The organism is Arthrobacter silvisoli (genome assembly GCF_003369445.1).
Lineage (GTDB): Bacteria > Actinomycetota > Actinomycetes > Actinomycetales > Micrococcaceae > Arthrobacter > Arthrobacter silvisoli.
Genome location: NZ_QRCU01000016.1, coordinates 1 through 56,140, shown reverse-complemented (window position 1 = coordinate 56,140; position 56,140 = coordinate 1). Strand labels below are relative to the sequence as shown.

The window sequence follows — 56,140 nt, the reverse complement described above, 5'->3', positions numbered from 1 at the left end:
GGGCGTCCGTCATTGAGCACCTTCTGGCCCTGCCGGACTTTAGCGATGACCTGCTCGGGGGTGTGTCTGCGTGCCATGATTCGTGAAATTCTTCCTGTGTCCATTCTCGGACACGAAACTCACACAGACACTGGACTTCTATCCGGGGACCCAACTAAGGGGTCTGGCATCGACCAAGGCGGAGTTGGCGGGACCGTGAAAGCCACCGGCGGGAAGCCCGGCGAGACGCAAGAATGTTGGGGCTGACCCTACACATCGCCCTCAGTCAGCGTTCGCGGATTCGCGGCCTCAGCCACTTTCAACGGCACATTCATTCGCACCCGACGCGCGCCGAAGATCCTCACGAGTTCTCCAATCGCGCCGTCCTCACTCAAGGAATCGCCGGAAGCCAGAAGCATCTTCACTCTCTCCACAAACTGTTGCGCTGTAAGACTTCCGAGCTCGTTCTGCAGCTCAAGGAATGCAGCGTCGCCGTCTTCCACGCGAGCATTGGCGAGAGTTCTCCACTGGTCCTCGCTAAGCGCACCAGCAAGAACCATTACGCGGAACCGCTCCTGCCATTCCGCGCTCGTCATCGTGATGGCAGGATCAGCCAGTTCAACCTCCGCACTAGAAGCGGCCGGCTCAAGCCCCTCCACGTTGGCAAGCTCAGTCGCTTTTGCTTGGCTAGCCGTCCCTTCCTTCTTTCCAGTGAGGAGCTTCCATTTCGACGCCGCCCAGGCCTTGATCTCCGCGCGGTTGGCGATGACAACCCCAAAACTGATGCCGGCAAGAATGCCAACGACGAGCCGAACTACCTCTGGAGAGAGGCCAGAGGATCCGTCGTCCGTGGTGTCCTCTTGGTCTTTCCCCTCAGGGATGAACGGTGCATTGCCTTCGAGGTTTCCCTCGGCGTCATAGAGGTTAGTGCTATACGCGCCGTCGACGAGCCTAGACTGACCTGGACGCAGGCCATCCGGAACTTCAATATGGCCATAGATCTCTACCACTAGCTGCCTTCATCTCGCTTATGCGTGCTCGTGCACGCGGTCCGCCCCATCAGGACCCATGGCAGAAGTGTACTTGCAGCGCCCGACGCTTTCGCTCCAGGAGTTGGGTCTTGACACCGTGTTCCAAGACCGTGGTCAAGGCCCGTTAGTGGAACCGACAGCTCAATCCCTGGAGCAAAGCTCAAGTCAAGTACGTCCAAGGCCGATCGAATCGCTTCTTAAACCAATCGCCTGGAGGTCCACCGCCAGCCCGCAAGCCCTCCAGTCAGGTCTGAGGAAGAGCGATGCAATCGCATGTGGCTGCTTGCCACGACGAACCTCCCCTCCGCGGGCCTGAGGGCTCCTTGAATGATCATCGTTCGATGGTTGGGGGCGCTGCGATCAGGCGAACGACGAGTATCGCCATCTAGACCGGAACAGGCACGGCCTCGAACGCTGGTCAGATTAGTAGATTGAAGTAGGCGGTGTCCGAATTCCATGTAATCGGATGCACCAGTGTCCCCACAACAGGATTGAGAGCGCTGTACATCATGCCGTCGCCGGCGTAGATGCCGACGTGCCCCCAATGATTCGGGCCATCCGCGTTTTGCACAACCAAATCCCCCGGCAGCGGCTTGTCGGTTCGCTTACCTACAGCCCATTGCTCAGTCCTTGGCAGGTTGATTCCGACCTGCCGGTAGATCCATTGAACGTAACCTGAGCAGTCCCATGCCTTAAACGCGGTTCCACCCCAGATATACGTCCCGCCGACTCCCCCCTGGGCAAACCGCAGGATATCTCTGCGGATCTGACTGAGATTCGCCGTATCGGCCGGACGCCCGGAACCATCCTCGGCAACAGGACACTCAGCCAGCGCCACGCCGCCGTCGAGAGCGTCAACGATCGCAGCAGCTTGAAGTTCCCATCGCTCGTATAGCTCAGGAAACGCCGACACCTGGACGGCCTGCGCTGCTTGCCCCTTGCTCATTGTCTGCCAACCTTGAATATCCAACAGCCCCGGTGGGCTGCCATGGTTGGGACTAGCCGGTCCACCATAAAAGGCCTGCACGTTGTAAGCGGGATCCATCAGCTGTGCCACGCTCCCCCAGCCTGCCGCCGGGCGTTGTTGGGCAGTACCAAGGGAGTCATGGTCACTTCCAACACCGTCATGCGGGTAGCTGAGCGAGGCAGGCACATTCACATTGGCCAGGACGCGGAGGCTGGATTCCTGCAGCGCCATCATGATTGCGATGATCTGTCCCTCCCGCGGAACGCCCAGTTGTCTGCCGATCGACACGTAGTCCCTTGCGACGGCCATCTGCCGTGCTGTGAAGGTCGCCAACGTCTCGTCACGGGTGCGCACGCTCACGGCTGCGGCCCCGTGGCCGGCCGCCGCGCCTCCCGCGCTATCCGGCGAACAAACCTCCGAGAAAGTTGCAGCATTGGCCCCGAGCACGGCAATACCGGCGCAGAACGCAAAGGCACCCACAAGCGTCATAGCGGCGACAGCTGCCACGCAGGCCCGCAGAAGAACACGGCGCTTGACCAGCCCAACCACGAGCGCATGAACCGCCATCAGTAAACGATCCTGTTCGGCGTGGCATAGAAGCCCACCATGACGCATCTGTCTGCCGGGGCTGTGGCCGCTGGCGGACAGTTCATCATCACGCTGACCGGCGCGGTGTATGCGTTGCGGGAAGCCCCCGCCTGATCCACAACTCGAACAGACACGGTGCATACGTGGAGGCCTACCCATGGCGCTGGCCGCTCCCGCACCTTGGCCAGTTCGCCATCGCACTTCAAAGATTGAACCGCGGCCGAGCGATACGCCTGCTGTCCTGCGAGCGATGCGTAGCTTCCAGCGTTGATCCCTGTGGCTTCAAATTCTTGCACCAAAACCGCCAGCGGATTGGAACCATCCGGCAGGACGTGCCACCAGCTGCGAAGCCGCAAGTAGACGTCAGAGTATGACGCCGACCGAGTGTTCCAGCTGTAAATCAAGGTTGCTGCCGCGGTAGCGAGTTTGCGGAAGTCCGTGGTGGAAGGTGCGCCGGCCGGCGCCTGAACGGTCGCCGCCGTCGTTGGTTCCGTCGTCGGCGATGGGGAAGTTTGCGCCGAACTCCTGAAAGTCGGCTCCGCCGTCGGGCTGTCCGGAAGCGATTCGATGACCGGTCCCGGCGTTGGGCGTGAAAGGGCAAACACCACAACTGCCGCGCTCAAGACTGTGACCACCGCCAACCATAGCCAGCGGCCGCTCGATCTCGAGAGCCCACCTCTTCGCGAATTCAGCATTCCGCCCTCCTCACCGGCTCATGGCAAGACCCAGGACGCAAGACATGACTCAACGTTGGTGCTACCGTCCGGTTGACGGTCCCAGGTGAATGTAAGGCGAAGAGAGCATGACTGATGAGTATGACAGTCTGATCGGAGCCCACTAGGACGGCCCGAACGGTACCCACCAGCCGGACATGCCGAACCTAATGACGGCTTGAATGGTACCCACCTGTGAACGTTGATCCATCCAGTGTTGGATCGACGACGGGAGGGCCGGGATGGGGTCAAGAGTGGAGTTGTTCGCGCAGATTCGGAGGGATGCCCGGGTGGAGGGCGCGTCAATCCGGGAGCTTGCCCGCAGGCACCAGGTGGCGCGGAAAACCGTGCGTAAGGCGTTAAGTTCCCCGGTCCCGCCAGAGCGTAAAACTCCTGTACGGTCCTCGCCGCGGCTTGATCCTTATAAACCGACGATCGACGCCATGCTCGTCGAGGACACGACGGCGCCGAGGAAGCAGCGTCACACTGCCCGGAGGATTCTTGCCCGGCTCATCGAGGAGCATGGAGCGGACGAGTTGTCGTATTCGACGGTGCGTGACTACGTTCGGGTCCGCCGGGCGCAGATCGATGTGGAGGCCGGCCGCCGGGTTGAGGTATTTGTTCCTCAGGAGCACGCCCCGGGCGCGGAAGCGGAAGTGGACTTCGGTGAAGTCTGGATCGTGCTGGACGGGGTAAAGACGAAATGCCACATGTTCATCTTCCGGCTTTCTCACTCCGGCAAAGCCATCCACCGGATTTACCCCACCCAGGCCCAGGAAGCGTTTCTGGAAGGCCACGTCGAGGCGTTCAACGAGATCGGCGGCGTGCCGGTCAAACATATCCGCTATGACAACCTCACCAGTGCCGTCAGGGCCGTGGTGTTCGGTCAGGGGCGGAACCGCCTGGAGAATGACCGGTGGGTGTTGTTTCGCTCGTTCTATGGATTTGATGCCTTTTATTGCCAGCCAGGTCTTGCCGGCGCTCACGAGAAAGGCGGGGTCGAGGGCGAGGTGGGCTGGTTCCGCCGCAACCGGCTGACCCCGATGCCCGTGGCGAGGTCCCTTGATGAGCTCAACGACTGGATCCGGAGCCGGGAGGTTCAAGACGATCAGCGGCGGATTGATGGCAGGATCCGCACTATCGGCCAGGACTTCGCCGCCGAGCGCCCGTTCCTGGCACCGTTGCCGGCCGACGAGTTCGATCCCGGTCTGGTGTTGAACCCGAGAGTGGACCGGTCCTCAATGATTACCGTGCGGATGGTGAAGTACTCGGTGCCAGCACGGTTCATCGGTCGGCGGGTCCGGGTTTCATTGCGGGCATCCGAAGTTGTGGTGTTCGACGGCCGCGCGGTGGCGGCCCGGCACCAGCGGATTATTGCCAAGGGCGGGCAGTCGGTCCAGTTGGACCATTATCTGGAGGTCCTCAAGACCAAGCCCGGCGCTTTGCCTGGTTCCACTGCTTTGGCCAGGGCGCGGGAGTCGGGTGCTTTCACCAGCGCCCATGACGCCTTCTGGTCTGCCTCGCGCAGGGTCAACGGTGATGCCGCGGGGACCCGTGAACTGATTGACGTCCTGCTGCTGCACCGATCGATGGAAGCCGAAGACATCGAGGCAGGGATCACCGCAGCCCTTGGAGTAGGTGCCGTCAGTGCCGACGTCGTGGCGGTTGAAGGCCGCCGACATGCCTCCAGCATCCCTGCTGGTGGGTCCCGTCCTGACCGTCATCGCGGTGCTCATGCTGAAGCGAAAGTGCAACGAGTTGTCAGCCTGACCCAGCGCCGGCTGAAGGACCCGGCGGCGGTCATCGCCGGGCTCCCTCCAGACAAGCGGCCGCTCCCGGCGATCAGCGCCTATGACGAGCTGCTGGCCAAACGCACCGAACACTCCGCAGGAACCGCGTCGAAGGAAAACATCTCATGAGCCCCACCGCACCGGCCACCACCATCACCCCAACCCTGCGACGGCGCCGCGGTCTGACTGAGCAGGCCGCGGTCGCGGCCGTGGACCAAGCATGCCGCCGATTGCGCCTGCCCACCATCCGGGCGGTTCTGGACGAAGCTCTGACCGTCGCGGGGAAGGAACAACTCTCTTACCAAGGCTTCCTGGCCGAGCTGCTGCTGGCCGAATGCGATGACCGGGACCGTCGCTCCTCAATCCGACGCGTCAAAGCCGCGAACTTTCCCCGGGATAAATGGCTCGGTGATTTCGATTTCGACGCGAACACGAACATCAACCCCGCTACCATCCATACCCTCGCTACCGGCGAATGGATTCGAAAAGGTGCACCGCTATGCCTGATCGGGGACTCCGGAACCGGCAAATCCCACCTGCTTATCGGGCTGGGCACCGCCGCGGCGGAGAAGGGATACCGGGTCAAATACACTTTGGCCACCCGGCTCGTGAACGAACTCGTCGAAGCCGCCGACGACAAAGTCCTCGCCAAGACCATCGCCAGATACGGCCGAGTGGACCTGCTCTGCATTGACGAGCTCGGCTATATGGAACTGGACCGGCGCGGCGCCGAACTCCTCTTCCAGGTCCTCACCGAACGCGAAGAGAAGAACTCCATCGCCATCGCTTCCAACGAGTCGTTCTCCGGCTGGACCAAGACATTCACCGACCCGCGCCTCTGCGCCGCGATCGTTGACCGGCTGACGTTCAACGGCACCATCATCGAAACCGGCACCGATTCCTACCGCCTCGCCCACAGCCTGACAAGGAACGCGCACTAAAAGGTAGCCGCGGCCGCCCGCCCCACGAACACATAGGTTGTCGTTGACCACTTCATGCCGCGCAACAGGACAGTTTGGAGACGTCAGTAGTGAAGGACTGGGCTGCTATCTTGATGCCTTCGGCCATGGTCAGATAGGGGCTCCAGAGATTCGCGACCTGATCAACGGTCATCCCGGCCTCCAGAATGTAAATCCCTGCGGCGGCGATGTCCCCGGCGTCCTTACCCACGACAGTGATCCCTACAATCCGACCCGTGTCCGCGTCGGCAACGATCTTGATGAAGCCGCGGGTATCACGGTTCACCAGCGCGCGAGGGATAAATTTGAGCGGCAGAACCCGGCACATGCACCGGATCCCTGCCTGGTTCGCTTCCTTGTCCGTCATCCCGACAGCGGCCAGGGCAGGGCTGGTAAACGTGACCCGGGGCAGGTGCCGGTAATCGACCTCACGCCCGGCACCCTCAAAGGCGTTCTCCACCATCAGGGCCCCGTGCGCGGCGGCGACATAAACGAACTCCGGGTGACCCGTCACATCACCCGCGGCCCAGATCCTCGGATTAGTACTGCGAAGGCTCCCGTCGACCAGGACTTCCCCGCGGTCCCCGGTTTCAACGCCGACCATGCAAAGGTTCAAATCCTCCGTGACCGGGCGCCGGCCTGTTGCCATGAGCAGGCGCGCGGCCCTGAATTCCTCGTTTCCTCCTGAGACGGAAGCATCCACGACCACGTCCCCCGACACCTCATCGGTCCGGACCGAGGACGCTGTCGCTCGACGGACGACCCGGATACCCTCATCGGCGAAGACACTGGCGAGGGCATGCCCGGCTTCAGGCTCTTCGGCCGAGGCGAGCTTGGACCGGACCAGGATGGTCACCTCCGTGCCGAGCCGGGCGAAAAGCTGCGCCTGCTCCAGCGCCACATACCCGCCGCCCACCACCAGCATCGAAGCGGGAACGTCCTGCAGCTCCATCGCACTCGTGGACGTCAGATAATCCACCTCGTCCATTCCCGGCACTTCAGGGATCCAGGGGGTGGAGCCGGTCGCGACCAGGTAGTGTTCCGCGCTGACTGTCTCGGTGGTTCCGCCCGGGGCGGTGATGTTCAAAACCGGTGCGGCTGCGGTTCCGGCGAACACCGCCGTCCCCCGCTGCAGGTTCCATCCATAGCCCGCGGCGAGATCCACATACTTCTCTGACCGCATGGATTCGACCAGTGAGCGCTTCCCGGCGACCAGTTCGGGCATATCCACCGGCTCTGCGGAGGTGCTGATACCGGGGAACCGTCCGGAAGCATCGAGGGCGACATGGCGGGCTTCCGCGGCGGCCAGCAGGGCCTTGGACGGGATGCAGCCCGTGTTCACGCACGTGCCTCCCACAGTGCTGCGCTCCACCATCAACACCCGCTTGCCACGGCTGGTTGCCCGGATGGCCGCAGCGAAAGCAGCCCCGCCGGAACCGATAATGGCCAGGTCATAATCGAAAGATGCTGCCGACACGAGGGACTCCTGAAGATGGAAGGGAAGCAGCCGCCAGCACACCTGTTGCTCAACCGACCGCCATGTGCAGCCTTCAACCGAAGACCAGCTCTGCATCCCATTCTCAACCTTCCCCTACACTGGAATGTCAAGGAATCGCCGTCCTGGCCGCCTGCTAAGAAATGAGTTCATGATGCGTATCGGTGAGGCCGCGGCAGCGGCAGGGATGACAACCAAGACGCTGCGTTTCTACGAGGACAGCGGGCTTCTCCCGGCAGCGAAAAGATCCTCTAACGGCTACCGGGACTACCATGACGACTCCGTGGCCAGGCTCGAATTCATCCGCCGCGGACGGGCCGCAGGCCTCGCCCTGACCCAAATACGCGAAATTCTTAGCCTCCGTGACGCCGGAGAAGCCCCCTGCGCCCACGTCCAAGACCTTCTCTCCAACCAGCTGGCCGAACTGGACCACCAGATTTCTGAACTAATGGCGCTGCGATCCATCGTCGCCGGCCTTCACGCCACTGCCGCGTCCGGGACCGACGCAAGCTGCGATCCCGAACAAATCTGCAGCTACCTCTGACGCACTACTCCGCCAGACGCCAGCTTCCAACAACCGGGACCCCGGGTATCGTCCCAACCCGCGGCAGTGTTTTCACAGACCCAGAAACCACGCCAAGAACCCCTAGACACCCTCACAACATCATCCCCGGACGTCCGACGGGTGGGTACCGTTCGGGCCGTCCTAGTGGGCTCCGATCACGTTGACACAATCAACTGAAAACGGAGATCTGGCGAAGTCCATTTCCGCTGCTCTGGCCCAGATTCTCAGGCCTGCCGGCTATCGCAAACGCGCGAATAGCTTCAATAGGACAGTCCAGGATGGGCTTGTGCATCATGTCTCGGTGCAGCTCGGAGCCTATGACCCGAGCGGAAAGCATGCGGTGCCTGGATTAGTTGCAGATCTCTATGGGCGCTACCGCATCAACCTCGGCGTCTACGTTCCCGAGATGAACCGGATGGGTTCGCCCAGGAGCACCTGGATAAATGACTACAACTGCCAGTTGCGGTGGGCCTTGGGCGATTTCCTGCAAGGCGGTTTCGATCAATGGTGGGACCTCCGGGATCGCCTGTCCGTGGAGGAGATATCCCGAATACTCGCTAACCGTGCATTGCCACATCTCAATCAGTTCAGCAGCGCGGACCGACTACTCGACGCGTACTACGAACACGGGCCGCGCGCGTTCGGCCCAATCACGCCGAAAGCCGCGGCACTCGACGTCGCTGATCTCCTCGTCGCCCGAAACCGGAGGGAAGGTGCACGATATCTGCTTGAGACGTATGTGGAATCGGTGATGCTCGGGGATCATTCGGGACACAAAGAGTATCTCCAGGAGTATCTGGCCGAGCGGGGCTTTGAAGCGCTCTGGAAGCCGCTGCAGTAGCAGGACGTTCACAGGCACCGCTGCGCGGCCCTTTCGACAGCTTCCTAAGCGTTGTCGGGCGAAGTCTGCCTGCACCAACGAGTGGTGTCCGACGAAGTGTTCTAGTTTGCCGTCGGCAGGGCTGCCTGGAGGATTCTCCACGCAGCCTGATACAACCGTCGTGCAAAGCCGATCTGCACAGCGATGTAGCGCTCGGAAACGCCAAGTTCGGTAGCCAAGACTTCGATGGCCCTGTTTCGCTCCGGGCCTCGCAGCCCGGCCCGAACAATGGTTTCAGCGATCCTTCGGAGTACCGCCGTCGGCAGGCACCCGGGCGCGCGGCGGCTCACATCATCGACGTCGCGGACTGTCGACCGGTCAACATCCAACGCGTTCTGAACTGTCCGTGCCGTCTGGCGAACGACTGTGACCGCATGCCAGCGACGGCGATCCTGCGACGACGGCGGACCATACTGGCGTGGGCCCGTGAGGCTATCGACGGCAAGACTCCAAACGTCCCTTGGCACATTTGTCTTGGTCAGTTCAATGATCGTTCGGGCCCATTGCTGGTCGATGATCCTGTCGACACTTTGATCCCCATTCTCAACGATGCCGAGAATGGCCTGGGCATCGATCGCCGCGGGTCCATTGTTCTCGCTCGGCTCCGCGAGAAGCGGAAGAGCCTGGTGGCTCAATTCCCGGCGAATGTGGGAAGCACACACGTTCGCGCACACTCCTTGCACCCATGCACCGAAGGGAATACCCGGGAGCTGGCGATAGTGCCCGCGAGTTAGTCCGTCCCAAACCGCGACCCGGATGTCCTGCATGACGTCATCGACGTCGCATGCTCGTCCTATGCGTGAGAGATGCGACACGACATACCGCCGCACACCGTCGACGGCGACCATAATCTGGTCCACCGGGACCGCGGACTCAAGCGCCGACGGTGCCCCACGCAAGGCAAGATCAACGGTGGTTGGGACTGGCTCATTCTCTTGAGTTGATTTGCCTTTGGTTTCGATGCCCATGGTGTTTACCGCTTCGACTGACAGATCCAATACTTCCGGCACCAGCACAGCTGACACCTTTGAGTGGCGGCCGCATTCCGGGTCGACCACGACGAGGGAAAGCTATACAAGCTATTTTCAAAGATACTTAAAGTATCGTCAAGACTGTCAGTCTTACTTTTCAGCCTTTATTCGGTAAGAATGGTGCCATGCCAAGGATCACGCAGCCCCAAGACCGCGCATGGTCCGCGGACGTCGAGGCTGCCGTTGCGACGTTTGGCAACCGATCGAGAAACGAGATTCTTCGTTACCTCTCAGCGCACGGCCCCGCAACGCGTGGCGACATTGTGGCGGCTGTCAGCGCCGGCGAACCCAGCGTTGCCAAGCACTTGCTGGCCCTGGAGGAGGCTGGCGCCATCGTGGTTGACGTGGAACCAGGCCGAAGGCACGGCCGTTCCCCCCGATATTCAGCCAATAGCCTCCGAATCAAGGAGTTGCTGGATGCTCATCTTCGGTATCTTCTGGAGGGCTAGCAGCGGCCTGCTCAGCGCCAGGGTGACGGCCGATATCCCTGTTAAGGAACTCGGAAATGATGCGCAGCGTTTCTGGCGAAACGTCGCCGAGGGTTCTAGCCGCGAATGACTTCACCCGCGCGGCCCGAAGGGACTTCACAAACTCCAGTTGCGAGTCGATGCGTTCAGGTAGAGCGGCGTCACCGCCGACCAGGTATTCGGGATCGACCCCAAATATGTCGCAGAGACCTTCCAAGAGCTCCGGGTCACTGACCAAGCGCCCGGTCCCCTCTTTCATGTAGAACCAGCGGGCACGGGACAAATTGATGCCTCTGGAGGCAAGCTCTGCTTGTACTTCGCGAAAGGTCACCGGCTTGCCACGCTCGGCCACGACGACGTCGAGCAGCAGGTTCAAACGACGAGCGAGCTGGGCTTGCGGCGACAAAGGGTCGCCTGGGCTTGAAGCCTCATCCCGCATCGCTCACCCCTCGATCACCATTAGACGCGCGGCAATCCGGTTAGCCATGCCGGCGCCTTAGGCCCAAGTATTCCCCGACTCATTCTGCTCGGCAATCAACTGCTCAATTCGGCGGTCCAAGCATGACATCAAGACGGCTTCGGCCGAGGGTTGGCTAGGCAGATGCCGAAGCGAGGGCGCCGCAAAGTCCTGGCATGCTCTCAATAGTTCGAATGGCAGCACGTCATTATGGTCCAGGTGGTAGCAAACCTCGGTCAACAATTCACTGAGGGCGCGAAGGAACTCGACCTGTTCTCCCTTCGAGCGATACTGCCAATACCGCTCGGAACGGAGTGCCAATGCAGCCTCGGCAAACGTCTTGATCTGTGGGTGCTCTTGCACGTCGACCTCCTCAAAAGTCACGCCGAGCGGAGCCTCTCCGTCTGGCTGCTCAATTGGGGATCCATCGGTGGCACCAGGGTCTTTCAACATGACGCTGGGAAGCGTAACCTGCTGCTGTAGACCCGTCTACAGCCTGCCGGGTCTACAGCACCTCTCGGATTGCGGTCTCCATGTCGAACATCTTGATGAACCGAACGCGAAGCCAGATCATTCGTTTCCTGCTCAGGAGCGGCCCGTCCACCTGTGCCGAAATCGGAGATGGGGTGGGAGCATCTCTATCGAGCGTTCGGAGGCAGCTAGGCATCTTGCAAGACGCCGGCCTCGTAAAAGGCTCATTCGGTCATTTCGTGGCCTCGCCAGATGAGGTTCATCTTCATGTCGAGGCATTCGCCTCTAGCTTCCAAGCACCGTCATGCTGCCGCACATCGCTGATTCCATGAGCTGGGAAAGACTCGCACCAAAGGGCGGAGCAGCACATGAAACTCGAATTCTTCGAACCGGCCGAGGCTGCCTCAGTTCTGAAGTGCACTGAAGCATGGCTCCGCGAAGGTGCCGCAAAAGGCGAATTCCCCCACGCTGTCTGGGGCAAGGGAAAGATCATCTTCACGTCCAGTCACCTCAAGGAAATTGCGCAACTGCGGGAAGTTCGAGCTCATGGCCAGTCGACACCTGCCGTCCGCGTGATTGGCACCCGCGCCCAGGCCCGGCAGAAGTACTCCTGAGTCGAGCGGCCGGACGTCAATACCACAGGCGCCAAGCATCGTCTTGCAGCCATGTTGTGAGACCGTCGCACAGCGACGGCGTGTCGGCGCAGATCAGCCCGTACGCCATGCGGGGCTGATGGCACACGCGGAGTCCGTTGCATCGACTTCCTCCTCAAGGTCGAGCTGATGAAGATCCTTTTTCAGTAGGCAGCCACAGGCAACCTACACCTCGCCCCTACCAGGGCGACCCTCCGAAACAAGGGCCTTCCGTTCACCGACGGGGAGGCCACCTTTGCGCCTCCGAACACAAGCAAGGAGCAATCGCATTGGTTTCGCCGCTTCAGCGATATCCTCGATGGGCAACCCAGTCGCCGTATCAAGGACAAGAAACACCGCGAAAAAGCACCTTCTGACTTTCGTCGTTGCCACCGGGTTCCACCCACACGGAGGGCGTTAATTGTTGGTTTGGGTTTCCGGTTGGCGATCTGTTCGGCGGGTTCGGGGATGAGCCCGACGCGAATCCGATCCATAAAGAGAACTAGGGACCCGCCCCTGGAGTTCGATTCAGAAGGTCGTTTTTGGTCCAGCTCGTGGCGTGTTGTCTTGACGAGACTATGAGCCATCCTAGGATTGTGGTCTATGGGGTTTGGAAATACTCGAATAGATAAATTTGAGGCCCAGCTTATCGCCGTGGGGTTCTCACGACATGAAGCACATTGTTTGGCAGAGGCCTCATTTCTTCCGCCCGATCAGCGGTCTGCTGATGTGCCGGCGCAACTGTTTCCAGATCGACATCACAAGGAGAATGCCCGGTTCCTCAAGGGAACTATCCGCGACCTCGTCGAATTGGGTCCTCCGTTCGACGCGCCCCTTGCCGCCAATATACGCTTCCAAGCTGCGGGCCTAGTTTTTGGCCGCGGGCTAGCCACAGCGGTGCCACCGCTTTCTGTCGTAACATCCATCTCCAAACTTGGCGAGCAACCCGCCGAGCTGGCCACCTTGATGAGGGTAGTGCTCTCTAATTTCAATCAGTGGAGTGAAGACGCAATAAGAGACTGGGACTGGGAGTCGGGGGCTCACCCTTCGGGGCCAGATTCCGAGGGAAGATGGGGGCTCTCGGAATACGATGATTTCGCATTCCATCGATCCACCAGCTTGATCGGAGGTGGCCCAGATGAATTCCAGCAAGGATCCAAATGTGTTGTTGTTTCCACTTTAGGCTTCACTGCAGTGTTTGAATTGGATGAAGTAATCAGAAGCACTGGGGAACCCTCCACGCCCTTCGTTATTCCTCATGATGAGCTTCAACAGGCAATATTCTTTCTGCCTCCGGCGTTTGGAGATGTTGATAAGAGAAGCGGAATTCGCTACTTGAATTGGGACAACAATGACATGCTTCCACTAGTGTTGAAAACGCATGCCGAGGATCAGATATACCTCGGATTCCCCTTGGGTGAACTAGATAGTGAATTCGACCGATCAGCACGGCAGTTCTACGATCGGATCAGTAAGAATGTTTCATGGGGCTTTCAGTTACAGTCCGGCGAAGACCCTGATTTTGCGCAATTTTTCTGAAGCATAGACCCTTCCATCGTTTCCCGGATGCCGGCCTCGCTTAGGGCTGGCCTTAAACCCGGCCTTTGGCATGGATCTTTATTGGCGAAGAGCCAGATTTGGACTGCGTAGAGTGCGACGCCGGCCCGGTAGCTTTGGGGGAGTTTGTCGTAGGTGGTGGCGACATGCCTTTCATGGTCTGCCGATGATCCTGGAACGGACACCCGCGCAGGGCAGGACCGCTGCTCATCAGTCAGCAGCGCAAAACGAGACACCCAACGACCATGCCAACACCCGCCGGCCCCAATTTAGAGACACGCTCTAGAAGTGCCTCCGCAACGCCCAGCATGGGAGACTTCTGCGTACGCGCCGCACCCGTCGGGGTGGAGACCAGCAGGGGGACCAATATGCTCAGGAAGCCATTTGATGAAGGCTCGGATGAGCCAGACGAGGAATTTGACTTCGACGGTGAGGACACTGACGTTTCAGGTCGGCTGATCCTCACCAGGGACGGCGCCGAGTTCGTGCTGACATACACCGGAAACCATCGTGATGCTGTCCCATACGAAGCCCTGCGGCACCGCCCAGACGAGAAGTTGTTGCGGATCTTTCCGACTGTCGAGCTTGGCGGAATTAAGGAATTTCAAGTCGAGCTCCCCTGGTGGTCTATCAGCGATCATAGTGAAGAGAATGACCGCTTTTTCCGCCTCCAAGTAGCACGCCTACCCAAGGGCTTCAACACCATCTACGCTTTCGGCCTCGGTATCAACAAGAGCTACAAGGGGTTCATTCGGGAAATCGAAGATCACACCACCTGTACTATCGTCCGTTTCGTACAGTCAGGAGAAGAAGGTATTAGTACGGACGGCACAACTTACTGTGTCACTCTCGAACGATTCGAACGATTCCGGGCGGCGGTAGAGCGCAATCGGGGTCGCGGGCAGACGGCCGTTCAGCGCGTTAACGACGCCGAAGCTCACAACGCGTTTATGGACTTGCTCCATTCGAAGAGGGTGGACCCGAAATACACCAAGCACAAAGTGATCCGGGAAATCACTGAGGAGGTGGCTACAGGGCACGTCACCACGGCCGAGGACCGGATTGCCCTCGCCGGCGCGGTATCGGAAGCGGCCCCCAAGATCGCTCAAGAGGATCCCCAGCGCCTGGTCCAGCTGCGGGACGACCTCGAGTTGGTATCGCTGGATACCCTTATCGCCGAGTTTGAATCAAACCTTGAGGGTTCGAAGGCGAACAGTGAATCCCACTGGCAGAAATTCTTTGGGAATAACCATTTCGCTCTCCAGCTCATCTTCTCTACGCCCCTGGTCGTCGAAATGGAACAGGCAACGGTGAAGAGCCAAGAGGCCGACGGAAGCGGGGCCCGCATCGCCGACTTCCTGTGTGTGAACCCCGTCACCCGTTCAATCGTCCTGGTGGAGATCAAGACGCCCGGGGCGAAGCTAATGAGAAAGACGCCATACCGAGGGAAAGGCACTGGAACGGTCCACAGCCCGGATGACGAACTGGTGGGACCCGTCGCGCAAGTTCAATCGCAGATGGCGTCGGCATCGGAGAGCTCCTTTACCTTGTTCCGGGGTTCTGATTTCGACTCGGTGAACGAACCACGCGGCGCCGTTATTACTGGCAAAGTCTCATCCCTCACAACACAAGAACAACGGGACTCGTTCAGTCGCTACCGCGCAGGTCTGAGCAACGTGACGGTTCTGACTTTTGACGAAGTCCTGGAGCGACTGAAGCACCTGCGCAAAGCTTTCAACACCCACCGATAACGGCGTTGATTAGATCGAACGTCAACCACAGTTAGGACAAGGATGAACCAGGTCAAAAGCACGACGTTCTATATCGAGGAGTACGAAAACGAAAGCGGCCAACTGAGCGCGGGCCTTCGTGAAAAGCCACGGGTCGAAAAGTCGACTTGGGTACCTGCGGAAGCAAGCAAGACTTCCTTCGGTTCCTCAGTGGCGCGCATACCCAGAAACCCTCATCCGTGATGTTTTCCGCCGGGATGGGGATGAGGATTGCATCGTCGTCTCAGGTGAAGCCGATTTCGATGCGTCCTGGCGGCTCTGCCGACGGTCGCGGATGCCCGCGGTGACGTAGACCGGTCTGTTTCCGTTGACGCGACAGTGAACCGTGCGCACCAGCACGGACGAATCTTCCCCGCACCACAGGGGCCCCGTCGAATTGCATGACAGCCCACTCCTCCAAGGCGATCCGGACACACCTTCGCGAACGCGGCATCGTCGCGGTCATCCCGCAGCCTTCGGACCAGATCGGTCACCGGAAACGACGAGGATCGGCCGGCGGCAGGTCACCGGCCTTCGACAAGGACGACTACAAAGGCCGCAGCGCCGTCGAACGCAACTTCAACCTCATCAAACAGTAGCGGGCCCTGGCCACCCGCTACGACAAACTCGCCCCGATCTACCCCCGGCGGAGCCGTCCTCCGGGCAATCAGCATCTGGCTGACAGCTTTAGGAGACACACCCTAGTTGCCCCGGGTTGATCCTGGCCGCCGGTTCGCGGCAGGGTCCCTTCCGCACACTAACTACGCCAAGCCACAGCAGACCGCTCCACGGCGTCCGCGGCGTCTTGAAGGGCCTGCGGCATCAGGTGACCGTAGACCTGCTCCGTCGTCCGCGTGGAAGCGTGCCCCAGCCGCCGGGAAACCGTAAACAGAGAGACGCCATCCTGGATCAGCCATGACGCGTGCGTATGGCGCAAGTCGTGGATCCGCGGCGACTTCTTCAGGCCTCGAGCCTGAGCGGCCTCTACCGCCGGCACCCAATAGTGATGCCAATACAGCTTGTGGGCGATCCGCTCGCCCTTGGGCGTCGTGAACAGCAGGTCCGAGCCAGGCCGGCTGGCCACCAACGGAATCAGAAGTTCCACGAGTCGCGGGTTGAGCGAAACCGTTCTCTTCCCGGCACCTGTTTTCGTGGCACCGATGTAGTACTCGGAATCAGCTCCACGCTTCCAGGCTTTGTTGATCCGGATGGTCGCTGGCTTGGACATCAGGTCCACGTCTGCCACCGTCACCGCGGTCGCCTCGCCAAAGCGCGTGCCCGTCATCACCAAGAACTCCGTAAACGCCTTGTACCTCTCCCCTATGCATTCAAGGATCAGACCGAATTCAGCATGAGTCAGGAAGCGTGCCTCGTCCTCAGCCTTCTCCCCGGAGGGAAGTTGGACGCCACGGCAGGGATTGTCCTTGCGGTACCGCAACATCACAGCCGTTTCCATGGCGGCATAGATCAATCCATGGTTGTTCTTGATGGTCTTGGGCGACCGGCCCTTCTTCTGCATTGTCTTGATCCAGTAGGTGATGTGCCGGTAGTCCAGCTTGTCGACCGGAATGTGCCCGATCACGTCGGCGATGTGGAGTTTCAACATCGTCTGGTACGTGTGCACAGTGCCAACAGAAGGACGGACCAAAAGATCGATGTGTTCTTGGATCACGGCCGCAACCGTCGGTGCCTTGGTCTGGTTCTTGACCATCGCGTGCTGAGCGATTTCGAAGGACTGATTGTTGGCGTCGAGAAGACGCTTCAGGGTCTCGGCTTCAGCCGCCGTCGAGAGGGTGATGTTTTCTTGCTTGCGCGTCTCGGGATTGCGCCAACGGACCGTGAACGACGACGATCCGTCCGATTTTTTGCGCTCCCAAATGCTGGCCATGCACAAAATTTTAGGCTCCGTGTGCACAGAAAACGAGATTTTGTGCACACTCAGAAGCCTAAAACCGCTCTGACCTGCGAAAACACTGTGCCCGAGGTGGGACTCGAACCCACACACCTTTCGATACCGCATTTTGAGTGCGGCGCGTCTGCCAATTCCGCCACTCGGGCGCGGAACACCCAACAAGACCACGAGCGGAGATCATCCGCCCTTGTTGGAGTGCGCGAAACTACTCTACATGCAGATAGTCTGATTCCCAGAACCGACCCGGCCAAGCAATAAATCATACGCATGAACCGGGACGACTAAGATGGTGGAGAACCCGCCGTACCCTCCAAGGAGAACCTGTGTCAGAACAGACGGAATCCAAGCCCGCTTCCCAGCCTGCCCGCCGCGTTGTTGTCGCAGAAGATGAGACCCTCATCCGCCTCGACATCATCGAAATCCTGAAGGGTGAAGGCTTCGACGTTGTCGGTGAAGCGGACAACGGCGAGAAGGCCGTGGAACTGGCCGAGGAACTCACGCCCGACCTCGTCCTCATGGACGTCAAGATGCCGGTCATGGATGGTATCTCCGCCGCTGAGAAGATCGTCAAGGCCCGCATCGCACCCGTGGTGCTGCTGACCGCCTTCAGCCAGAAGGAACTGGTGGAGCGCGCCCGCGACGCCGGCGCCATGGCTTACGTGGTCAAGCCCTTCACCCCGGCAGACCTCATCCCGGCGATCGAGATCGCCCTCTCCCGCCACGAGGAAATCAAGGCGCTCGAGAGCGAGGTTTCGGACCTCCAGGAGCAGTTCGCCACCCGCAAGCTCGTGGAGCGTGCCAAGAGCCTGCTCACCACCAAGATGGGCCTGACCGAGCCGGAAGCCTTCCGCTGGATCCAGAAGACTTCCATGGACCGCCGCCTGAGCATGCGCGAGGTGGCCGAGACCATCATCAACCAGGTCAACTAGAGCTTCCCGCCAAGGGCGCCCGGCAATCGCTCGACGGCGGCCGGGCGCCCTTCCGCGTACCCGCGCGGTCCAGCCGGGGAACCAAATGTCGATACAGCAAAGAGGCCCCCGCCAACCGGCGGGAGCCTCCCTTGCGTGATCGAAAAGATCAGGCCTTGGCGGCCGTCTTCTTCTTCTTCTTTTCAGGCCACGGGCCGAGCTTTTCCTTGCGCTCCGAGCTGGCCTTGGAGGTGTCGGCGAGGTCGCCCACCTTGTGAACCTTCAGGGAGTTGGTGGAACCAGCCTGTCCGGGGGGCGAACCGGCCGCGATGACCACGAGGTCGCCGTTCTCGACGAGCTTCATGTCCAGCAGGCTGCGGTCGACCTGTGCGGTCATGGCGTCCGTGTGGTCCACGGTGGAGACCAGCACCGGCTGGATGCCCCAAGTGAGGGCCAAGCTGTTCCACACGTGCTCCACCGGCGTGAAGGCGAAGACCGGCTTGATCGGGCGCAGGCGGGACAGGCGGCGTGCGGAGTCGCCGGACTGGGTGAAGGTACAGATGTACTTCGCTTCCAGCTGGTCGGCGATCTCGACGGCGGCACGGGTGATGGCGCCACCGCGGGTCTTGGGCTTGGTGCCCAGCGGGGGTACGCGCTCCAGGCCGTGCTCTTCGGTGGACTCGATGATCCGCGCCATGGTCTTGACGGTTTCGATCGGGTACTTGCCCACGCTGGTCTCGCCGGAGAGCATGACGGCGTCGGCGCCGTCGAGGACGGCATTGGCGCAGTCGGACGCCTCGGCGCGGGTGGGGCGCGGGTTGTCGATCATGGATTCGAGGACCTGGGTGGCCACAATGACCGGCTTGGCCCAGCGGCGGGCCAGCTCGATGGCGCGCTTCTGGACGATCGGGACCTCTTCGAGCGGCAGTTCGACGCCGAGGTCGCCACGGGCCACCATGATCGCGTCGAACGCGTCGATGATCTCGTGCAGCTGTTCCACGGCCTGCGGCTTTTCGATCTTGGCGATCACCGGCACGCGACGGCCTTCTTCGTCCATGATCTCGTGCACGCGCTTGATGTCGGCGGCGTCACGCACGAAGGACAGGGCCACGAGGTCGACCCCGCGCTTGATGGCCCAGCGGAGGTCGTCCTCGTCCTTTTCGCTCAGTGCGGGGACGTTGACGGCGACGCCGGGCAGGTTGATGCCCTTGTTGTTGGACACCATGCCGCCCACGGTGACCGTGGCGACGACCTTGATGTCGTCAACGGCGGTGGCGCGCAGGGAAACCTTGCCGTCGTCGATCAGGAGGGTGTCTCCGACCTTGACGTCCTCGGTGAGGCTCTTCAGCGTGGTGGAGCAGATCTCCTTGGTTCCGGGGACGTCCTCGGTGGTGATGGTGAACGTGTCACCCACCTCAAGGGCGTGCGGGCCGTCGACGAAACGGCCCAGGCGGATCTTCGGTCCCTGCAGGTCGGCCATGATGGCGACCGGCTTGTGCAACTGGGCGGAGGCCTTGCGGACGTTCTCGTAAGTGTTGTCGTGAACGGAGTAGTCGCCGTGGCTCATGTTCATGCGGGCGACATCGACGCCGGCTTCGAGCACCGCGAGGGTGTTGTCGAAGCTGGAGATGGCCGGGCCGAAGGTTGCCACGATTTTCGCGCGTCTCATATACCTACCCTAGTAATTGTGCTGCTGGATGTGGATGGGGAATTTGCGGTGCCTAAAGGACAGAGATCGCCCGGTCCGTAGGAGCGACGGGCGCCGGGAGGATGGTGCTTCCCATGAGGTGCTTGTCGACGGCGGCCGCGCAGGCGCGCCCTTCGGCGATCGCCCAGACGATGAGGGACTGTCCGCGTCCGGCGTCGCCGGCCACGAAGACCCCTTCGGTGTTGGTCATGTAATAGCCGTCGCGGGCCACGTTTCCGCGGCCGTCGAACTCGGCGTGCACCTGCTCGGTGATGCCGGCCGGTTCGGCCCCGGTGAAGCCCAGGCTGAGGAAGACCAGGTCGGCCCGGATAACGCGCTCGGTGCCGGCCTTGGGCAGGCGCTTGCCGTCCACGAACTCGGTCTCGGCAACCTTGACACCGGTGAGCCGGCCGTTTTCTCCGACGAAGCCGACCGTGGACGCCAAGTATGTGCGCTCCCCGCCTTCTTCGTGGGCGCTTGCGACCTCGAACAGCGTCGGGAAAGTCGGCCACGGCTGGTGCGCTGCGCGCTCCAGCGGCGGCTGCTTGCCGATCGCCAGGGTGGTAACGGAAGCGGCGCCGTGGCGATGCGCGGTGCCGAGGCAGTCGGCACCGGTGTCGCCGCCGCCCAGGATCACCACATGCTTGCCGCGGGCGTCGATCTGGTGTTCGATCTTCTCCCCCGCAACCGCGCGGTTGGCCGGAACCAGGTAGTCCATGGCGAAGTGGATGCCCTCAAGCTCGCGGCCCGGGATGGGCAGGTCGCGCGGCACCGTGGCACCGGTGGCGATGACGACGGCGTCGTAACGGCGGCGCAGCTGCTCCCAGGTGACGTCGGTGCCGACGTTCACGCCGGTGCGGAAACGGGTGCCTTCGGCCTTCATCTGCTCGATGCGGCGGTCGACCTGTTCCTTCTCCATCTTGAAGTCGGGGATGCCGTAGCGCAGCAGGCCGCCGATCTTGTCGTCACGCTCGTAGACGGCGACGGTGTGGCCGACGCGGGTCAGCTGCTGGGCAGCGGCGAGCCCGGCGGGGCCGGAACCGACCACCGCGACGGTCTTGCCGGAAAGGCGGGTGGGCGGCAACGGCTGGACCCAGCCGTTTTCGAAGGCCTCGTCGATGATCGAGACCTCCACCTGCTTGATGGTGACCGCGGGCTGGTTGATCCCCAGCACGCAGGACGCCTCGCAGGGGGCCGGGCACAGGCGGCCGGTCCACTCCGGGAAGTTGTTCGTGGCGTGCAGGCGTTCGATGGCTTCCTCGCCCTTGCCCCGCCACGTGAGGTCGTTCCATTCGGGGATCAGGTTCCCGAGAGGACAGCCTTGGTGGCAGAACGGCACGCCGCAGTCCATGCATCGGCCGGCCTGGCTCTTGAGCACGCCCTTGTCCTGGGCTTCGTACACTTCCTTCCAGTCCATGATGCGGACCGGAACGGGGCGGCGTGGCTGCGTTTCGCGCTGCCGGACTTTCAAGAATCCGCGTGGATCAGCCACCGGTTACCTCCAGAATTCGGGACCAGACTTCTTCGCCGTCGGGGTCGAGGCCCTCTTCGATGGCGGAGAGACGGGTCTGCAGGACTGCAGCGTAGTCGCGCGGCAATACCTTGGTGATGCGGGCGGCCGTGTCGTCGAAGTTCTCGAGCAGGCGGCCAGCCAGGACAGATTCGGTTTCCTCCAGGTGCTTGACCAGCAGGCCGTGCACGATGTCACGGTCCTCGGCGTCGAGTTCAAGGAGCTGGAGCTCGCCGGAGTCCAGGGCTTCCTTGTTGACGCGCGCGGGCTGCAGGTCCAGCACGTAGGCGGTGCCGCCGGACATGCCGGCGCCGAAGTTGCGGCCGGTGCGGCCGATGATCAGGGTCTGGCCACCGGTCATGTACTCACAGCCGTGGTCGCCGATGCCTTCGACGACGGCGGTGGCACCGGAGTTGCGGACCAGGAAGCGTTCGCCCACCTGGCCGCGCAGGTACAGTTCGCCGCTCGTTGCGCCGTAGCCGATCACGTTGCCGGCGATGACGTTGCGTTCGGCCTGGAACACGTTGTTGCGGTCCGGGCGGACGATGATCCGGCCGCCCGAGAGACCCTTGCCGACGTAGTCGTTGGAGTCGCCGAACATGCGCAGGGTGATGCCTGCGGGCAGGAAGGCGCCCAGGGACTGGCCGGCGGTGCCGTTCAGCGTGATGTCGATCGTGTCCGTGGCCAGCACGTCGGTGCCGAAGGTCTTGGTCACCACGTGTCCGAGCATCGTGCCGACCGAGCGGTCCGTGTTGATGACATCGAGGGAGATCTTGACCGGCGAACGGTCGCTGAGCGCCTCGGCGGCCATGGTGATGAGCCGCTGGTCGAAGTGCTTGTCCAGCTCGTGGTTCTGGCCGGTCAGGTTGCGCAGCGGAACGTCGTCGTCGAACTCAAGGCCGTGCAGGATCGGATCGAGGTCCAGTCCGTCGGCCTTCCAGTGGTCGATCGCGTCACGGGAGTCGAGCATCTCGGCGTGGCCGATGGCCTCTTCGAGGCTGCGGAAGCCTAGCTCGGCCAGCAGTTCGCGCACTTCTTCGGCAAGGAATTCGAAGAAGTTGACCACGAATTCGGGCTTGCCGGTAAAGCGGGAGCGCAGCTCCGGATTCTGCGTGGCCACGCCCACAGGGCAGGTGTCCAGGTGGCAGACGCGCATCATGATGCAGCCCGAAACCACCAGCGGAGCGGTGGCAAAGCCGTACTCTTCGGCGCCCAGCAGGGCGGCGATGACGACGTCGCGGCCGGTCTTGAGCTGGCCGTCCACCTGAACCACCACACGGTCGCGCAAGCCGTTGAGCATGAGGGTCTGCTGGGTCTCGGCAAGGCCGAGCTCCCACGGAACACCCGCGTGCTTGAGCGAGTTCAGCGGCGAGGCTCCGGTTCCGCCGTCGTGACCGGAAACCAGCACGACGTCGGCCTTCGCCTTGGTCACGCCGGACGCCACCGTGCCGATGCCAACCTCGGACACCAGCTTCACGTGCACCCGCGCCGAGGGGTTCGCGCGCTTGGCATCGTAGATGAGCTGCGCGAGGTCCTCGATCGAGTAGATGTCGTGGTGCGGGGGCGGGGAGATGAGCCCGACGCCGGGAGTCGAGTGGCGGGTGCGCGCAACCCACGGGTACACCTTCTGGGCCATGAGCTGGCCGCCCTCGCCGGGCTTGGCGCCCTGGGCCATCTTGATCTGGATGTCCTCGGCGTTGCTCAGGTACAGGCTGGTCACGCCGAAACGTCCGGACGCGATCTGCTTGATGGCAGAACGGCGCTCCGGATCCAGCAGGCGGTCCACGTCCTCGCCGCCTTCACCGGTGTTGGACTTGGCTCCCAAGCGGTTCATGGCAATGGCAAGGGTTTCGTGGGCTTCCTTGGAGATGGAGCCGTAGCTCATCGCACCGGTGGAGAAACGCTTGACGATGCTGGAGACCGGCTCGACTTCCTCGAGCGGCACCGGCTGGCGGAGGCCGTCCTTGAACTTGAGCAGGCCGCGCAGGGTCATCAGGTTCTTCGACTGGTCGTCGATGCCCTGGGTGTAGGCCTTGAAGATGTCGTAGCGGCGCTCACGAGTGGCGTGCTGCAGGCGGAACACCGTCTCCGGGTTGAAGAGGTGCGGTTCACCGTCGCGGCGCCACTGGTACTCGCCGCCGCCGAGCAGCGGGCGGTGCGGCTGCTCGATGCCGCCCTCCGGGTACGCCATCTGGTGGCGTGCCGAAACTTCGGCGGCGATGACGTCCAGGCCCACACCGCCCAGCTGGGAGTGCGTGCCGGAGAAGAATTCGTCCACGAGTTCCTGGGACAGGCCCAGGGCTTCGAAGGTCTGGGCACCGGTGTACGAGGCCACGGTGGAGATGCCCATCTTGGACATGATCTTCAGGACGCCCTTGCCGAGGCCCTTGATCAGGTTGTAGACGCCGTCCTCGGGAGTGACTCCCACGACTTCGCCGGTACTGATGAGCTGCTCCACGGATTCCATGGCCAGATACGGGTTTACGGCGGAGGCGCCGTAACCGACCAGGACGGCGACATGGTGCGTTTCGCGGACGTCGCCGGCCTCGACCACCAGGGCAGTCTTGGTGCGGTTTGCGCTGCGCAGCAGGTGGTGGTGCACGGCGCTGACCAGCAGCAGCGACGGGATCGGGGCCCACTGCGCGTTGGAGTCACGGTCGGACAGCACGATGTACTGCACGCCGCGGTTGATCGCGCCGGAAACCTGCTCGCAGATCTCGGTGAGGCGGGCACGCAGGGCCGCTTCGCCGCCTTCGGGGCGGTAGAGGCCGCGGACCTTCATGGCGATCTTGTCGCCGTCGGCGTTTTCGATGTTGGCGATCTTGGCAAGCTGGTCGTTGTTGATCACCGGGAACGGCAGGGACACCTGCGGCTGACGGACCTGTCCGACGTCGAGCAGGTTGCCGTTGGGGCCGATCGCGCACTTGAGGGAGGTGACGAGTTCTTCGCGGATGGCGTCCAGCGGCGGGTTGGTGACCTGCGCGAAGGACTGCACGAAGTAGTCGAACAGCAGGCGCGGGCGCTTCGACAGCACGGCCACCGGGGTGTCCGAGCCCATGGCACCGAGCGGTTCGGCGCCGGTGCGGGCCATCGGGCCGAGCAGGATCTTCAGCTCTTCGGTGGTGTAACCGAAGGTGCGCTGGCGGATGTTCACGGACGCGGCGGTGTGCAGCACGTGCTCGCGTTCGGGCAGATCGTTGAGGTCGATCAGGTTGTCCTTGAGCCACTCGGCCCACGGGTTGGCGGCGGCCACTTCCGCCTTGACCTCGGCGTCGTCGATGATCCGGCCGGCCTCGGTGTCCACCAGGAACATCTTGCCCGGGGACACGCGGCCCTTCTTGACCACATTGGACGGCTCGACGTCAATCACACCGACCTCGGAGGCGAAGACGATGAGGCCGTCTTCGGTGATCCAGTAGCGTCCGGGACGCAGGCCGTTGCGGTCCAGGGTGGCACCGACGAGGTTGCCATCGGTGAAGGACACGGCGGCGGGGCCGTCCCACGGCTCCATGAGCAGCGAGTGGTACTCGTAGAAGGCACGGCGTGCCGGATCCATGGTGGCGTGGTTTTCCCAGGCCTCCGGGATCATCATCATGATCGAGTGCGTGATCGGGCGGCCGGAGAGCCACAGGAGCTCGGCCACCTCGTCGAAGGAAGCGGAGTCGGAGGCACCCGGGGTACAGATCGGGTACAGCTCTTCCGGGGCGTCGCCGAGCAGCGGGTTGGCCAGCTGCGACTGGCGGGCACGCATCCAGTTCCGGTTGCCCTTGACGGTGTTGATTTCACCGTTGTGCGCGATGGTGCGGAAGGGCTGGGCCAGCGGCCACGACGGGAAGGTGTTCGTGGAGAAGCGCGAGTGGACGATCGCCAGCTTGGTCTTGAAGCGCTTGTCGGACAGGTCCGGGTAGAACGGCTCCAGCTGGGCGGTGGTCAGCATGCCCTTGTACACGATGGTGCGCGAGGACAGGGACGGGAAGTACACGCCGAACTTGTTCTGGGCGCGCTTGCGGATGCGCCAGGCACGGGAGTCCAGCTCGTTGCGGTCCAGGGTCTCGCCGGTTGCGGAGGCGAAGAACGGCTGGGCGAAGTACGGCATGCAGGCACGTGCCATGGCGCCGACAAGGTCGGCCACGACAGGGACCTCGCGCCAGCCGAGGACAGCCAGGCCCTCGTCGGCGGCGAGTCCTTCGATACCGGCCTTGGCGGTCTCCGCCTCGCGGCCCTCGGCCGGCAGGAAGGCGGTACCCACCACGTACTGGCCGGGAGCGGGCAGTTCGAACTCGGTGACAGCGCGGAAGAATTCGTCCGGGATCTGCATCAGCAGGCCGGCGCCGTCGCCGGTTCCTTCGTCAGCGCCGACGGCGCCGCGGTGTTCAAGGGCGCGCAGTGCGGTCAGGGCCGCATCCACGATGTCGTAGCCGGGCTCTCCACGCAGCGTGGCGATGATTGCCAGGCCACAGGCGTCCTTCTCCTGCTCCGGGTTGTACAGGCCACGGGCTTCCGGGAGCGCAGCGAAACGCTTGAACGGAGAGATGACTCCCTGCGGCTCAACCGTTCCGGTCTGGCTTGGGCGATGAAGACGGGTCATGAAGACGTCCTTCCTCGAGATCGTGCGAATGGAAGGGACAACGTTGGCCCCACCTTGCCGGCCGTGTGATGGGCACAACAAAGCGCTGAATTACTGAAATTGTAGGCCAGCCACCAACGCGCAGCGAAGAGTTACGCATGGGCTCCGGCCCGTCTTGACCCTGGCGGCGATCGTATGCTGCCCGATTGTCACGAAGGTGCCACGACGCTGTGGCGGGGGTTCTTGGCGGTAGCCCGGTGCCCCAGGGCCGCGACGTCGGCTAGGTGGTCCTGCCTGCGTCCGGCCCGGATTCGGACCCGGCCTCCCCCGGGCCTCCGGCGGCCTGCGGTGCGGCTTCCGATGGGGTGTCCGAGGGGGTTTTCCCGTCCGCGTCCGAAGGCGCCGAGGGGTGGGTCAGATCACTGTTCTTCTCCGGGAGATTACCACGCGAACCACTATCTGAGACAGAACTGTCCGAATCATGACCGGTGAGAGTGGTCACGTCGCGGCCCGGTCCGTGCCCGGCCAGGTACACCGAATCCGGGGTTTTGGCGCTCCGGATTCCGAGGAGGACGAAGACGATGAGGGCGAGGAGGAAGACGAAAATGCTGGTCCAGACGTTCAGGCGGGTGCTGATCCCGAACAAGGTGATCTGCTCGGCGTCGTCGATCCGCAGGGCCTCGATCCAGACCCGGCCGAGCGTGTAGTACATCGCGTACAGCCAGAACAGCCGGCCGCGGCGGAAGTGGAAGCGGCGGTCCAGGAGCAGCAGGATCCCGACGCCGGCCAGGTTCCAGAGCGATTCGTACAGGAACGTCGGGTGGAACAGGGTGTCGGCGGGCATGCCGGCCGGGAAGTTCGGGCTGGCGGGATCGATCTGCAGGCCCCAGGGCAGGGTGGTGGGACCGCCGAAGAGCTCCTGGTTGAACCAGTTGCCCCAGCGCCCGACCGCCTGGGCAAGCAGCAGCCCGGGGGCGGCCGCGTCCAGGAAGGCGGTGAGCTTGAGTCCGAGCCGGCGGCAGCCGATCCAGGCACCGACGGCTCCGAGGACCACGGCACCCCAGATGCCCAGGCCGCCGCGCCAGACCTGCGGGATCAGGCTGAGGTCGCCCGTACCGTCGAAGCCGGGGCCGAAGTAGGCGTCCGGCGAGGAGAACACGTGGTAGAGCCGGCCGCCGATGATGCCGAAGGGGATGGCCCAGATGGCGATGTCCCACAGGCTCCCCTCGGGCGCGCCGCGGCGCTTCCAGCGGACCGCGGCAAGCCACAGGCCCACGATGATGCCAAGCAGGATGCACAGCGCATAGGCGTGGATGCGCAAAGTCCCCCACGGCAGCGGGATGTCGAATCCGGACCAGCCCGGACTGGGAATGCTCAGTGGGGCTGCTGCTGCGTGGAGGAGGCTCTGCATCTGCTTAAGTTGTTCCTTTTCCTGGGGCTCCGCTGGGTTTCCAGCGGGAGAGGGTGCCTGCGGTCAGGGTGCTGGCTGTCCGGGCGCCGCCGGTCAGGCCTGCGCGGGTTCCCGGCGGAGGCCGGCGCTGAGGTCCTTGGTGAGCTTCCCGACCGCGTCCACGCCGCCGTCGCGCACAGCCGCAACCAGGGCGCTGCCGACGATCACGCCGTCGGCGTAGGCCGCGATTTCGCGGACGTGCTCGGGGGTGGAGACGCCCAAGCCGACGCAGACGCGTTCGGCGCCCGCGGCGTGGGTGTCGGCCACGAGCTTCTCGGCGCTGCCGCTGACGGCCTGCCGCGTGCCGGTGATGCCCATGATGGACACCGCGTAGACGAAACCGCGGCTGGCTTTGACGGTCATTTCCAGGCGCTCGGGCGTGGAGGAAGGCGCCACGAGGAACACCCGGTCCAGGCCGTACTTGTCCGAGGCCTCGATCCATTCGGCGGCCTCGTCCGGGATGAGGTCGGGCGTGATGAGGCCCGCTCCCCCGGCTTCGGCGAGGCGGCGGGAGAACTCGTCCACGCCCATGCGCATGACAGGGTTCCAGTAGGTCATGACCAGGACCGCTGCATCGGTGACTGCGGTGATGCCGGCGACGACGTCGAAGACGCTGGCCACGCGGAAGCCGTTGGCGATCGCCTCGGTGGTGGCTGCCTGGATGACCGGGCCGTCCATGACGGGGTCCGAATACGGGATGCCGATCTCGATGAGGTCGGCGCCGTTGCGGGCCAGTGCGATGCCGGCGTCGATGCTGGCCTGCACGTCCGGGTAGCCCGCGGGCAGGTAGCCGATGAGGGCGGCGCGGCCCTCGGCCTTGGCGCGGTCGATCGCTGCCGCGGCCTTGCTGGCGGTGTTCTCGCTCATCAGTTCTGCTCCTCCGTGCTGCGCTGTTCCTCTGCTGCGCTGCGCTCCGCCGGGCCCTTGGGTGCGCGGGTGGAAAGTGTGGTGCCCTTGACGTTGCCGTCCTCGTCGAGCATGTCGAACCAGGCAGCCGCCGTCTCGACGTCCTTGTCACCGCGTCCTGAGAGGTTCACGATGATCGAGACCTCCGAGGGGTCTGCCTTGCCTTCGGTAAGGCGCTGGCCCACCTTGATGGCGCCGGCCAGGGCGTGGGCAGACTCGATGGCGGGCAGGATGCCTTCAGTGCGGCACAGGAGCCGGAACGCGTCCATCGCTTCGGTGTCCGTGATGGGTTCGTAGCTGACGCGGCCGATATCGGCGAGGTAGGAGTGCAGCTGACGCGGCCGATATCGGCGAGGTAGGAGTGCTCCGGGCCGACGCTCGGGTAGTCCAGGCCCGCCGAGATCGAGTGCGATTCAACGGTCTGGCCGTCCTCGTCCTGCATGAGGTAGGAACGGGCGCCGTGCAGCACCCCGGGGCGGCCCAGCGTGATGGCCGCTGCGTGCCGGCCGGTCTCGACGCCGTCGCCGCCGGCCTCGAAGCCGTAGATCTTCACGGAGGAGTCGTCCAGGAAGGCGTGGAACAGGCCGATCGCGTTGGATCCGCCGCCGATGCAGGCGCAGACGGCGTCGGGCAGCTTGCCGGTCTGCTCCAGGATCTGGGCGCGGGCTTCTTCGCCGATGACCTCGTGGAAGAAGCGCACCATGGCCGGGAAGGGGTGGGCGCCGGCCGCGGTACCCAGCAGGTAGTGGGTGTTTTCGACGTTGGTGACCCAGTCGCGGAGGGCGTCGTTGATCGCGTCCTTGAGGGTCTGGGAGCCGTTGGTCACCGGGACCACCGTGGCGCCGAGCAACTGCATGCGGGCCACGTTGAGGGCCTGGCGGCGGCAGTCTTCGGCACCCATGTAGACGACGCATTCCAGGCCGAGCAGGGCTGCTGCAGTGGCACTGGCAACACCGTGCTGGCCGGCGCCGGTTTCGGCGATCACGCGCGTCTTGCCCATGCGCTTGGCGAGGAGGGCCTGGCCGAGGACGTTGTTGATCTTGTGCGAACCGGTGTGGTTGAGGTCTTCGCGCTTGAGGAAGATCCGGGCGCCGCCGGCGTGCTGGGAGAAACGCTTGGCTTCGGTAAGCAGGGAAGGACGGCCCGAGTAGTTCTTGTTCAGGTCATTGAGCTGGGCAATGAACTCGGGATCGGCCTTGGCCTTCTCGAAGGTGTCCTGCACCTCGTCCAGGGCCGCGATGAGCGACTCCGGCATCCAGCGCCCGCCGTAGGAACCGAAGTACGGCCCGCTCGCGTTGCGCAGCGAAGCTCCGCCCTGCAGGAATGCGTCGGCCGCATTCTGCTCCGGCTTGGATGTTGGTGCGTCCACCAAAGGTCTCACCGTCCTGTTCAGTTGATGGTTCGGGTTCTCCCGGGCGGCGCAGCGCCGCCCGGGAGCTGGCGTCAGCGGCTGACGGCCATGGCGGCCGCGCCGGCCGCCTTGAATTCGGCAATGCGTTCCCGCGGGGTCGAGTCGCTGACCAGCGCCTCTCCCACGAGGATCGCGTGGGCGCCGTTGCCCGCGTAGTGTGCGACGTCGTCGGCGTTCCGCACGCCCGATTCCGCCACGACGACGGCGCCGGCCGGAATGTTCCCGGCAAGCGAGGCGAAAAGGGAACGGTCGACGTCGAGCGTCTTGAGGTTGCGCACGTTCACGCCGATGATGCGCGCTTGGGCGGCGGCCGCACGCTCGATTTCCTCGGGCGTGTGGGTTTCGACCAGCACATTCATGCCGAGTTCGTGGCTCAGGGCGCTGAACTCCTGCAACTGGGCGTCGGACAGGGCCGCGACGATCAGCAGGATCAGGTCCGCGCCGTGGGCGCGGGCTTCCCAGATCTGGTACTCGTCGACCGTGAAGTCCTTGCGGAGCAGCGGGATGTCGACGGCGGCACGTACGGTATCCAGGTCAGCGAGCGAGCCGTTGAAGCGGCGTTCCTCGGTGAGGACGCTGATCACGGAGGCGCCGCCGTCGGCGTACTGCTTGGCGAGGGCCGCGGGGTCGGTGATCGAGGCAAGGTCTCCCTTGGAAGGGCTGCGCCGCTTGATCTCGGCGATGACCTTCAGCTCATCGCGCTGCGTCGCGGGCCCGCCGAGCGCGGTCCAGGCGTCGAGGGCCGGGGCTGCAGCCGCGGCACGTTCCTTGACTTCGGCGAGGCTGCTCAGCCGCTGGCGGGCAGCCATGTCCTCCCTGACACCGACGATGATGTCATCAAGAACGGTCACAGTCAGTGGCCGGCGTTCTTCAGCTTGCTGCCGCCGACGCCGTAACCGGCCTTGCGCATCGCCCAGCCGGCGACGAGGCCGACGATCATGACCACGACACCGGCGACGAACACCGGGGTGTTGGCGATGACGAAAGCGATGGAGGACACGAGGGCCCCGACGAGCATGACAATCACGCAAGTCCACGCAGCCGGGCTGTTGCCGTGGCCGATGGCGTCGCTGTGGCTGGCGGCGGTTTCGGGGGCTTTGCTGGCGGACACGGTGGTTTTGCTCATGGTGAAATCTCCTCAGGATGGATACTGCTTACATTCTGCCATTTATTGGCAGGCCCCGGGACACGGCCGGCGCCGTGGCCCGCACACGTTACGTCGGGTCTTCGCCCCGCGACAGGCTGTCCCAGCTGTCGATCTCATCGACGGGGCCGCTGCCGCCGCGAGCGGCCTGCCCGCGGTCGTACTTGGTCCGCGCCTTCCAGTAGCGGCCGGCCGCGGGCAGCGCCAGGGCGCACAGTGCCAGGAGCGAGGCGGCGACGACGGCGAGGACCGGGAAGGGCGTGGCGGTCACCGAGGCGTCGCCTCCGGAAATGCCCGTGCTGGCGGCGATGGTGCCTTGGGCGGCACCGAGCGGATCGGCGAGGACCGTTGCCGCCGCGACGATGATTCCGGCCGAGGCCAGCAGGACGAGCGCGGCGATGATCCAGCGCGCGATCCGGCCGGCGATCGAAGCCGCCAGTCCCCCGGCGAGGGCCACCAGGGCAAGGGCGGTCACGGCGGTGGCCGCCTTGCTGCCCTGGACGTGGAGTTCGGCGTTGGCCGCGACCGCGGGGTCGAGGCGGACGTCGATCCAACTTTGGGTGGTGGTGCCGAACACCGCCAGGGCGAACACAGCCGTGGCCAGCACGAGGTTTGCCTTGCGCGCCCAGAACGGGGGCTTCACGGCCCGTTCCGTTCCCGCGCCGCGGGCATCTGCGGACGTCACTTCGCGCTTGCCCCGCCGCCCGTACCGTCGGCGCCGCCGTCGACCGATTCGGCCGAGATGTTACGCAGGGACGCGGCGATGTGCGCGGCGCGCAGGGGTGCTGCCGCCTTGTTCACGGTTTCGAGCGCTTCGGCGGGCTTGTGCGAATCGGCGACGATGCCGCCGCCGGCCTGGACGTACGCCCGGCCTTCGCGCAGCAGGGCCGAGCGGATCGCGATGGCCATATCCATGTCGCCGGCGAAGTCGAGGTACCCGACCACACCGCCGTAGATCCCGCGGCGGTGCGGCTCAAGCTCATCCAGCAGCCGCAGCGCCCGGGGCTTGGGCGCGCCGGAGAGGGTGCCGGCCGGGAAGGTGGCCTTCAGGACATCGTACGCGGTGGCGCCGGGCGCGAGGTCGCCGACGACGGTGGAGACCAGGTGCATGATGTGGCTGAACCGCTCGACCTCCATGAACTGGGTGACATCCACGGTGCCTGCGACGCAGACCTTCGAGAGGTCGTTGCGGGACAGGTCCACCAGCATGAGGTGCTCGGCGCGTTCCTTCTGGTCCGCGAGCAGCTCGGTGGCCAGTGCCTTGTCCGCCTCGACGGTCTTGCCGCGGGGCCGCGAACCGGCAATCGGGTGGGTGATGACCTCCCCGTCCTTCACGGTGACGAGCGCCTCCGGGGAGGACCCGACGATGGTGTAGGCCCGGCCCTCGGCGTCCTCAAGGCTGAACAGGTACATGTACGGGCTCGGGTTGGTGTTGCGCAGCACCCGGTACACGTCGAGCGGGTCGGCGGAACACTCCAGTTCGAAGCGGCGGGAGATGACCACCTGGAACACCTCGCCGTCCACGATCGCTTCCTTGCCGCGGTCGATGGCGTTCAGGTACTCCTGCTCGTCCCACCGCTCCTGCACGCTGGAGGCGAAGTCGAGAGCCTCGCTGGCGAGCACGGAGACAGGCTGCGCTACGGGGGTGCTGATCTGTTCGAGCAAGGCCTTCACCCGGGCGACGGCGTCGTGCCAGGCCTCGTCCACCCGCTCGGAGCTGTTGTCGAAGTTGATGGCGTTCGCGATGAGCAGGACGGTGCCGTCCATGTTGTCGTGCACGGCCATGTCCGTGACGAGGTTCAGCGCCATTTCGGGCAGCTGGAGGTCGTCTTCGGGCGGGCTGGTCAGCTTCTCCCAGTGGCGCACGGTTTCCCAGCCAAGGAAGCCCACCAGGCCGGAGGTGAACGGCGGCAGGTCAGGGAAACGCTCGGTCTGGAGCGCCGCCACGGTGTCCCGGACGGCGTCGACGGGGCTGCCGTCAACCGGAACGCCCACCGGCGGTTCGCCGATCCAGTGGGCCTGGCCGTCCTTGCTCGTCAGCGTGGCGCGCGAACGTGCGCCGATGAACGAATAGCGGGACCACACGCCGCCCACGGCAGCCGATTCCATCAGGAAGGTGCCGGGCTGGCCCTGCGCCAGCTTGCGGTAGAGCCCGATCGGGGTTTCCGCGTCGGCCAGCACCTTCAGGCGGACCGGAATGACCCTGCTGTGTGCGGCGAGTTCGCGGAACTCCTCCAGGCCCGGGCTGATGATTCCAAGGTCCTGCATGGCTATTCTTCTCCGCCTCTTCTTGTGTCGGGGTGGGGTGGGGTGGCTTAGTCGGGGGCGCCGGTCACCGCGCCGAAACAACGGCGCCGAGATCCCGGCCGTCAAAGCAGGTCCGGGTTCCGGTGTGGCACGCGGCGCCGACCTGGTCGACGCGGACCAGCAGGGCGTCGCCGTCGCAGTCCAGGGCGACCGACTTGACGAACTGGACATGCCCGGACGTGTCCCCCTTGCGCCAGTATTCCTGGCGGGACCGGGAGAAGAACGTGACGCGCCCCGTGGTCAGGGTCCGGTGCAGGGCTTCGTCGTCCATCCAGCCCAGCATCAGCACTTCGCCGCTGTCATGCTGCTGGATGATCGCGGCCACCAGGCCTGCTGGATCGCGTTTCAGGGCAGCGGCAATTTCCTCCGGGAGGGGGCCGGCGGCGAGGGCGGTGCTGGGTACTGGCTGATCAGACATCGGATCAAGTCTAGTGCCTTCGGGACTCCGGGATTCCAGCGGCGGTTCCAGTGCGCATCGAGGCTGCTCTCGTGCTAATTTCACAAGTGATGCATTTCGTCGATCCCTCCCGTGAAGTATTGGCCGAAACCCTTCTGGCGGCCGGTCCTGACTCGCCCACGCTCTGCGAAGGGTGGCAGACCCGGGACCTCGCCGCGCACCTGTATTTGCGCGAACGGAAGGCAGCCGTGGGGATCGGCCTGCTGGTGAAGGGGCTGGCCAAGGCCTCGGACAAGGCCACCGCGAAGCTCGCGGCCAAGCTGGATTCACCGGAAGCCTACGCCGAGCTCGTCAACACCTTCCGCAGCGGTCCCCCGGCGCTCTCGCCGCTGAGGATCAAGGCCCTCGACGAGTCCTCCAACCTCATCGAATATTTCGTACACACCGAGGACATCCGCCGCGCCGGCGACCGCTGGGCGCCCCGGGCCCTCGACGAGGCCTACTCGGACGCCCTCTGGGACGAGCTGATCAAGCGGGCCGCGATCCTCTATCGCGGCGTGGACCTCGGCATCGTGCTGGTGCGGCCCACCGGTCCGCGCCATGTGGCCAAGCGGGCCCCGGTGTCGGTCGCGATCGTCGGCGACCCGGGCGAACTGCTGATGCACGCCCACGGCCGCACCCGGCATGCGCTGGTTACCTTCGAAGGCCAGCCGGACGCCGTCGCGCTCCTGCAGTCCGCCGAAGTCGGTCTCTGACCGCTCCTGACTTAACGACGACGGCGGGCCACCGGATTTCCGGTGGCCCGCCGTCGTCTGTGGCACAGGGCCCTCAGCGGACTTCGAATCCCGCCGTACGGATCGCTGCCTTGACCTGGGCGATCATGTCGTCCGGGCCGAAGTGGAAAACGGAGGCGGCCAGGACGGCGTCGGCCCCGGCTTCCACGGCGGGCGGGAAATGCGCGGGCTCGCCCGCCCCGCCCGAGGCGATGATCGGGATGGTCACGGCCGCCCGGACCAGGCGGATCAGTTCGAGGTCGAAGCCGTCCTTGGTGCCGTCGGCGTCAATGGAGTTCAGCAGGATCTCCCCCACCCCGCGGTCCGCTGCTTCCTTGGCCCAGGCGATGGCGTCGATCCCGGTGCCCTGGCGTCCGCCGTGGGTGGTCACTTCGAAGCCGGAGGGCGTGGGCTCGGATCCCGGGCGGGTACGGCGGGCGTCCACGGAGAGGACCAGCACCTGGGAGCCGAAGTGCCGGGTGATCTCGTTGATCACGTCCGGCCGCGCCACGGCGGCGGTGTTGATGGACGCCTTGTCCGCGCCGTAGCGCAGCAGCTTGTCCACTTCGGTAACGCCGCGCACGCCGCCGCCGACTGTCAGCGGGATGAAGACCTCCTCGGCCGTGCGGCGCACGACGTCGAAAGTGGTCTCGCGGTTCCCGGAGGAGGCAGTGACATCGAGGAACGTCAGTTCGTCGGCACCGCCGTTGTCGTAGCGGTGGGCAAGCTCCACCGGGTCGCCGGCGTCGCGGAGGCCTTCGAAGTTGACTCCCTTGACCACCCGTCCGGCGTCGACGTCCAGACACGGGATGACACGTACGGCTACAGCCATGGTTGCTCCTGGGTTACTACTGTGGGGTTCGTGCGGGCCTGCTCAGCTGAGGGGCTCAGATGCGGCAGGCGTGGATGCTGCTGACCAGGATGGCACGGGCTCCGAGGTCGTACAGCTCGTCCATGATCCGGTTGGTTTCCTTCTTCGGAACCATGGAGCGCACGGCCACCCAGTCGGAGTCGCGCAACGGGGACACCGTGGGCGATTCCAGGCCCGGGGTGAGGGCGGCGGCGTCTTCGACCAGGTCCTTGCGGATGTCGTAGTCCATGAGCACGTACTGGCGCGCGACCAGCACGCCCTGCAGGCGGCGGATCAGCACCTCGATTTCCTTGGCGGTGCCGTTGGCCGCTCCGCCTTCGCCGGTACGGCGGATGAGGACCGCTTCGGAACGAAGGATCGGCTCGCCGAAGATTTCCATGCCGGCGGCCTTGAGGGTGTTGCCGGTCTCCACCACGTCGGCGATGGCGTCCGCGACGCCAAGGCGCACGGAGGATTCCACCGCGCCGTCGAGGCGGACCACCTTGGCACTGACGCCGCGCTCGGCGAGGTAGTCCCGCAGCAGGCCGTCGTAGCTGGTGGCGAGGCGCTTGCCTTCGAGCTGCTCGACGCCGGAGAAGTTGCCCACCGGGCCGGCGAAGCGGAAGGTCGAGGCGGCGAAGCCCAGCGGCAGCAGCTCCTCGGCCTCCACCTGTGCGTCCAGGAGCAGGTCGCGGCCGGTGATTCCGACGTCGAGGGTTCCCTGTCCGACGTACACGGCGATGTCCCGCGGGCGCAGGAAGAAGAACTCGATCTCGTTGTCGGGATCGACCATGACCAGTTCGCGGGAGTCGCGGCGCTGGCGGTATCCCGCCTCGCTGAGCATCGCGGAGGCGGCTTCTGACAGGGATCCCTTGTTGGGGACGGCTACTCGCAGCATGGGGAGTCTTTCTGGGGGATTTTTGGCGGAAGGTTGGTTTTCAAGCATGGGCCACGCGTGCGCGGCTACAAATGCTTGTAAACGTCCTCCAGGTTCAGTCCCTTTGCCAGCATGAGGACCTGCAGGTGGTACAGCAGCTGGGAGATCTCCTCGGCCGCGGCCTCGTCGGATTCATATTCTGCAGCCATCCAGACTTCGGCGGCTTCTTCGACGACCTTCTTGCCGATGCCGTGGATTCCGGAGTCCAGTTCGGCGACCGTACGGGACCCAGCCGGGCGGTTCGCTGCCTTATCGCTCAGTTCTGCGAACAGCGTCTCGAAATTCTTCACGCCCTACAGCCTACTTGTTCGGCGGGCAGGGCCGCTTCCCGGGGCCTTGCATGACGAAGGGGATGTGAGCGAACACACAGCCGTGCGGCGCCCGCATCCCCTCCGTTCCGCAGGATCTCAGGCAGCCGAATACTGCTTGAGGGTCAGTGCCGTGGCCAGCGCAGCCGTGACGGCTTCGTGGCCCTTGTCTTCGGAGGAGCCGGGGAGCCCGGCACGGTCCAGGCCCTGCTGTTCGGTGTCGCAGGTGAGCACTCCGAAGCCGACCGGCACGCCGGTGCGGACGCTGACATCGGTGAGTCCCGACGTCGCGGCCTGGCAGACGTAGTCGAAGTGCGGGGTTCCGCCGCGGATGACGACGCCGAGGGCAACCACGGCGTCGAAGTGCGGTGCCAGCCGGGCTGCCGCGACGGGCAGTTCGAAAGAACCCGGTACCCGCAGCACGGCGGGCTCGGCGATGCCGGCTTCCTTGGCGGCGCGGAGGGCACCGGCGAGCAGGCCGTCCATGATCTGGGTGTGCCAGCTGGCCGCCACGATGGCGAGCTTGAGCTGGGAGCTTTCCTCCGGGTTGAGGGTGGTGAGGTCGATGGTGGGGGCGCCGTGTCCGCTCATGGGGTGTGTGTTTTTCCGTTCAGTCTTGTTCGTGGTCAGTCTTGTTCGAGGTCAAAGGCGCCGGTGCCTGCGGCAGCAGGATCGGCAAGTGTCAGGCGATGGTCCATGCGGTCCTTCTTGGTCTGCAGGTAGCGCAGGTTCTCTTCCCGGGAGGGAACTTCCGTCGGGACCATTTCGACGACCTTCACGCCGGCCTGGGCCAGGCGGTCCTGCTTGTCCGGGTTGTTGCTGAGCAGCCGGATTTCGTGCAGGCCCATCTCCGCGAGGATCTGCGCGGCGGCCTTGTAGCAGCGGGCATCCACCGGCAGGCCAAGTTGTTCGTTGGCTTCGACGGTGTCAAAGCCTGCTTCCTGGAGGGCGTAGGCCTTGATCTTGTTGGCCAGCCCGATGCCCCGGCCTTCTTGTCCGCGCAGGTAGAGCAGGGTGCCGCCCTCGTCGCGGATCAGTTCGAGTGCGTAGGCCAGCTGTTCGCCGCAATCGCAGCGGTAGGAGCCGAAGACGTCGCCGGTGAGGCACTCGGAGTGCAGGCGCACCAGGGGCGCGGCGCCGTTGCGGGGCGGGTTCGGGGAGCTCACCGCGAGGTGCTCCACGCCGGTGGCCTCGTCGATCCACGCCTGGGCAATGAATTCGCCGAAGGCCGTGGGCAGCTGGACCACGGGGCCGCCGCTGACCGGATGCTTCCGGTGCGCCGTGCCGCCGTCGCCATAACGCTGTGCGGTCATCGTGTCTCCTCTTCTCCTGCCTGGTCGCCGGCCTTCGCCGCAATGTATGCCACAAGGTCCTCGATGGAGATCAAAGGGCACCCATGTTCCGCGGCGAAGTCCCGGAGGCTGTCCAGGCGCATCATCTCACCATCGTCGTGAACCACTTCGGCGATCACGCCTACCGGGGCAAGCCCGGCCAGGCGGCACAGGTCCACGGCGGCCTCCGTGTGTCCGGGGCGTTCACGCACTCCACCGTTAACGGCACGGAGCGGGAAAATATGCCCCGGGCGGGTAATCGACGACGGCGTACTGGCCGGATCCGCGAGGATCCTGGCAGTCAGTGCCCGGTCGCCGGCGGAGATTCCGGTGCTCACGCCGGCGGCCGCATCGCAGGACACCGTGTAGGCGGTTCCCTTGGCATCCTGGTTGTCTTCGACCATGGGGGGCAGCTGGAGGGCGTCGGCACGGGAGCCTTCCAGGGGCACGCAGATCACCCCGGAGCTGTAGCGGATGGTCCACCCCATGAGGGCCGGCGTGGCGTGCTCGGCGGCGAAAATGATGTCGCCTTCGTTTTCGCGGTCTTCGTTGTCGACCACCACCACGGGGCGGCCGGCGGCCATTGCCGCGATGGCGTCCTCCACCGGATCCAGCCCGTGGCGCACGGCGGTGCTGCTTTCGTTCGGGAAGGTGCTCACCGGGCGTCGCCTCCGTTCGCGGCGTGGTTGCCTGCGCCCGGGCGGGCGGCGAACGACAGCAGCCGCTCGGTGTACTTGGCCAGCACGTCGACTTCCAGGTTGACGCGGCCGCCGATCGCCTTGGCGCCCAGACCGGTTTCCTCCAGTGTGGTGGGGATCAGGCCGACTTCAAACCAGGGCTCGCTTTCCTGGGCCGGGCTTACGGCGGTCACCGTGAGGGACACGCCGTCGACGGCGATGGAGCCTTTTTCGGCGATGTAGCGGGCCAGCTGCGCCGGGACGCCGAAGCGGAGCCGGTCCCAGTTGCCTTGGGATTCGCGCTCCAGGAGCTGCCCGACGCCGTCGACGTGGCCTTGGACCACATGGCCGTCGAGGCGGCCGCCGGCGGGGACGCAGCGCTCGAGGTTCACGACGTCGCCCGGGGCGAGTTCGCCGATGGTCGTGCGGACAAGGGTCTCCCCCATGACGTCCACGCTGAACTCCTGGCCGTCGATCTCCGTTGCGGTGAGGCAGACGCCGTTCACGGCGATCGAGCCGCCCAGCTCAAGTCCGTCCGTCGTGCTGGGAGCCGAGAGGCGCAGCGTGGCGCTCTCAGTGCCCTGGTGGCCTATTGCCAGGACCTTGCCTTGTTCGGCGACGATTCCGGTAAACATTCAGTGTTCTCCTTCGGTGGCTTCCACGGCGTCCTTGCCGGGGGTGTGGTCTTCGGTGGCTTCCGCCAGAGGTTTCAGGTGCAGCCGAAGGTCGCGTCCGAGCCTGCGGACCGCCCCTCCTCCGGCCTCGTCCCACGTCCAGTGCTGTGCGTCGGCGAGGGTGCTGATCCCCAACTCGTGCAGGGCTGGCGTGCCACTGCCAAGCAGCGTGGGCGCGAGGTAGACGATCAGTTCGTCCACCAGTCCGGCCGCCAGGAAGGCGCTCAGGATCCGGGAGCCGCCCTCGACCATCAGGTGGCGGATGTCCCGCTCGTAGAGCGTGGCCATTGCCTCGGCGGGGTCGCGGGTGGGAAGGTGGATGAAATTGCCGTCGGAGCCACGGATGGCGGCGTCCTCCGGAATGCTGCGCAGGCCCATGGCCACGCGGAGCGGCTGCTTGCCCGATTCCTCGCCTGCGGCGTTGCGTGCCGTGAGCCGCGGATTGTCCACCAGCACCGTCTCGGTTCCCACCAGGATCGCGTCGATCAGTCCGCGCAGCTCGTGGTTGTCCGCCAGCGATTCGGGGCTGGAGATCCACTGGCTGGTGCCGTCGTTGGCCGCGATCCGGCTGTCCAGGGTCTGGGCGATGTGGAGGGTCACGAAGGGGCGGCGGCTCCGGACAGCGTCGAACCATTCCCGGTTCAGCGCGGTGGCCCGTTCTCCGCCAAGGCCGGACGCGACGTCCACCCCGGCCGTGCGCAGCGTGACGGCGCCGCCGGCGGCGTGGTGGTGCGGATCGTCGACGGCGTACACCACCCGGGAAACGCCGGCCGCGATGATCGCCTGCGCACACGGCCCGGTGCGGCCGGAGTGGTTGCAGGGTTCCAAGGTGACCACCATGGTGGTGCCGTTGAGGTCGATCCCTGCGGCCCTGGCTTCGGCGATGGCGTCGGCCTCGGCGTGGGCCGTGCCGGCACCCCGGTGGTAGCCGGTGACGAGTTGTGTGCCGTCCGGGCCGAGCACCACGGCCCCGACCAGCGGGTTCGCTCCGCGGGGGCCGAGGAGGGCCGCGGCCAGGGCGGTGTCCATGGCAGTTTGCTCGGCGTCCGTGAAGACGGCCGTGGTGAGCGCTGTACTCATGAGGCGGCTCCGGCCGGCACGGTATCGGTCTGCACAGCGTCGGGCTGCACGGAAAGGCCTTCCCGACGTCCCGCGCGCCACCAGACAAAGAAGCCGGCCAGCGTGAAGAAGCCATAGAAGAGGTACATGAAGGCACTGGCGAAGTAGCCGGCGCTGAACAGCAGCGGCACTCCGACGATGTCCACGGCCACCCAGACCAGCCAGAACTCGGTCCAGCCCCGCGCCATGCCGTAGGTGGCCAGCGGCGAACCTGTGAAGGTCCAGGCGTCGGCCCACACCGGCGGATACGATCCCAGCGAATCGAACAACGGGGTGAGGGCGGCAGTGCCGGCGAAGAGCGCGGCGACGAGCGCGACACGGACCTTGGCCGACGCCCAGGACGGAACCACGGCGCGGCCCTGGGTGGCGGAGACGCGGCCTTCACGCCAGCGGTACCAGCCGTAGGCGGCGACGGCGATGAACATCACCTGGCGTCCGGCCTGGCCCCAGAGGGTGGCGGGCGTCGCGGCACCGAAGACGTTGCCGAGGAAGACCGTGAGGAGGAGCAGATTGCCCGCGATACCCACGGGCCATGCCCAGACTTTGCGGCGCATTCCGCCGAGGGCGCTGGCGAGCCCGAAAATGTTACCCAGCACTTCGCGTAGAACAAGCGCAGACCCGCCGATCGGGATCTGTGCTTCGAAGAGCCATCGCAGAAAATCCATGCCGTTCCTTCCCTGAAAGCCGCGATGGCTCCGGGGGTGTACGACAGCGCGATGCCAGGTGCCCGAAAAGGGACACCGCGGCATGACTGTACGTGCTTCTCCCATCCAGACTTTGACTGTCGGTACTGGAATTCCACCAGTTCAACCGTTCGCCGCCGCTTCCTTGCTGGAAGCGATGGCTCGCGGGTCGCGGACTATGACCGCCGGTTCGGAATTACACCGACCCCGGAGCACGTAATGTGTGTTTGCTATTGTGGCACAACTTTGCCGGTGGCCCGGCTATTCCCCGGGCCCCGCAGTCAACAGTTCGTCACGCTTGGGAGCTCAGCGCCGCGCGGCGGCACCGATGCCTGCTTTGCGGAGCCGGTCGATGGCCTCGGCAGGGTCGTCCTGGCCGTACACAGCGGAACCGGCCACGAACACGTTGGCCCCGGCTTCGGCCGCACGCAGGATGGTTTCCTCCGTGATGCCGCCGTCCACCTGCAGGGCCACGCCAATCCCGGAGCCGTCGATCGCGGCGCGCGCCCGGCGGATCTTGGGCAGCGTCACATCGAGGAAGGACTGTCCGCCGAAGCCCGGTTCCACGGTCATGATCAGGAGCAGGTCGAGTTCGCTGAGCATGTCCAGGTACGGCTCCACCGGGGTCGCCGGACGCAAGGCCATGCCGGCCTTCGCGCCGCGCGCCCGCAGCTCGCGCGCGAGCTTGATCGGCGCGGTGGCCGCCTCGGCGTGAAAGGTCACGGACGCGACGCCCGCGTCAGCGTAGGCAGGTGCCCAGCGGTCGGCGTCGGCGATCATCAGGTGGGCGTCCAGCGGGACCGGGCTGACCGCCTGGATGCGCTCCACCACGGGCAGCCCGAGCGTCAGGTTCGGCACGAAATGGTTGTCCATGACATCGACGTGGACGGCGTCGGCGTTGCTGATCCGCTTCAGCTCCGCCTCCAGGTTCACGAAATCGGCGGACAGGATGCTCGGATTGATGCAGCACGTGGTCAAAGTTCGTTCCCCTTGGCGTTGGTGGTCGGGTGCTGATGGAGCTTAGGGCTTTTTCCGGATGAGGGCCATGAACATGGCATCCGTCCGGTGCAGGTGCGGCCAGAGTTGCGCGGTGAGTTCGTTTCCGGCGCCGAGATTCCCCCCAAGGCTGACGGCATCCAGTGCGGCGCCGGCGTCGAGCAGTTCGAGGTCATCCCGCTTGGCGAGGGCGTCACTGACGACGGCGGTGGTCTCGGCGGGGTGCGGGGAGCACGTCACGTACGCCACCACGCCGCCGGGCCGGACGGCGTCGATGGCGGACTTGAGCAGCTCACGCTGCAGCGGGCCCAGCTCGGCGAGGTCCTTGGGCGTGCGGCGCCAGCGGGATTCCGGCCGTCGGCGGAGTGCTCCCAGGCCGGTGCAGGGAACATCGGCGAGAACCCGGTCGAAGGTGCCGGGCTGTTCCTTGCCCAGGTCCCGGCCGTCTCCGGTGCGGACAGACCAGGCGGAGCCGGGTACGGCGGCCAGCGCCTGGCTGACCAGTTTGGCCCGGTGTGGGGCCGGTTCGTTGGCGAGCAGGCTGGCGCCGGACTCGTTGGCGAGGGCGGCGAGCAGTGCGGCCTTACCGCCGGGGCCGGCACACAGGTCCAGCCACTTCTCGCCGGCTTTGCCTCCGCGGCCGCTTTCCGTGCTGGTGCTTTCCGTTCCGAGCTCGACGGCGGCGACGGCGCGGGCCACCAACTGGGAGCCGACGTCCTGGACGCGGGTGGTGCCGGCCCGGACCGAGGAGAGCCGGCCGAGGTCACCGCCGCTGGACAGGGCCGAACCGGCGACGAGCGGACCCGGGGTCGCACCGTTCTCCAGTGCTTCGTCGAGGCTGCCTAGGCCGGGCAGGGCCACGAGGTTTACCACCGGGGCTGCGTTGTCGGCTTCGAGGAGGGCTGTGATTTCATCGGCCGGACGCCCGTGGGCCACGAGGGACTGGCGCAGGGCGCGCACGATCCATTCGGGATGGGCGTGGCGCACGGCGTCGATCCTGATGGCATCCGTCTCGCCCTCGAGGAGGTGGTCCAGCCATTCGGGCAGCGAGCGGGCCGTGACCTTGCGGAGCACAGCGTTGACAAGGGAGGACGGGCCGGCACCGATCACGGCACGGGCCAGGCCCACGGTCTGGTCCAGTGCGGCGTGCGCGGGAACACGCATGGCCAGGAGCTGGTGCGCGCCGAGCCGCAGGGCGTCCAGCACCGCCGGGTCCAGCTTCGCCAGCGGCCGGTCCACGCAGGCCGCCAGGATGGCGTCATAGGTGCCCTGGCCGCGCAGCGCACCGTAGCTCAGTTCCGTGGCGAAACCGGCGTCGCGCTTGTCGAGGTGGTGGTGCCGGATCCGGGCAGGCAGCACGAGGTTGGCGTAGGCGTCCTCGGAGGCCACGGCCCGGAGCACTTCGAAGGCCACGAGGCGCGCGGGATCGGCACGCCGGGTGCGTTGCGAGGGCGCGCTGGCCGAAAAGCCGCGCTGCGGTCCCCGGTTGCGTTCGCGTCCCTTGGCATCGCGGCGCACGACGCCGCTTCCACCCTGGCTCCGCCCGCCGTTGCCGCGGCTGCCGCCGTCGCGACCGCCATGGTTTGCCGGGTTCCGTCGTCCGGACTCGCTCATTCGAATTCCACGCTTTCCACTGCCACCCCGCGGGCCCAGTCGGCCGAAGCCATCATCTTCTTACCGGCCGGCTGGATGCGGCCAAGCTGCACGGCATGCGAACCGGTACCGGCCAGTACGCTTTTGCCATCGAAGCGAAGCCGGCCGGGCTCCAGGTCCCGGACGTCGGGCCGCAACTGCAGCGGCTCGAGCTTGACCCGCTGGCCGTCCAGCATGGTCCAGGCACCGGGCTCCGGGGTGACGCCACGGGCCCTGCGGTTGATCGCGAGGGCGGGCTGCCGCCAGTCGATGCGGCCGTCGTCGAGGGTGAGCTTGGGCGCGAGCGAAACTTCACCGCTCTGCGGCTCGGGGGCTGCCCTGCCAGCGTCGACGGCGGACAGGGTCTGGCTGAGCAGGACGGCGCCGCTGCGGGACAACCGTTCCAGCAGGTCACCGGCGGTGTCGTCCGGCCGGACGGCTTCGGTGACCGTTCCGAAAACCGGTCCTGTATCCAATCCTTCTTCCAGCTGGAAGGTGGCCGCGCCCGTGATGTCGTCACCCGCGATGACGGCGCGCTGCACCGGAGCGGCGCCGCGCCAAGCCGGAAGCAAGGAGAAGTGCAGGTTGATCCAGCCGTGCCTCGGGACGGCGAGGGCGGCTTTGGGGACAATCCCGCCGTAGGCGACGATCGCCGCAACATCCGGTTCGTAGGAGGCGATGCGGGCCGTGGTTTCGGCGTCCACCTTGCTTGCGTGGATGATTTCGATGCCGAGTTCCGCCGCGCGGGCGGCGACCGGCGACGGTGTCAGGACCCTTTTGCGCCCGGTGGGGGCATCCGGCCGGGTCAGGACGGCGACGACGTCGAATCCGGCGTCGACCAAAGCGTCGAGGGAGGGGACGGCGACCGCAGGGGTGCCGGCGAAAAGGACCCTCATTCAGGGGTACCGAAGCTGCCGAAGCTGGAGCCGACGGTGTTGGCCCGCTTGCTGGTGGTCTGCTCGGTGACCTCGTGGTAGTTCGCGGCCCGGATGGCGCGCAGCGCGGACTTTCGGTCTTCGCCTTCGAGGCGGTCGGTGAAGAGGATGCCGTCCAGGTGGTCCGTTTCGTGCTGGAAGCAGCGTGCGAGCATGCCCTCGGCTTCGATGCTGACCGGGTTTCCGTGGAGGTCGACGCCGGTGGCACGGGTAGTACGGCGGCGGCGGACCGGGTACGCGAGTCCGGGGATGGAGAGGCAACCTTCGATCTGGTCGTCCTGGAAATCCTCGCTGTTCTCCAGCACGGGGTTGATGATGTGCCCTTCGACGCCGTCGATCCGGTAGGTGAAAACCCGCTGGCTCACACCGACCTGCGGGGCGGCAAGGCCGGCACCGTCCACGTCTTCCATGGTCTCGGTCATATCGGCAACCAGTTTGGCAAGCTCGGGGCCGAAGTCCGTGACAGGATCGGCCACAGTGCGCAGCACGGGGTCCCCGATGATCCGGATACTCAAAATGGCCATGCGCTGTCAGTCCTCACGATCGGCGTTTGCTTGGCTTCCATACAAAGGGAGCTAAGCCAGTTTAGTGGAGCCGGCCACGGCCGGAGCGGCGGGGTATGCCGGCGGAGCGACCGGAAGCAGGGCAGCGCCGGCCGCCGCGACGTTCGCGGACATGTCCCAGACCCGTTTCAGGGCACAAAATTTCCACCAGTGGTGTTTCAGGACATCCGGGTTGGCACGCTGCGGGCGGACTTCGGTCTCGCCGATGGCCACCGCCAGGAGAACGGGATCCTCGCCGTACTTCCAGGGCTCCCACTCCCCTGCCACCGGATCCACCAGGCTTTCCTCTGCTTTCATCCCCGCAACCAGCTGCATGACCACCTTGTCATCCAGGGCCTTGACCGTGCCGTCGCGGTTGGTCCCCTTGGTCTTGTAGTCAATCAGGCAGACCCGGCCGTTGATCCGTGCCACCAAGTCCAGGGTGCCGGCGTAGCCGACGCTCGTGTTCCAGACGGTGATTTCCGGGGCGAGCGGTTCTACGCGGTACAGCTCCCACCATTCGTCGAACCGTACCGCGAAGGCCTCTTCGCCATGAGAAGCCAGCAGGGCACGGGACTCCTCCACCTGGTGTGGCCTGCCAAGCGCCCGGAGCGCCACCTGTTCGCAGTAGCCGTGCACCCGGTCCCCACGCTGGGCGGCGTCGTCCCGGTACACCTCGGCAGCCTTGGCTGCCTTGTTGACCGCCTGCCGGAGACCGGCGGGACTGCCGAGAAGCCGCGGCAGTTCGGGATCGTTCGCCAGGCTGTTCGCTCCCATGTACCCGAACCAGCCATCCAGCGAGTGTGCCTGCTGGCCGATGACCGTGGTGATGGACGGCACCGAAAAGGCCTCCGTGGTGGAGCGGGCGTACATCCGGCCGTAGTCGGTGGCATGGGCAAGCAGTGGATCTGTCATAGGAAAACTCTTTCACAGACCACCGACAGGGTCCGAGCCCGGAGCCGTCCGGAGTACGACACCGAGGTACGACAAAGGCCCCTGCTGTTCCTAGTAGAGCAGCAGGGGCCTTTGCCTCACGGTGGGCGATACTGGGTTCGAACCAGTGACCTCTTCGGTGTGAACGAAGCGCGCTACCACTGCGCCAATCGCCCGTGCATCAAAAACACTAACCGACTCCGGCCGGAAATCAAAAACCGCCGGAACGGAACCGGAACTCACCCCTGCCGCAGATTCAGGAGGGGGCATCTCCAAGCTGCCAGCACGCGCACCGGGCAGGCTAATCACAAGCGTGTAACTCGGAAATTCCGCGCCAATCCAAGGAACCCGGGGCGCAGGCTGCCCTGGCAGGGCGAACGATTTGGAGTTTCCCCGAACCTCCTATAGAGTTTTTACTCGTCGGAAAGCGACGGTCTGCCCATCGGGGCGGGCCGCGGAAATCCGGCAATGCGGACGTAGCTCAGCTGGTAGAGCACCACCTTGCCAAGGTGGATGTCGCGAGTTCGAATCTCGTCGTCCGCTCGCAGGACACTGTCACGGCAAAGAGTCCCGGGAAGCCGGGACTCTTGCTTACACGGTGGGTTGGCCGAGAGGCGAGGCAGCGGCCTGCAAAGCCGTATACACGGGTTCGAATCCCGTACCCACCTCGGTGAAAACCCTGGATCCCGGTTACGGCCGGATTATTACGGGCGATTGGCGCAGCGGTAGCGCGCTTCCCTGACACGGAAGAGGTCACTGGTTCGATCCCAGTATCGCCCACGGGAGCAAGGAAACTTGCTTGACGTTGAGCGGATGGCTCCGGCCATCCGCTCAATATTTGCGGACGTAGCTCAGCTGGTAGAGCACCACCTTGCCAAGGTGGATGTCGCGAGTTCGAATCTCGTCGTCCGCTCTCCTGTTTTTAAGGATCCGGAAACGGATATTCTCCGGCTCCTGCCGGAAACGGGCGATTGGCGCAGCGGTAGCGCGCTTCCCTGACACGGAAGAGGTCACTGGTTCGATCCCAGTATCGCCCACCAGGGCAAGGTAACTTGCCTGTTGTTGAACCTGGTTCAGCATGTGCGGACGTAGCTCAGCTGGTAGAGCACCACCTTGCCAAGGTGGATGTCGCGAGTTCGAATCTCGTCGTCCGCTCTCCGGGCCGGCGCCCATGATGAAAGCAGCTCTTCGGAGCTGCTTTTTTTATGCTTTCGAACCACCCGCCTCCGGGACACCGGAGCTCCAAACATCGGAATATCCCACGAATAAAGCTAAGGAAAAATCGCTTTATCTGATGTGATTCGACTCGCATACTATTCCTCGGACCTTTTTGGCTTTCAACCACCACGCCTACAGGCAGGAGCACCCCGGTGAACCAACAAACGCTCACGAGTTCGATCCTGAGGAAGAAACCGATCGACACCATCGAGGAGGAGAACAAGCACAGCGGCCTTTTCAAGAGCCTCGGCCTCTGGCAACTGACCGCCATCGGCGTGGGCGGAATCATCGGCGTCGGCATCTTCTCGCTCGCAGGCCTGGTGGCCCACGGCAACGGCAGCAACCCAGGCGTCGGCCCCGCGGTGCTGATTTCCTTCCTCGTGGCCGGCCTCGCCTCAGCGGCGGCGGCACTTTCCTATGCCGAATTCGCCGGCATGATTCCGCGCGCCGGTTCGGCCTACACCTACGGCTACGTCGCCTTGGGCGAAATCATCGGCTGGTTCATCGGCTGGGACCTGCTGCTTGAATACATTGCGATCGTCGCCGTCGTCGCGATCGGCATCTCCGGCTACTTCGACGCGTTCCTCTCCGGAATCGGCATCCACATGCCGGCCTGGATGACGTCCACGGTGGACGAAGGCAAGGGCGGCCTCATCAACATTCCCGCCATCCTGGTCTGCCTGCTCGTGACTTGGATCCTGAGCCGGGGCACCAAGACCTTCGGCCGCTTCGAACTGATTGCCGTGGGCATCAAGGTGCTGCTGATCGTGTTCATCATCGGGCTGGGCATGTTCTACATCAACACCGAGAACTACAACCCGTTCATGCCCAGCGGCTTCGGCCCGGTCCTGGCCGGATCCGCCACCGTGTTCTTCGCGGTCTTCGGTTATGACGCCATGAGCACCGCTGCAGAAGAGGCCAAGGACGGCAAGAAGCACATGCCCAAGGCCATCGTGCTGTCCCTCGTGATCGCCATGCTCCTCTACGTGGCCGCCACCCTGGTGCTGACCGGCATGCAGAACTACAAGGACATCAACCCCACTGCCGGATTCGCCTCCGCGTTCACCGGCGTCGGGCTTCCGGTCATCGCCACGATCATCTCGGTCTTCGCCGTGCTGTCCATCCTCACCGTCATGCTGACCTTCCTGCTGGGCGTCACCCGCGTCTGGTTCACAATGAGCCGCGACGGGCTGCTGCCGTCCTGGTTCGCCAAGACAGACCGCCACGGGACCCCGCAGCGCGTCACCTGGATTGCAGGCATCACCTCGGCCTTCCTTGCCGGCGTCTTCCCAATCAAGGCCGTGGCCGACCTGACCAACATCGGCATCCTCGCCGCTTTCGTGGTGGTGTGCGTGGCCGTGATCGTCTTCCGCTACACGAAGCCCGACGCCCCGCGCACCTTCCGTCTGCCCCTCATGCCCGTGGTGCCGGCCTTCGGCGTCCTGGCCTCGGGTTTCCTGATGACTCAGCTGCCGTGGGACACCTGGCTGCGGTTCGCCGTCTGGCTGGTCATCGGTCTGGCGATCTACTTCGGCTACGGCCGCCGGCATTCGCTGATGAATCCGGACAGCCCCCGGCACCAGGAGAACGCCAGGCTTGACGGCGGCTTCTGAATAGGGTCCGCCAAACCGCGCTTGGCAGGGCCGGGATCCCGGGCTAGGCTCGGGAACGGAGGAGCGAACTGGCTCCGCGAGGAAGGGAGGTGCCCGTGGGACTAATTGACGATCTGAAGGGCAAGGCTCAAGAGCTCATTGGTGGCAACGAAGAAGCCATCAAGGACGGCATCGAAAAGGCCGGCGATTTCATCGACGATAAGACCGGTGGAAAATTCGCCGAGCAGGTTGATGCAGTCCAGGACGCCGCTTCCGGATTCGTGGAGAACGCCGGTGGCGAGGCTCCGGCCACGGATGAGGCTCGGTAAAGAGCTGCCGTAACAGTTACGTCAACGGGGCATCGGTCCCGCCGGGAGGCGGCACCGATGCCCTTGGCGTTTAATCGGCCGGGTTTGCGCGGCCGGAGCGGGACCACCACCTGCCTCGGGTACCGTTGAACATCATGCCCTCCCCGGATTCCAGCGCCGCACCGGCCGAAGCCACCGCCGCTCCCCCAGCCCCGCCGTCCCGGCAGTTGTCCATGCCCCTGACCGCCGGCGTCGTGACCGCCTTGGTCGGCTTCACCTCCTCCTTCGCGGTGGTCCTCGCCGGGCTGCGTGCCGTGGGGGCCAGCGATGCGCAGGCGGCCAGCGGCCTGCTGGCGCTCACCCTGTGTTTCGGTGTCGGCGTCCTCTGGCTCTCCTGGCGATCGAAGGTGCCGGTGACGCTCGCCTGGTCCACGCCGGGGGCGGCGCTTCTCGCGGGAGCGGGAACGCCCGACGGCGGCTGGCCGGCCGCCGTCGGCGCCTTCCTGGTAGCGGGGGTGCTCATCGCACTCACCGGGCTGCTGCCCCCGCTGGGACGGCTCATGGCGCGGATTCCGACGGCACTTGCCCAGGCGATGCTCGCCGGGGTCCTCCTGCCGCTGTGCGTTGCGCCGTTCAAGGCCCTGGGTTCCGCTCCCCTGCTCGTGGCGCCGGTGATCGTGTGCTGGTTGCTGATGATGAAGCTGGCGCCCCGGTGGTCCGTTCCGGCGTCCCTCGGGGTCGCTTTGGCCGTCATCGGGCTCTATGTCGGGCTGAACGGCGGAAGTGTCCCTGCGGACCGCCTGCTGCCCGAACTGCAGTGGACCACGCCCGCATTCACCCCGCAGTCTGTGGCCGGCCTGGCCCTTCCGCTGTTCATCGTGACGATGGCGTCCCAGAACATCCCAGGCGTGGCGGTACTGAAGTCCTTCGGCTACACCACGCCGTGGCGGCCGTCGATGCTGGTGACCGGGGCGGGGACGATACTCGGCGCTCCGTTCGGCGGGCACGCCATCAACCTGGCCGCCCTGAGCGCGGCACTGGCCGCCGGAGAGGAAGCGGGCCCGGACCGGGGCCGGCGGTGGATTGCCGCCTTTACCTCGGGCCTGGTGTACTTGCTGCTTGCCGCGTCTTCCGCGGCGCTGGTCACGGTGGTGGCTACGGCGCCGCAGGGTCTGCTTGAGGCCGTGGCGGGCCTCGCCCTGCTGGGCACCATGGCCTCGGCGATCGCGTCTGCGCTGGCGGTGGCGGAAGAACGGATCGGAGCCTCGGTCACGTTCCTGCTGGCCGCCTCAGGGCTGAGCGTTGCCGGAATCGGGGCGGCATTCTGGGCCCTGCTGGCGGGGATTGTGATCCGCTGGGTCCTCAAGGACCGGACCACCGAAAAGCGGCAGTAACGCGGCCTCAGTACCCTAGGAGGGTTCGTGGTTCTGGCCCTCGCGGGCCAGGGCGGTGAGGCGGGAGACGGCGCGGTAGTACTTTTTCATGTACCCGCCGCCCATCATTTCCTCGGTGAAGAGCTTGTCGAACGGAACGCCGCTGGCCAGGATCGGCACGTCCTTGTCGTAGAGGCGGTCGGCGAGCACCACGAAGCGCAGGGCGACCGCCTGCTCGGTGATGGTCTCCACGTCCCGCCACACGACGCCGTCGATCCCTGCGATCAGCTGGCGGTAGCGGCTGGGGTGGACGCCCGCCAGGTGGTCCACCAGCTGGCGGAAGTCGTCGACGGCGACCGTCTGGCCGTCGAATTCGGCGTGCATGTGCCGCTTGAGGTCCTCGGTTTTCAGCGGGGCCGGTGCGGCCGGCAGGCCGCGGTGGCGGTAGTCCTCGCCGTCGATCCTGATGACCTCGAACTGGTCCGCCAGGACCTGGATTTCGCGTTGGAAATCGACGGCGGCGAAGCGGCCCTCGCCGAGGGAACCCGGCAGGGTGTTGGAGGTCGCCGCGAGCCGCACGCCGGCGTCGGCCAATTCCCGCATGAGGCGGGACATCAGCACCGTGTCGCCCGGATCGTCGAGCTCGAATTCGTCGATGCAGACGAGCTTGTAGCTGCTAAGCGCCTCGACCGTCTTGCGGAAGGACAGCGCCCCCACCAGGTTGGTGTATTCGACGAAGGTGCCGAAAGCCTTGGGTCCGGGCGCCGAGTGCCAGAGGGAGGCCAGCAGGTGCGTCTTGCCGACGCCGAAGCCGCCGTCGAGGTAGATGCCGGCCCGTCCGGCGTCCTTCTTGCCGAAGATCCGGGAGAACAGGCCGCCGCCGGAGCCGTTGCCGACGCCGGCAGCGAAAGTTTCCAGGGCCTTGACGGCAGCCGCCTGGCTGGGCTGGGCGGGGTCGGGACGGTAGCTCGAGAAGGAGACCTCCCCGAACCGCGGGGACGGATGGAACCCCTGCAGGATCTCGGCCACCGAGACCGCGGGCGTGCGTGCGGCGAGCTGTTCGATCTGTACCAAGGGGGTCCGTTCTTCCGGGATGGGTCCTCAGCAAGAATACCGGGAATGCCCGGCCGCCATGGACACAGCCGAAGCCCGGCGGACTGCCATGTTTCACCATGTGACCGCACAGGAGCAATCCCACAGGCGCATGGATAGTGTTGATTCCAAGCCGGGCAGAGGAATGCCCCGCCGTCCGGTCCGGCGCCGACCATCATCAGTGAAAGGCCATACCCATGTCCTACCCCGTTGAACAGAACGAAAAGTTCGCGAAGTACGCGCACCCGGAGCGCCTGGCGTCCACCGAATGGCTCGCCGCGGCCCTCGAAGGCGGAGCCCTCAACGACGGCAAGCTGGTTGTTGTCGAATCCGACGAAGACGTCCTTCTCTACGAAACCGGCCACATTCCCGGAGCCGTGAAGATCGACTGGCACACGGACCTGAACGACGAGGTCACCCGCGACTACGTGGACGGCCCGGCGTTCGCCGCGCTGGCCGCGGCAAAGGGCATTTCCCGTGACAGCACCGTGGTGATCTACGGCGACAAGTCCAACTGGTGGGCAGCCTACGCGCTGTGGGTCTTCACCCTCTTCGGCCACGAGGACGTCCGGCTCCTGGACGGCGGCCGCGACAAGTGGATTGCCGAAGGCCGCGAGCTGACCACCGACATCCCGCAGCCGGCCCCGGGCGAATACCCCGTCGTCGAACGCAATGACGCACCGATCCGCGCCTTCAAGGAAGATGTCCTGGCGCATCTCGGCAAGCCGTTGATCGACGTCCGCTCCCCCGAGGAGTACACCGGCCAGCGCACCCACATGCCTGCCTACCCCGAGGAAGGCGCCCTGCGCGGTGGCCACATCCCCACCGCAGCCTCCATCCCGTGGGCACGTGCAGCGGCCGAGGACGGCAGCTACCGTACCCGCGAAGAACTCGAGGCCCTGTACCTCGGCGAAGCCGGCCTGCAGGAAGGCGACGAGGTGGTGGCTTACTGCCGCATCGGCGAGCGTTCCAGCCACACCTGGTTCGCCCTGAAGTACCTGCTGGGCTTCCAGAACGTGCGCAACTACGACGGTTCGTGGACCGAATGGGGCAACGCCGTGCGCGTACCGATCGTCAAGGGTGCAGAGCGCGGCTCCGTTCCGGCGCTGGCCCACTAGCCGGCGCTTTCCCTGAACCGCCGGGTCCGGACGGGGCAAAACCCCGTCCGGACTGCGTAAGCTGGACGTGATGAGTACCAATACCCTGCCCGCCGCACTGGCGGAAATTGTCGATGATTTCCAGGCCCTGAGCGAGCCCGAACGCCTGCAGTTGCTGCTTGAGTTCTCCCGCGGCCTCCCCGATCTGCCGGAGCGCTTGCTGGGCCACCCCGAACTGCTCGAACAGGTGGTTGAGTGCCAGTCGCCGCTGTTCCTGACGATTGAGCAGGAACGCAGGGACGACGGCGGTGCCCTCGGCTACCGTTTGTTCTTCAAGGCCCCGCCGGAAGCACCCACCACCCGCGGCTTCGCCGGCGTGCTGCACGAAGGGCTCGACGGCCTGACGGCCGCCGAAATCCTTTCCGTGCCCGACGACATGCCGGAGCTGTTGGGCCTCACCCGCGCGATCACTCCCCTGCGCATGCGCGGCATGACCGCGATGCTCGGCCGCATCAAGCGCAAGGTGGCCGCTGCCGACCGGCTGCACTCCTGACTCCCGGGAGCGTAAGAACGTGGCAAAGAAGCAAGCCTCAACCGGAACGCCGGCCACAGCCGCCCTGGCTGCGGCCGGCGTTCCGTTCACGCTGCACCCGTACGCGCACGATCCCGCCGCCGAAAGCTACGGTCTGGAAGCGGCGGACGTCCTTGGTGTGGACCCTTCGCGGGTTTTCAAGACCCTGATGGTGGACATCGAAGGCAAGCTCGCCGTCGGGATCGTCCCGGTCAGCGGAACGCTCGACCTTAAAGCGATCGCCGCCGCCATGGGCTCCAAGAAGGCGGCCATGGCCGATCCGAAAACGGCCGAGCGGCGCACCGGATACGTCCTGGGCGGCATCTCTCCCTTGGGCCAGCGCCAGCCCTCCCCCACTGTCGTGGACGAATCGGCCTTGGGTTTCCACACCGTCCTCGTTTCAGGCGGTCGGCGGGGCCTGGACATCGAGCTCGCGCCGGCGGACCTCGTCAGGCTCACGAAGGCGCGCGTCGCGCCGATCGCCGCAGCCTGAGGCGCCGGCTTTCCCGCTTCAGCGGCCGCCCGTGAGCTCAGGCGCAAGCGGCGCCAGCCGCGGCTCCAGCCAGGACCGGACCAGCCGTTCCCATTTCTCGCGGTCCACGTTCCACTCCTTGGTATGCCTGGCCTTGCTGAACGGTTCGAAGGTGACCATCTCGGGATTCCGTTCGGCGAGGCTCGCCGACGGACCATACGGCACGTAGTCGTCATCGACGCTGTGGAGCAGCAGAGTGGGGGTGCGCAGTTCCACGGCCCGGGCGTCCCAGTCCATCGTCCGCAGGTCCAACGGCGCGGCCAGGCCGGTCAGCCTGCGGCCGAGGGAGTGGCCGAGCATCAGCTGGCCATACCGTCCCACGGCGTAAGGGATGGAGTTCAACCGGGCGTGGTGCGCCAGGACGTTTACCCAGTCGATCACAGGGGCATCCAGCACCAGTGCCCGGATGAGGTGGCGGTAGCGGGAAAGGTCGGCCGTCTGCAGGCTGATCGCCCCGCCCATCGACCAGCCGAACAGCACGACTTCCTCGGCGCCCTGTTCCAGGGCGAACGCGATGGCGGCTTCGACGTCGCGCCATTCCGTGGAGCCCAGGCCGTAGCGGCCGTCGGGAGCGGCCGGGGCCAGGCCGTCGTTGCGGTAGGAAATCAGCAGGCAGTCGAGGCCAAGGCTGAGCGCCACCGGAAGGGCCCGCAGGCCTTCCAGCCGGGTGGCCCCGCGGCCGTGCACCATGATGGCCCAGACCCGGGCGTTGGCTCCCTGCCTGGTGCCGTTTCCTTCGTCAGCCCGGACCAACCACGCCGGCGCCTTGCCGCCGTCGACGTCTATCTCCACATCCTCGGCCGCCAGGCCGAGCGACGCAGGTGAGGCGTAGACCGCACCGCTCCACCATCCGCGGTGCGCCCTCGAGAGGTCGCCGCTGTAGACCTCCTCGACCTCGCGCTGCACGGTCCGTTCGGCAGGCGAGTAGGAGACGATCCTGCCGATCCGCGCGTGGCCGGCGCCGCCGTCGAAGAACAGGCTGAAGGTGCCATGGGACGTGGAGTCCTCGGTGGCCGCCATGATGACCTGAAGTCCGTCGTCGCCGCGGACCAGCGCGAGCACCTCCTGGTCGGCATCCCGAATGGCCGGGGTGATGATCCGCCTGGCGAAGTAGGCGGCCAGGGCCGAACTGCCCGCCCCGAAGAGCGCGGCGAGGCCGCCGCCGGCGGCGATTCCGAACAGGGTCCACCGCGCGCGTGCGGACATTCCCGCGGAGCCTGTGGCGTCGGGGGCCGGGCGCAAGGTCAATGCCATGCCACCATTGTCCATCCCGGCAGCGACATTGCCGGAATCGTCGCAACGCCCGGCCGGATTCGTCCGCCAAACGCTGCCGCGCGGCCGGGTCCGGGTCTACGCTGTAGCCATGAGCGATCCAATCGTCATTCTGAGCGAAGAACCCCTCGGCCACGACGACCGCGTCAACATCGCCAAACTGGTGGACGGCAGCGATGCCCCCATCGTGGTGCTGGTGCCGGCCAATACCGAGCGCCACCTGCTGGTCGACTTCCTGGAGAACCTCTCCATGCTGGAGGTGGCCAAAGCCTTCCGGGAACTGCTCTCGCAGGCCCCGGACCCCGAGGTCGAACGTGCCAGCGCGCAGAGCGCCCTGGCCGCCTCGCTCGAGGCCTTGGAAGGGCTCGGCTCCGGGGTGAGCGGTGAGATTGTCGACGGCGGTGCTGTCGCCGGCCTGGTGGCCAAGGTCAAGGCCTTGAATGCCTCGCAAGCGGTGGTGATCACCCGTCCGCACGCCATCGCGGACACGTTCCACACGGACTGGGCGAACAAGGCGCAGGACCAGCTGGGCCTGCCCGTGCTGCACCTCTACGCCGGTTCGGGATTCATTGGCGACTCCTGAACGTTGAGCACATCATGAGCACCGCAGACAACAGCAAGTATTTCCACACCGCCGACCTCACAGCCGGAGTGCCGCACCAGGATGTTCCGGACAAGGGCGCCTGCGTGGAAAAGAGCGAAGCCGAATGGCGGGAGCAGTTGACCCCGGAGGAATTCCGGGTGCTGCGCCAGGCGGGAACGGAACGCCCTTACACGGGTGAGTACTGGGACACCCACACCGCCGGCGTCTACCAGTGCCGGGCCTGCGGCGCCGAGCTCTTCACCAGCAGGGAGAAGTTCGACTCGCACTGCGGCTGGCCCTCGTTCTGGGCTCCGCTGGCGGAAGGCACCGTCCGCTACCTTCATGACCGCAGCATGGGCATGGAACGGGTGGAGGTCCGGTGCGCGAACTGCGATTCCCACCTGGGCCACGTGTTCGAAGGCGAAGGTTATGGCACGCCTACGGACCAGCGCTACTGCATCAACTCGGTTTCCCTGAAGCTGGTCGAAACGCCGGCCGGAAACTGATCTTGCCAGGGCCGGGAGGTCCAGCCTGTTCCGCGGCTGGACCTCCCGGCCCTTTC

At 65.1% G+C, this 56,140-nt stretch carries 54 protein-coding genes, 8 tRNA genes, 1 pseudogene and 1 riboswitch (1 of these 64 cut by a window edge); of the genes and pseudogenes, 26 read left to right on the top strand and 37 right to left on the bottom strand.

Translation table 11 applies throughout. The annotated features are described in order from the left end of the window. The 3 genes from DWV11_RS03225 to DWV11_RS03215 form a co-directional block, all read right to left on the bottom strand. Positions 1 to 77, bottom strand: a protein-coding gene (locus DWV11_RS03225) for an IS3 family transposase (protein WP_245953412.1) (it extends 1,119 nt beyond the left edge of the window). Within the gene, positions 1 to 77 belong to an annotated coding region that runs on past the window's edge; the region does not span the whole gene. Between the two features lie 171 nt (positions 78 to 248). Further along, positions 249 to 989, bottom strand: a complete 741-nt coding sequence (locus tag DWV11_RS03220; protein WP_115787453.1) for a hypothetical protein — start codon at positions 987 to 989, stop codon at positions 249 to 251. A 439-nt stretch (positions 990 to 1,428) separates the two neighbouring features. Next, a complete protein-coding gene (locus tag DWV11_RS03215; RefSeq protein WP_115787452.1) occupies positions 1,429 to 2,544 on the bottom strand; it encodes a C40 family peptidase in 1,116 nt (371 codons plus the stop codon). Between the two features lie 976 nt (positions 2,545 to 3,520). Here DWV11_RS03215 and istA point away from each other — a divergent pair. Both istA and istB read left to right on the top strand, forming a co-directional pair. After that, positions 3,521 to 5,197, top strand: coding sequence for an IS21 family transposase (gene istA, locus DWV11_RS03210; RefSeq protein ID WP_115787451.1), 1,677 nt, complete (start codon positions 3,521 to 3,523; stop codon positions 5,195 to 5,197). Further along, positions 5,194 to 6,009, top strand: a complete 816-nt coding sequence (istB, locus tag DWV11_RS03205) for an IS21-like element helper ATPase IstB (RefSeq protein WP_011691635.1) — start codon at positions 5,194 to 5,196, stop codon at positions 6,007 to 6,009. Before istA ends, istB begins: the two co-directional genes overlap by 4 nt. 52 nt (positions 6,010 to 6,061) lie before the next feature. Here istB and merA read toward each other — a convergent pair whose 3' ends face one another. Then, entirely contained in the window at positions 6,062 to 7,504 is a 1,443-nt protein-coding gene (gene merA / locus DWV11_RS03200) for a mercury(II) reductase (RefSeq protein ID WP_115787450.1), read from the bottom strand. Positions 7,505 to 7,676: 172 nt separating this feature from the next. Between merA and DWV11_RS03195 the strand changes: the two genes are divergently transcribed. Then, on the top strand, positions 7,677 to 8,066 hold the full coding sequence (locus tag DWV11_RS03195) for a heavy metal-responsive transcriptional regulator (protein WP_031216440.1): 390 nt from the start codon (positions 7,677 to 7,679) through the stop codon (positions 8,064 to 8,066). A gap of 181 nt (positions 8,067 to 8,247) precedes the next feature. Then, positions 8,248 to 8,928, top strand: a complete 681-nt coding sequence (locus tag DWV11_RS03190) for a DUF4304 domain-containing protein (protein ID WP_245953411.1) — start codon at positions 8,248 to 8,250, stop codon at positions 8,926 to 8,928. Between the two features lie 101 nt (positions 8,929 to 9,029). Here the strand turns inward: DWV11_RS03190 and DWV11_RS03185 are convergent, their stop codons facing one another. Continuing rightward, positions 9,030 to 9,983 (bottom strand): RNA polymerase sigma factor, encoded by a 954-nt coding sequence (locus DWV11_RS03185; RefSeq protein ID WP_115787448.1) that lies wholly within the window; start codon positions 9,981 to 9,983, stop codon positions 9,030 to 9,032. 140 nt (positions 9,984 to 10,123) lie between these two features. Here DWV11_RS03185 and DWV11_RS20615 point away from each other — a divergent pair, with 140 nt between their 5' ends. Next, a complete protein-coding gene (locus DWV11_RS20615; protein ID WP_115787447.1) occupies positions 10,124 to 10,447 on the top strand; it encodes an ArsR/SmtB family transcription factor in 324 nt (107 codons plus the stop codon). Here DWV11_RS20615 and DWV11_RS03175 read toward each other — a convergent pair. Both DWV11_RS03175 and DWV11_RS03170 read right to left on the bottom strand, forming a co-directional pair. Next, a complete protein-coding gene (locus DWV11_RS03175; protein ID WP_210725656.1) occupies positions 10,401 to 10,841 on the bottom strand; it encodes a hypothetical protein in 441 nt (146 codons plus the stop codon). The two genes, DWV11_RS20615 and DWV11_RS03175, sit on opposite strands and share 47 nt — an antisense overlap. A gap of 120 nt (positions 10,842 to 10,961) precedes the next feature. Further along, positions 10,962 to 11,375 (bottom strand): hypothetical protein, encoded by a 414-nt coding sequence (locus DWV11_RS03170; RefSeq protein WP_136017861.1) that lies wholly within the window; start codon positions 11,373 to 11,375, stop codon positions 10,962 to 10,964. 80 nt (positions 11,376 to 11,455) lie between these two features. On the opposite strand from DWV11_RS03170, the gene DWV11_RS20610 reads away from it, so the two are divergent. From DWV11_RS20610 to DWV11_RS20605, 5 genes are all read left to right on the top strand, one after another. Then, positions 11,456 to 11,725, top strand: coding sequence for a winged helix-turn-helix domain-containing protein (locus DWV11_RS20610; protein WP_115787445.1), 270 nt, complete (start codon positions 11,456 to 11,458; stop codon positions 11,723 to 11,725). Positions 11,726 to 11,761: 36 nt separating this feature from the next. After that, positions 11,762 to 12,007 carry a hypothetical protein gene (locus DWV11_RS03160; RefSeq protein ID WP_115787444.1) on the top strand — a complete coding sequence of 82 codons (246 nt, stop codon included), beginning with the start codon at positions 11,762 to 11,764 and terminating at the stop codon, positions 12,005 to 12,007. 621 nt (positions 12,008 to 12,628) lie between these two features. Next, positions 12,629 to 13,564, top strand: coding sequence for a hypothetical protein (locus DWV11_RS19870; RefSeq protein ID WP_136017860.1), 936 nt, complete (start codon positions 12,629 to 12,631; stop codon positions 13,562 to 13,564). A 386-nt stretch (positions 13,565 to 13,950) separates the two neighbouring features. After that, positions 13,951 to 15,333: a Shedu anti-phage system protein SduA domain-containing protein gene (locus tag DWV11_RS03155; protein ID WP_168404531.1), complete on the top strand. Its 1,383-nt coding sequence runs from the start codon at positions 13,951 to 13,953 to the stop codon at positions 15,331 to 15,333. Between the two features lie 419 nt (positions 15,334 to 15,752). Continuing rightward, complete coding sequence (locus DWV11_RS20605) at positions 15,753 to 15,950, top strand: transposase (protein WP_115787442.1); 198 nt, start codon at positions 15,753 to 15,755, stop codon at positions 15,948 to 15,950. Between the two features lie 158 nt (positions 15,951 to 16,108). On the opposite strand, the gene DWV11_RS03145 is transcribed toward DWV11_RS20605, so the two are convergent. After that, a complete protein-coding gene (locus tag DWV11_RS03145; RefSeq protein ID WP_115787441.1) occupies positions 16,109 to 17,239 on the bottom strand; it encodes a tyrosine-type recombinase/integrase in 1,131 nt (376 codons plus the stop codon). Positions 17,240 to 17,327: 88 nt separating this feature from the next. Then, positions 17,328 to 17,409: transfer RNA gene (locus DWV11_RS03140), tRNA-Leu, on the bottom strand. Between the two features lie 177 nt (positions 17,410 to 17,586). Between DWV11_RS03140 and DWV11_RS03135 the strand changes: the two genes are divergently transcribed. Continuing rightward, positions 17,587 to 18,192: an ANTAR domain-containing response regulator gene (locus DWV11_RS03135; RefSeq protein ID WP_074587657.1), complete on the top strand. Its 606-nt coding sequence runs from the start codon at positions 17,587 to 17,589 to the stop codon at positions 18,190 to 18,192. A gap of 148 nt (positions 18,193 to 18,340) precedes the next feature. On the opposite strand, the gene pyk is transcribed toward DWV11_RS03135, so the two are convergent. The 11 genes and pseudogenes from pyk to hisI all read right to left on the bottom strand — a co-directional run bounded on the left by pyk (position 18,341) and on the right by hisI (position 33,571). After that, positions 18,341 to 19,840, bottom strand: coding sequence for a pyruvate kinase (gene pyk, locus DWV11_RS03130; RefSeq protein ID WP_115787440.1), 1,500 nt, complete (start codon positions 19,838 to 19,840; stop codon positions 18,341 to 18,343). 52 nt (positions 19,841 to 19,892) lie between these two features. Continuing rightward, on the bottom strand, positions 19,893 to 21,350 hold the full coding sequence (locus DWV11_RS03125) for a glutamate synthase subunit beta (protein WP_115787439.1): 1,458 nt from the start codon (positions 21,348 to 21,350) through the stop codon (positions 19,893 to 19,895). Then, the gene (gltB, locus tag DWV11_RS03120; RefSeq protein ID WP_115787438.1) at positions 21,343 to 25,956 is read right to left on the bottom strand and encodes a glutamate synthase large subunit; all 4,614 of its coding nucleotides are present in this window, start codon (positions 25,954 to 25,956) and stop codon (positions 21,343 to 21,345) included. Before gltB ends, DWV11_RS03125 begins: the two co-directional genes overlap by 8 nt. Before the next feature lie 259 nt (positions 25,957 to 26,215). Further along, a complete protein-coding gene (gene lgt / locus DWV11_RS03115) occupies positions 26,216 to 27,346 on the bottom strand; it encodes a prolipoprotein diacylglyceryl transferase (RefSeq protein WP_115787437.1) in 1,131 nt (376 codons plus the stop codon). A gap of 93 nt (positions 27,347 to 27,439) precedes the next feature. Continuing rightward, entirely contained in the window at positions 27,440 to 28,252 is an 813-nt protein-coding gene (gene trpA / locus DWV11_RS03110) for a tryptophan synthase subunit alpha (RefSeq protein WP_115787436.1), read from the bottom strand. Next, positions 28,252 to 29,663 (bottom strand): annotated as a pseudogene (gene trpB / locus DWV11_RS03105) (tryptophan synthase subunit beta). Before trpB ends, trpA begins: the two are co-directional and overlap by 1 nt. A 71-nt stretch (positions 29,664 to 29,734) precedes the next feature. Then, positions 29,735 to 30,553, bottom strand: coding sequence for an indole-3-glycerol phosphate synthase TrpC (gene trpC, locus DWV11_RS03100; protein WP_115787435.1), 819 nt, complete (start codon positions 30,551 to 30,553; stop codon positions 29,735 to 29,737). A 2-nt stretch (positions 30,554 to 30,555) separates the two neighbouring features. After that, positions 30,556 to 30,828, bottom strand: a complete 273-nt coding sequence (locus tag DWV11_RS03095) for an HGxxPAAW family protein (protein WP_115787434.1) — start codon at positions 30,826 to 30,828, stop codon at positions 30,556 to 30,558. A gap of 88 nt (positions 30,829 to 30,916) precedes the next feature. Further along, complete coding sequence (locus DWV11_RS03090; protein ID WP_115787433.1) at positions 30,917 to 31,489, bottom strand: Trp biosynthesis-associated membrane protein; 573 nt, start codon at positions 31,487 to 31,489, stop codon at positions 30,917 to 30,919. A gap of 38 nt (positions 31,490 to 31,527) precedes the next feature. Further along, positions 31,528 to 33,114: an anthranilate synthase component I gene (locus tag DWV11_RS03085; protein ID WP_115787432.1), complete on the bottom strand. Its 1,587-nt coding sequence runs from the start codon at positions 33,112 to 33,114 to the stop codon at positions 31,528 to 31,530. 64 nt (positions 33,115 to 33,178) lie between these two features. Beyond that, entirely contained in the window at positions 33,179 to 33,571 is a 393-nt protein-coding gene (gene hisI, locus DWV11_RS03080) for a phosphoribosyl-AMP cyclohydrolase (RefSeq protein ID WP_115787431.1), read from the bottom strand. 89 nt (positions 33,572 to 33,660) lie between these two features. On the opposite strand from hisI, the gene DWV11_RS03075 reads away from it, so the two are divergent. Then, on the top strand, positions 33,661 to 34,305 hold the full coding sequence (locus tag DWV11_RS03075; RefSeq protein ID WP_115787430.1) for a TIGR03085 family metal-binding protein: 645 nt from the start codon (positions 33,661 to 33,663) through the stop codon (positions 34,303 to 34,305). 73 nt (positions 34,306 to 34,378) lie between these two features. Here DWV11_RS03075 and hisF read toward each other — a convergent pair whose 3' ends face one another. From hisF to DWV11_RS03000, 15 genes are all read right to left on the bottom strand, one after another. Then, positions 34,379 to 35,155 (bottom strand): imidazole glycerol phosphate synthase subunit HisF, encoded by a 777-nt coding sequence (gene hisF, locus DWV11_RS03070; RefSeq protein ID WP_115787429.1) that lies wholly within the window; start codon positions 35,153 to 35,155, stop codon positions 34,379 to 34,381. A gap of 55 nt (positions 35,156 to 35,210) precedes the next feature. Continuing rightward, positions 35,211 to 36,071: an ATP phosphoribosyltransferase gene (hisG, locus tag DWV11_RS03065; protein WP_115787428.1), complete on the bottom strand. Its 861-nt coding sequence runs from the start codon at positions 36,069 to 36,071 to the stop codon at positions 35,211 to 35,213. A 65-nt stretch (positions 36,072 to 36,136) separates the two neighbouring features. After that, positions 36,137 to 36,400 carry a phosphoribosyl-ATP diphosphatase gene (locus DWV11_RS03060; RefSeq protein WP_115787427.1) on the bottom strand — a complete coding sequence of 88 codons (264 nt, stop codon included), beginning with the start codon at positions 36,398 to 36,400 and terminating at the stop codon, positions 36,137 to 36,139. A gap of 117 nt (positions 36,401 to 36,517) precedes the next feature. Beyond that, entirely contained in the window at positions 36,518 to 37,009 is a 492-nt protein-coding gene (gene ribH / locus DWV11_RS03055; protein ID WP_115787426.1) for a 6,7-dimethyl-8-ribityllumazine synthase, read from the bottom strand. A gap of 35 nt (positions 37,010 to 37,044) precedes the next feature. Next, entirely contained in the window at positions 37,045 to 37,731 is a 687-nt protein-coding gene (ribA, locus tag DWV11_RS03050; protein ID WP_115787425.1) for a GTP cyclohydrolase II, read from the bottom strand. Next, positions 37,728 to 38,333: a 3,4-dihydroxy-2-butanone-4-phosphate synthase gene (gene ribB, locus DWV11_RS03045; RefSeq protein ID WP_245953414.1), complete on the bottom strand. Its 606-nt coding sequence runs from the start codon at positions 38,331 to 38,333 to the stop codon at positions 37,728 to 37,730. Before ribB ends, ribA begins: the two co-directional genes overlap by 4 nt. Positions 38,334 to 38,404: 71 nt before the next feature. Next, the gene (locus tag DWV11_RS03040) at positions 38,405 to 39,061 is read right to left on the bottom strand and encodes a riboflavin synthase (protein WP_115787423.1); all 657 of its coding nucleotides are present in this window, start codon (positions 39,059 to 39,061) and stop codon (positions 38,405 to 38,407) included. After that, positions 39,062 to 40,180 (bottom strand): bifunctional diaminohydroxyphosphoribosylaminopyrimidine deaminase/5-amino-6-(5-phosphoribosylamino)uracil reductase RibD, encoded by a 1,119-nt coding sequence (gene ribD, locus DWV11_RS03035; protein WP_115787422.1) that lies wholly within the window; start codon positions 40,178 to 40,180, stop codon positions 39,062 to 39,064. It lies immediately after the preceding gene. Beyond that, positions 40,177 to 40,884 (bottom strand): nicotinamide riboside transporter PnuC, encoded by a 708-nt coding sequence (pnuC, locus tag DWV11_RS03030; protein ID WP_115787421.1) that lies wholly within the window; start codon positions 40,882 to 40,884, stop codon positions 40,177 to 40,179. The genes ribD and pnuC overlap by 4 nt, the downstream gene beginning before the upstream one ends. A gap of 88 nt (positions 40,885 to 40,972) precedes the next feature. Continuing rightward, positions 40,973 to 41,122, bottom strand: a riboswitch (FMN riboswitch). 86 nt (positions 41,123 to 41,208) lie between these two features. Further along, positions 41,209 to 41,880 carry a ribulose-phosphate 3-epimerase gene (rpe, locus tag DWV11_RS03025; RefSeq protein WP_115787420.1) on the bottom strand — a complete coding sequence of 224 codons (672 nt, stop codon included), beginning with the start codon at positions 41,878 to 41,880 and terminating at the stop codon, positions 41,209 to 41,211. A gap of 42 nt (positions 41,881 to 41,922) precedes the next feature. Next, a complete protein-coding gene (locus tag DWV11_RS03020) occupies positions 41,923 to 43,512 on the bottom strand; it encodes an RsmB/NOP family class I SAM-dependent RNA methyltransferase (RefSeq protein ID WP_115787419.1) in 1,590 nt (529 codons plus the stop codon). Further along, a complete protein-coding gene (gene fmt, locus DWV11_RS03015; RefSeq protein ID WP_115787418.1) occupies positions 43,509 to 44,426 on the bottom strand; it encodes a methionyl-tRNA formyltransferase in 918 nt (305 codons plus the stop codon). The genes DWV11_RS03020 and fmt overlap by 4 nt, the downstream gene beginning before the upstream one ends. Next, positions 44,423 to 44,989: a peptide deformylase gene (gene def / locus DWV11_RS03010; RefSeq protein WP_115787417.1), complete on the bottom strand. Its 567-nt coding sequence runs from the start codon at positions 44,987 to 44,989 to the stop codon at positions 44,423 to 44,425. The genes fmt and def overlap by 4 nt, the downstream gene beginning before the upstream one ends. A gap of 51 nt (positions 44,990 to 45,040) precedes the next feature. After that, positions 45,041 to 45,922 carry a cytochrome gene (locus DWV11_RS03005; protein ID WP_115787416.1) on the bottom strand — a complete coding sequence of 294 codons (882 nt, stop codon included), beginning with the start codon at positions 45,920 to 45,922 and terminating at the stop codon, positions 45,041 to 45,043. 122 nt (positions 45,923 to 46,044) lie between these two features. Next, positions 46,045 to 46,116, bottom strand: a tRNA-Val gene (locus tag DWV11_RS03000). Between the two features lie 294 nt (positions 46,117 to 46,410). On the opposite strand from DWV11_RS03000, the gene DWV11_RS02995 reads away from it, so the two are divergent. From DWV11_RS02995 to DWV11_RS02955, 9 genes are all read left to right on the top strand, one after another. Further along, positions 46,411 to 46,483 (top strand) — tRNA-Gly (locus DWV11_RS02995). Positions 46,484 to 46,537: 54 nt separating this feature from the next. After that, positions 46,538 to 46,608 (top strand) — tRNA-Cys (locus tag DWV11_RS02990). A gap of 40 nt (positions 46,609 to 46,648) precedes the next feature. Further along, positions 46,649 to 46,720 (top strand) — tRNA-Val (locus tag DWV11_RS02985). A 60-nt stretch (positions 46,721 to 46,780) separates the two neighbouring features. Next, positions 46,781 to 46,853: transfer RNA gene (locus tag DWV11_RS02980), tRNA-Gly, on the top strand. A gap of 52 nt (positions 46,854 to 46,905) precedes the next feature. Next, a tRNA-Val gene (locus DWV11_RS02975) sits at positions 46,906 to 46,980 on the top strand. Between the two features lie 42 nt (positions 46,981 to 47,022). Continuing rightward, positions 47,023 to 47,095 (top strand) — tRNA-Gly (locus DWV11_RS02970). A gap of 215 nt (positions 47,096 to 47,310) precedes the next feature. Further along, entirely contained in the window at positions 47,311 to 48,771 is a 1,461-nt protein-coding gene (locus DWV11_RS02965) for an amino acid permease (RefSeq protein WP_115787415.1), read from the top strand. An 89-nt stretch (positions 48,772 to 48,860) separates the two neighbouring features. After that, positions 48,861 to 49,079: an antitoxin gene (locus DWV11_RS02960; RefSeq protein WP_115787414.1), complete on the top strand. Its 219-nt coding sequence runs from the start codon at positions 48,861 to 48,863 to the stop codon at positions 49,077 to 49,079. Positions 49,080 to 49,213: 134 nt separating this feature from the next. Continuing rightward, positions 49,214 to 50,452: a benzoate/H(+) symporter BenE family transporter gene (locus DWV11_RS02955; protein ID WP_425452038.1), complete on the top strand. Its 1,239-nt coding sequence runs from the start codon at positions 49,214 to 49,216 to the stop codon at positions 50,450 to 50,452. Between the two features lie 15 nt (positions 50,453 to 50,467). On the opposite strand, the gene zapE is transcribed toward DWV11_RS02955, so the two are convergent. Next, complete coding sequence (gene zapE / locus DWV11_RS02950) at positions 50,468 to 51,505, bottom strand: cell division protein ZapE (protein ID WP_115787413.1); 1,038 nt, start codon at positions 51,503 to 51,505, stop codon at positions 50,468 to 50,470. A 215-nt stretch (positions 51,506 to 51,720) separates the two neighbouring features. On the opposite strand from zapE, the gene DWV11_RS02945 reads away from it, so the two are divergent. The 3 genes from DWV11_RS02945 to ybaK all read left to right on the top strand — a co-directional run bounded on the left by DWV11_RS02945 (position 51,721) and on the right by ybaK (position 53,684). Beyond that, positions 51,721 to 52,641 (top strand): sulfurtransferase, encoded by a 921-nt coding sequence (locus tag DWV11_RS02945; protein ID WP_115787412.1) that lies wholly within the window; start codon positions 51,721 to 51,723, stop codon positions 52,639 to 52,641. Between the two features lie 70 nt (positions 52,642 to 52,711). Further along, entirely contained in the window at positions 52,712 to 53,173 is a 462-nt protein-coding gene (locus DWV11_RS02940; protein ID WP_210725654.1) for a SufE family protein, read from the top strand. Between the two features lie 19 nt (positions 53,174 to 53,192). Continuing rightward, positions 53,193 to 53,684 carry a Cys-tRNA(Pro) deacylase gene (gene ybaK / locus DWV11_RS02935; RefSeq protein ID WP_115787410.1) on the top strand — a complete coding sequence of 164 codons (492 nt, stop codon included), beginning with the start codon at positions 53,193 to 53,195 and terminating at the stop codon, positions 53,682 to 53,684. Positions 53,685 to 53,702: 18 nt separating this feature from the next. Here the strand turns inward: ybaK and DWV11_RS02930 are convergent, their stop codons facing one another. Beyond that, positions 53,703 to 54,977, bottom strand: coding sequence for an alpha/beta hydrolase family protein (locus DWV11_RS02930; protein WP_115787409.1), 1,275 nt, complete (start codon positions 54,975 to 54,977; stop codon positions 53,703 to 53,705). 109 nt (positions 54,978 to 55,086) lie between these two features. Here DWV11_RS02930 and DWV11_RS02925 point away from each other — a divergent pair, with 109 nt between their 5' ends. Both DWV11_RS02925 and msrB read left to right on the top strand, forming a co-directional pair. Continuing rightward, complete coding sequence (locus tag DWV11_RS02925) at positions 55,087 to 55,578, top strand: hypothetical protein (protein ID WP_115787495.1); 492 nt, start codon at positions 55,087 to 55,089, stop codon at positions 55,576 to 55,578. Between the two features lie 14 nt (positions 55,579 to 55,592). Next, positions 55,593 to 56,084, top strand: a complete 492-nt coding sequence (msrB, locus tag DWV11_RS02920) for a peptide-methionine (R)-S-oxide reductase MsrB (protein WP_115787408.1) — start codon at positions 55,593 to 55,595, stop codon at positions 56,082 to 56,084. Positions 56,085 to 56,140: the final 56 nt, after the last annotated feature.

Coding starts and splice junctions, on each gene's coding strand:
- DWV11_RS03215 (WP_115787452.1), bottom strand. CDS start 2,544: ATGGCGGTTCATGCGCTCGTGGTTGGGCTGGTCAAGCGCCGTGTTCTT.
- istA (WP_115787451.1), top strand. CDS start 3,521: ATGGGGTCAAGAGTGGAGTTGTTCGCGCAGATTCGGAGGGATGCCCGG.
- istB (WP_011691635.1), top strand. CDS start 5,194: ATGAGCCCCACCGCACCGGCCACCACCATCACCCCAACCCTGCGACGG.
- DWV11_RS03195 (WP_031216440.1), top strand. CDS start 7,677: ATGCGTATCGGTGAGGCCGCGGCAGCGGCAGGGATGACAACCAAGACG.
- DWV11_RS20615 (WP_115787447.1), top strand. CDS start 10,124: ATGCCAAGGATCACGCAGCCCCAAGACCGCGCATGGTCCGCGGACGTC.
- DWV11_RS03170 (WP_136017861.1), bottom strand. CDS start 11,375: ATGTTGAAAGACCCTGGTGCCACCGATGGATCCCCAATTGAGCAGCCA.
- DWV11_RS20610 (WP_115787445.1), top strand. CDS start 11,456: ATGTCGAACATCTTGATGAACCGAACGCGAAGCCAGATCATTCGTTTC.
- DWV11_RS03160 (WP_115787444.1), top strand. CDS start 11,762: ATGAAACTCGAATTCTTCGAACCGGCCGAGGCTGCCTCAGTTCTGAAG.
- DWV11_RS19870 (WP_136017860.1), top strand. CDS start 12,629: ATGGGGTTTGGAAATACTCGAATAGATAAATTTGAGGCCCAGCTTATC.
- DWV11_RS03155 (WP_168404531.1), top strand. CDS start 13,951: ATGCTCAGGAAGCCATTTGATGAAGGCTCGGATGAGCCAGACGAGGAA.
- DWV11_RS20605 (WP_115787442.1), top strand. CDS start 15,753: ATGACAGCCCACTCCTCCAAGGCGATCCGGACACACCTTCGCGAACGC.
- DWV11_RS03145 (WP_115787441.1), bottom strand. CDS start 17,239: ATGGCCAGCATTTGGGAGCGCAAAAAATCGGACGGATCGTCGTCGTTC.
- pyk (WP_115787440.1), bottom strand. CDS start 19,840: ATGAGACGCGCGAAAATCGTGGCAACCTTCGGCCCGGCCATCTCCAGC.
- gltB (WP_115787438.1), bottom strand. CDS start 25,956: ATGACCCGTCTTCATCGCCCAAGCCAGACCGGAACGGTTGAGCCGCAG.
- lgt (WP_115787437.1), bottom strand. CDS start 27,346: ATGCAGAGCCTCCTCCACGCAGCAGCAGCCCCACTGAGCATTCCCAGT.
- trpA (WP_115787436.1), bottom strand. CDS start 28,252: ATGAGCGAGAACACCGCCAGCAAGGCCGCGGCAGCGATCGACCGCGCC.
- DWV11_RS03095 (WP_115787434.1), bottom strand. CDS start 30,828: ATGAGCAAAACCACCGTGTCCGCCAGCAAAGCCCCCGAAACCGCCGCC.
- DWV11_RS03085 (WP_115787432.1), bottom strand. CDS start 33,114: ATGCAGGACCTTGGAATCATCAGCCCGGGCCTGGAGGAGTTCCGCGAA.
- hisI (WP_115787431.1), bottom strand. CDS start 33,571: ATGTCTGATCAGCCAGTACCCAGCACCGCCCTCGCCGCCGGCCCCCTC.
- DWV11_RS03075 (WP_115787430.1), top strand. CDS start 33,661: ATGCATTTCGTCGATCCCTCCCGTGAAGTATTGGCCGAAACCCTTCTG.
- hisF (WP_115787429.1), bottom strand. CDS start 35,155: ATGGCTGTAGCCGTACGTGTCATCCCGTGTCTGGACGTCGACGCCGGA.
- hisG (WP_115787428.1), bottom strand. CDS start 36,071: ATGCTGCGAGTAGCCGTCCCCAACAAGGGATCCCTGTCAGAAGCCGCC.
- ribH (WP_115787426.1), bottom strand. CDS start 37,009: ATGAGCGGACACGGCGCCCCCACCATCGACCTCACCACCCTCAACCCG.
- ribA (WP_115787425.1), bottom strand. CDS start 37,731: ATGACCGCACAGCGTTATGGCGACGGCGGCACGGCGCACCGGAAGCAT.
- ribB (WP_245953414.1), bottom strand. CDS start 38,333: ATGGCCGCCGGCCGCCCCGTGGTGGTGGTCGACAACGAAGACCGCGAA.
- DWV11_RS03040 (WP_115787423.1), bottom strand. CDS start 39,061: ATGTTTACCGGAATCGTCGCCGAACAAGGCAAGGTCCTGGCAATAGGC.
- ribD (WP_115787422.1), bottom strand. CDS start 40,180: ATGAGTACAGCGCTCACCACGGCCGTCTTCACGGACGCCGAGCAAACT.
- pnuC (WP_115787421.1), bottom strand. CDS start 40,884: ATGGATTTTCTGCGATGGCTCTTCGAAGCACAGATCCCGATCGGCGGG.
- DWV11_RS03020 (WP_115787419.1), bottom strand. CDS start 43,512: ATGAGCGAGTCCGGACGACGGAACCCGGCAAACCATGGCGGTCGCGAC.
- fmt (WP_115787418.1), bottom strand. CDS start 44,426: ATGAGGGTCCTTTTCGCCGGCACCCCTGCGGTCGCCGTCCCCTCCCTC.
- def (WP_115787417.1), bottom strand. CDS start 44,989: ATGGCCATTTTGAGTATCCGGATCATCGGGGACCCCGTGCTGCGCACT.
- DWV11_RS03005 (WP_115787416.1), bottom strand. CDS start 45,922: ATGACAGATCCACTGCTTGCCCATGCCACCGACTACGGCCGGATGTAC.
- DWV11_RS02955 (WP_425452038.1), top strand. CDS start 49,214: ATGCCCTCCCCGGATTCCAGCGCCGCACCGGCCGAAGCCACCGCCGCT.
- DWV11_RS02945 (WP_115787412.1), top strand. CDS start 51,721: ATGTCCTACCCCGTTGAACAGAACGAAAAGTTCGCGAAGTACGCGCAC.
- DWV11_RS02940 (WP_210725654.1), top strand. CDS start 52,712: ATGAGTACCAATACCCTGCCCGCCGCACTGGCGGAAATTGTCGATGAT.
- DWV11_RS02930 (WP_115787409.1), bottom strand. CDS start 54,977: ATGGCATTGACCTTGCGCCCGGCCCCCGACGCCACAGGCTCCGCGGGA.
- DWV11_RS02925 (WP_115787495.1), top strand. CDS start 55,087: ATGAGCGATCCAATCGTCATTCTGAGCGAAGAACCCCTCGGCCACGAC.
- msrB (WP_115787408.1), top strand. CDS start 55,593: ATGAGCACCGCAGACAACAGCAAGTATTTCCACACCGCCGACCTCACA.